Origin of the sequence: Acinetobacter sp. XS-4, assembly GCF_023920705.1 — a bacterium.
GTDB lineage: Bacteria > Pseudomonadota > Gammaproteobacteria > Pseudomonadales > Moraxellaceae > Acinetobacter.
This window is the reverse complement of sequence record NZ_CP094657.1, coordinates 2479296-2536783: the sequence shown is the minus strand read 5'-3', so window position 1 is coordinate 2536783 and position 57488 is coordinate 2479296. Positions and strand designations below refer to the sequence as shown.

Here is a 57488-nt window from a genome sequence, read left to right as displayed (position 1 = left end):
TCAATGCAACAAGAACGGTTAAGTTACGCCTCGGGACCAAGCACACAGCCCTTATTGGGTATGACCATTGGTGAACAATTTGATCAGGCCTGTCGGCAATATGCAGAAAAGGAAGCAATCGTTAGTTTCCACCAAAACAGACGATTAACCTATAAAGCTTTACAAGATGAAGTAAATGCTTTTGCTTGTAGCCTTTTAAAATTGGGATTAAAAAAAGGAGATCGGTTAGCCATCTGGTCGCCTAACTGTGTGGAATGGACGGTAACCCAATTTGCAGCTTTTAAAGCAGGGATTATTTTAGTCAATCTAAATACAGCTTATAAAAGCCATGAACTTGAATATGTGTTGAATAAGGTCTCATGCAAAGGATTGATTATTGCTTCTCAATTCAAAACCACCGATTACCAAGAATTACTCACAAAAATTGCCCCTGAGTTAACCAACAGTCCAGATAAAGTGCTCAGTTCAGTGCGACTGCCACATTTAAAATTTGTGATTAAAATTGATGACCAACAACATACGGGCATTCATCGTTTTAGTGATTTAGTTACTACGCCAACATCAGAACAGCTAGAACAATTAAAACAGTTGACGAAGCAACACCAATTTGATGAAACCATTAATATTCAATTTACCTCAGGTACAACAGGGAACCCAAAAGGGACCATGTTGACCCACCATAATATTTTAAATAATGGTTATTTTGTAGGTGAAGGGATTCGCTTAACCCCTCAAGATAAAGTTTGTATTTCAGTGCCATTGTTTCATTGCTTTGGCATGGTGATGGGGAATTTAGCCTGCGTTACGCATGGGGCAACCATGGTCTATCCATCGGCTGTATTTAATCCTTTAGAAACTTTAAAAGCGATTCATCAAGAACGTTGTACGGCAGCTTATGGCGTGCCAACTATGTTTATTGCCACCTTAGAACATGAACAGTTTAATGAGTTTGATCTATCGAGTTTAAGAACGGGCATCATGGCAGGTAGCCCTTGTCCACGTGAAATTATGCAGCGGGTTATAGACCGCATGCATATGTCTGAAATCACGATTTGTTACGGTATGACTGAAACATCACCAGTAAGTGTACAAAGTTCGGTAAATGATTCGATTGATAAACGAGTAAGTACAGTCGGGCATGTTCACCCGCATGTTGAAATTAAAATTGTCGATTTAGAAGGGCAGATTGTTCCGCAAGGGACTTTAGGTGAGTTATGCGTTCGCGGCTATTCAGTGATGGCTGGTTATTGGGGCGAAGAAGAAAAGACCCGTGAAGTAATTGATTCGGCTGGCTGGATGCATACGGGTGATATTGCAGAAATGGACCAAGACGGTTTTATTAAAATCAAAGGCCGTATTAAAGATGTTGTAATTCGTGGTGGGGAAAATCTCTTTCCAAAAGAAATTGAAGACTTTTTATATACCCATCCTGATGTGAGCGATGTCCAAGTCATTGGCTTGCCAGATGCTAGATATGGCGAAGAACTCTGTGCTTGTATTATTTTGCATGAACATCATCAAATTGATGAAGACCGCATTCGCCAATTCTGCAAAGAGCACATTTCTCATAATAAAGTGCCACGCTATGTCCGATTCTTTAATGAGTTTCCAATGACTGCTTCAGGTAAAGCACAAAAGTTTAAATTGCAGGAAATTATGCGAGCTGAACTTAACTTAACTGGAAATGTCTTTGATTAAAGAAGTCTAAAGCCCGTTCAAAGTGCAGCAAATTATAAATCTAAAGGCAGTTGAAATAGAGGATAAAGCAAAATGGCAAAAGACTTTAATAGCCCAAAAGTAGTCGAAGGATATGACGCACATATTCGTAAATTAATTCCAGGTTATGAAGTGATCCATCAACAGGTGGATGCCATTTTGCAATTGGTGTTGAAACCTCATGCTCATATTTTAATTGTGGGCTGTGGTACGGGTTATGAACTCGAATATTTACTTAAACGGCATCCCGACTGGAAATTTACAGCAGTTGATCCATCTTTGACCATGCTGCAAAAAGCCCAAGAACAGGTTGAACTTTTAGATAAATCTTCACAAGTGACCTTTATTCATGGTGAAACTTCGGCTTTGCCTCTGGAAAATTGCTTTGATGCTGCACTTTCTATACTCGTGGCTCATTTTATTGCAGATGACATAAAACCTGTTTTTTTTAAAGATATTTATGATCGCTTAAAAGAAAAAGCAGTTTTACTTACCTACGATTTAATGACTTGTGTAAACCCACAGCAGCTTCAAGCACTACGTTATTTATGCTTGGCTCAAGGTTTAACGGAAGAGCAATGTCAGAAAATGTTAGAGCGTATGGCACAAGACTTTTTCAGCTTAACTACTGAAGGATATATCAAACTTTTGCAAAAGAGTGGTTTCGAGAGCGTACAGTCTTATGCACAGATTTTGACGTATCAGGGTTTTATAGCAAAAAAATAATGTCAGTAGAGACAAAGGAATGTTGTCTTAACACCTAAATATTCTCAATGAGGAAGAGAATATAAAAAACGAAAAAAATTAGAAGAACTAGCTTTACCTATAACACATTAAAAAGTGGCCTCAATGCTGCTTAAGGGAGGTTTTGTCTAAAAAATATGATGGAAGACTTTCTAGAGGAAGAAAGTCAGATTTCTAAGAACCTGTTTTAGATAGGTACATAACAAAAAGGATGTCGAGATCTTTAAATCTAATTAAAGATCAAAAAAGGAAAGTTTTATGATAAATGCTTTAAATACAACGGTTCAAAAAAGCCTATTGGCTATTTCTGTGACCCTGTTTGTGTCTTCTGCTTTTGCAGGTCAAACAGATCCTGAAATAGAACAACTTCGCCAAGAAGTAAAAGAACTACGGGCTATGCTACAAGCCAACATGCAAGCTCAGAAATCTTTATCGCAACAAAGAGTGGAGCTAGCAACTTCTTCAATGCCCCAAGCTGCTCAGCCTACAAAACAAGTGTTAACTAAGTCTGGTGTAGAATTTAATTTATACGGTTATATACGGGCAGATGCTTCTTATCAAATGAAAGGGGCTTCTACCATGTATAACAATATTAGTGGGGTTCCACTCGAAAATACGCCAGAAGAATCTGCACAAAAAGACCAGTTGCACAGCACCGTTAATGTGACACGTTTCGGGTTGAATTTTAAAACCCCAACGGCTGTGGGTGATGTGGGCGGGAAACTGGAAATGGACTTCTTTGGGGCTGCAACTCGTGATCAGTTCCGTATACGCCATGCTTATTTAACTTTTGATAAATGGCTGATTGGTCAAACATGGTCAACATTTATTGCACCTGAATATTATCCAGAAACGATTGATGCAGGTACATTTGTTGGGGGAGCATTATTAAGATCACCGCTTGTACGCTATAGCGATAACTTAACTGCCAATACGAGTTTTGCAATATCGGTTGAAGACCCGAAATATACTGCGACAACTGACCCTGACAATAAAATGCGCTTACCTGCTTTGGTAGGCCGCTTAAATCATAAATTTGCCAATGGTTCGATGTTATCTGGCCGTAGTTTTGTTGCCGAAAAAAGAACTAATAATGACGAAGAAGTGGCTTGGGGGGTGGGCTTAGGCGGTAAATATCAAATTACACCCGATACATTACTCAAAGCCGATTACTACCATGTCAAAGGAGATGGCCGTTTTCTACTATGGAGTAACAGCGGCTATGCAATAGATGATCAAAACAATATGCATAGCAATGAATTTGACACGGTTTCTTTAGGTATAACACATCAATTTACGCCAAAAATTCGTTCAACCTTAGCTTATGGTTATATGAAAGCCAAAGATGACAAGCGTTTTGCTGAGTTACAACGCAATAGTACCACTCAAAACAAAGAGCTTTGGCAAGGCTGGGTAAATGCACTTTATAACCCTTACAAGCCAATTACCTTGGGCGTTGAATATGTGTATGGCGAACGAGAAACTTTTGATGGACGTAACGGGATTGATAACCGCTTCAATATAATGGCGACTTATGACTTTTAATTTACTCAACAAAACCTTGAATAATCTGTTTTTTCTTTAGGGTGAAATATGTCGTTTTAAAAAATTGAATATGAATTTATCTCACAGAGGAGGTGGGTAAATGACAACTTCTAAATTAAATGTAAATGAAATTATTGATCAGGCCAAGTTTAGATCGTATCACTGGAGTATTTTACTTTGGTGCTTATTAATTATTATTTTTGATGGGTATGATCTGGTTATTTATGGAGTAGTACTGCCTTTGCTGATGCAAGAGTGGTCATTGACGGCTGTGCAGGCGGGAATGTTAGCAAGTACGGCTCTATGTGGAATGATGTTTGGGGCAATGTTCTTTGGAACTTTGGCAGACAAAATAGGCCGTAAAAATGTGATTTTAATTTGTATCACTCTTTTTAGCGGGTTCACTTTTTTAGGCGCTTTTGCATCAAGTCCACTTGAGTTTGGGGTACTTCGGTTCTTGGCGGGACTGGGCATTGGTGGGGTCATGCCAAATCTGGTTGCTTTGACTTCGGAGTACGCACCTAAACGCATACGCAGTACTCTGGTGGGGACCATGTTTAGTGGTTATGCGATTGGTGGGATTCTTTCAGCTTTAATTGGTAGTTATTTGGTTGAAAGTCAGGGGTGGCAAATTATGTTTTTAATTGCCGGTATTCCACTATTTTTATTACCTGTCATTTGGAAGTTTTTACCTGAATCTTTAACCTTCTTGGTTAAAACTGGTAAAACTGAGAAGGCGCAGCGCATTATTCAAAAAATTTCACCTGAACAAACCATAACGATCAATACACAATTAGTGCTTAATGAAGATAATGTTCCAACTGGCAGTTCTGTAAAAGGATTATTTCAACAAGGCCGCGCATTCAATACACTCATGTTCTGGCTCGTGTTTTTTATGTGCTTACTCATGGTGTATGCCTTAAGCAGCTGGTTACCAAAACTCATGCTTGCAGCAGGGTATTCATTGGGTAAAAGTATTTTATTCTTGCTTGCCCTAAATGTTGGTGCAATGATCGGTTCAATTGGCGGTGGTATTTTGTCTGATAAATTCCATTTAAAACCAGTAATTATGGGAATGCTTTTGGCGGGTGTTGTAGCATTAATAGGTTTAGGCTTTAAGTCACCAGCCTATGTTTTATATGGGTTAGTCACTGTTGCAGGCGCTGCAACGATTGGTACCTCAATTCTGCTTTATAGCTACGTTGCACAATATTATCCATTGAGTGTGCGTTCGACTGGAATTGGCTGTGCTTCAGGTGTTGGTCGTATTGGGGCAATTGTTGGTCCAATCTTAACGGGCATGTTATTAGTCTTAGAATTGCCACATAAGATGAATTTCGTGATGATCGCAATCCCTGCAATTTTGGCGCTTTTCGCTGTTATGGTTCTGCGACGACATGCTGTAGAAAAACAAAATATTGCTCCAAAACTCTCTGCTGAACTAGAGGGTGGTTAATACATATTTATACAGGTAGAGAAATCATTCCTACCTGTATCTGGAAATTTTATTTGTTAAGTAACTGATTTAAATGAACCAGATTTGCCATTTGCTGATTACCTTTATCATTTGGATGTAAATGATCTCCAGAATCATAAATCGGGTTCAATCGATCGGGATGTTTTGAATCTTTTAAGCCTTGCTCAAGATCAAGAACCCCATCAAATGTTTTACTCGTTCTCATCCAGTGATTGATTCGCTGACGCAATTCATCTTTATTGGGTTGGTAATAGTTATCTAAAGGTGTATTGGGTAAAGCGCCTGAAAAGGGAAGTAACGTAGCCCCAATCACTTGAATACCTTGCTCATGAGCTTCCTTTACAACACGTTTATAACCCTCAGTTAAGGCTTCAAAAGACGGTATTTGTTGTTTAGGTGCAAAAGCTGTACCGGGCCATGAAATATCGTTAATACCCACCAGCACAATTAAATTTTTAACACCTGAGTATTGAAACACTTCACTTTTTAAGCGTTTTAAAGCACTGTCACCCATACCGTCGTTAAGTAACCGATTTCCTGAAATTCCACTATTAATAACAGCCACGTGATGGGGCGATAAGCGTTTAGCTAAAAAATCAGTCCAGCGAGCATTTGCATCTAGAGTCGCCGTTGCTCCATCGGTAATGGAATCTCCAATAACTGCAACAACATGAGCTTTATGTTTTGGCTTTATTTCTATGGAGGACAATAATAATCGAGCTGTTGTTGCTTGGGCATTTGTAGGAACACTTAAGTTTGCAGTCTGATTACCAGCAATAATCCAACTGGTTTGTTTAGCATCCCAATGGAAGGTTTTAAAGATCGTTGGTTTTTGGATAAAACTATTTACCATCAATTTGCTATGATCTGACACTGAAAGATGAATCGGGTCACTAATCAATTGTTTGCCCGGTAAAATCTGTGCTTTAAGTTTCCCAGAAAAATAAACAGGATAAGCACTCTTAGATTTTAGACTTTTTGAATTCACTAAGCCTACAGTAGTTTTATCAATATAAAGTGGCTGTTCACCATATTGATTTGAGAAAACGAGTCTAACGGCTTCACCACCCAAACTAATTTGACTCACTTGTCTGATCGTTTGGTTAGATATTTGTTCAGGAATATGAGTCGGGAAAACAAAATCTTTATTCCAGACTTTTTGGGGGCTAGCTGCCCAAGTGGTAATCCATTCGCTCTTTTGTACTTCTGCTTGTGCAAAGCTCGTAATTAAAACCAGAGAGAATAGGGCTGATTTATAAAGTTTCATCTCGTGAACTCTTTAAAACGAATTAAAGTTATCTTGAAACAAATTGCTGGCTTGTTATAGCGACATAAGCGGAATAAGATTTGTGAATCAAATTCATAAATAGATTTTGTTATGTCATATTTTGATATTAATCGATCTGGCGAGCTGGCAATTTTTATTCGTGTGGTCGAGTTAGGAAGCTTTTCTGCCGTTGCAAGAGCATGCGACATGACGCCGTCTGCTGTCAGTAAATTAATTGCTCGTTTAGAGAAAAGACTTGGCGTGAGGTTGCTTAACCGTTCAACACGCCAGTTTCAGCTCACCAGTGAAGGATGCCAATTTTATGAGCAAGGTCTTCAAATACTCAGTGAGCTAGACGAGCTTGAACAATCGGTTACTGCAAATCACACACCTAAAGGACGAATAAGAATACATACCAGTTTTTCATATTGGACCCATTTCCTGTTGCCTTGTATTTCTTTATTTAATCAGCGCTATCCACAAGTTGAATTGGAGGCTCATTTGAGTGATGAAGTCATTAATTTAGTCGAACAAAGAATTGATGTTGCAATTCGAACAGGGCCATTAAAAAATTCAAACTTAGTGGCTCGCTCACTCGGCAGTACGCATAAACATTATGTATGTTCACCTGCATATATTACACAGTGCGGTTGTCCTCAGCATCCTGATGAACTTTATGAACATCAACTTTTAGATGTCAGTTATCAGCGCCAGAATAAAACATGGTTGTTTAAAAAAACTGATCAAGAAATCACACTCGTACCTACTCAGGTTTTAAGAGTAAATCATGGAGAAGCGATTTTGCAGTTAGCACTTGCCGATGTTGGCATTGCACAGCTAAATGAATTTCAAATTCGAAAAGCGCTAGAGCAAAAACTATTGGTTAAAATTCTTGAAGACTGGAATATCAATGCTTCTGAAGAATTTCATGCTGTTTGGATAGGACATGACAAATATGTCCCTAAACGCGTAAGGGCATTTTTAGATTTCTTGGTAGAGCAGGCAAAGATTAGTTAATTAAGTTTTTTCTGGCACTTAACTGACATTGGTGCATAGTTTCATTCATCGTTTCCACAAAGTGCATATCCGCATCAATATTTTGTAAGCTTACTTTAGGTAAGTTTTCTACAAATTGTGGCGAATAATGTTCTTCTAAAGTGTTATAAATACAATTACATTGTGAAAGTGCGCGTCCTGCCCAAACACAATGTCTGTTAAATTCATTTTTACTGATAGATCTGCAACCTAGTAAACTTATAGAACTTATTAATAGGATGCACATTAAAACAATACGATATAAAAAAAACATCATAATTGCTCTTAGTTGGTTGTTGTTATCGTTCGATTTGGTATAGAGATGTTCTAATCTTTAATTGGCGTTAAATCTTGAGATTTTTTCCGTATAAAGATAAAAGTTTGGATAGGTGAAAAGATGGCAAGAATTCTTTAAAAGTGTTTTAAGCTGAACGATAAGATAATAAAGATTAAGAAAAATAAAATGAAAGAAAATAATAGTCATTAGAGACTCCTTGATAAAAGAAGTTACGCCCAATCACTGCTATTAATTATGGTGGTGAAACGAAAGAGGGTTAGCAGACTGATACCTAAGAAACCAGCACACCCGAAGGTGTCCCACTCCCGTTCCTCCGTCAAAGGCACGAGGGGCTCCACACCAAAAAACGTGTTTTTAGTGCACTTAGGTAGACGGTCTGCTAAAACCGACTGACAAAATAGGTCAGCGGGAGCATCATAAGCTGAGTGTTAAAGCCGGTCAATTGCAAAAATAAAAGATTGGTTTATATAAACAAATATTAATATTTTTAAATTTTGATTAATAAAATAACTGATTATTTGGTATTTAAAGGTTTGATTAATTATTATACCTAATCTTTATAATTGAGTTTTAATGTTTATATATCAAATATTTATTAATTGTTAATTTATATATTGTTTACAATCATTGACTTAATAAGAAACAAACTTGGAAAGGGTGAACATTTTTACTTTCATGAATATGACAATCTGAAATAATTAGCTAATGCCAAAATTTAATTAAAATATCAATTGCAAGAATGATATTTTTTGATCATTTATTTAATTTTAATTTTGATTTTTACAAAAGCTTGCATAATCTACAAAAGTTAAGAGAACCACAGCGGTAGGCCAACAGAAGATAATGTTATTCATAAACCTACATCTTAAAATTAATCAGGGTGATCTTAATGTTAAGAGTTTTTTGTGCAGTTAGCATGGTCGTTACAATTGCTATGGGTATGAGTGCTTGCCAAGATCGAGATTCAAGAGATCAAGGAACGCATGGTGCAAACGATCCAACCACTCCTCACCAAATGGATAAAAACTCATAATTATTTCATCTAAGGAAGCTCACTTTTAGGTGGGTTTTCTTATCGTTATTTTCTATAAAATATGTAACATAATAAAAAAGATAATTATATGAAAATATAAAATTAATCAATAAATTAGTGAGTTATAGTCTTTCTATAAATTTGTTGTTAATAAATTGTTGCTATAGAGATTTATCGTTTCAAAAAATTAATAAAATAAACACAATAAATTACTTATATTCATCCAAAATTCATTTTAGTGATGACAGTTTTATAAAGGTAAGGATATGCCCCAGTACTTAAGAATAGCTGAGAAAATATATCAAAATGTTAAAGAAAAAAAAGGCTTTACAGATGAGCCTATGGAAGATCTCAACAATTTGATGATTGAACTCAGACATGAGCTTAAGGGGACAAAGCTTAAGCTTTTATACAATTATATTGATTTTGCTGAATTACTGATTAAACCTCTACAAGAATCTAAAATTAAATTGGATTTAAGTATTATTCCGAAAAGTAGAAATACTCAAGAATTTGTATTATGGCTTGCAGGTTTTATTGAGCGTATTACCACAGGTGGACAAGAAAAGTTACCGCCAATTCAAGCTAAGGTTGCTTTACCTACCTATGCTTATGAAGACACTTATTCTTCTTCAGAAAATCCTCTAAATAATGGAGAGGAAATTATTGAATATTTTAAGAAAAAGGAAAGTTAAATAGAGACATATAAAAAGAGCTTATTTCCGAGGGCCAATCGCAAATAAGCTCATAGTTTTGGGCTAATAGAAAATTTTATAAAAAGAAATTATCTTCCATTCCATGCATCTTTAATCGCTTGTTTAGCATGTTCCCATTTTAAGCGAGATTCAGCTTTAAGTTCTTGCCACTTTTGTTCCAAACCACCTTCGACATCTTCAAACTGAGTGCCTTGTTCCGATTCAGCACGTGCACGATGACCTAATTCATAGGCTGTCGAAAAGTCTCGGTCATAATCGAGATCGGGAGTAGTAAGCTGAGCTTCTTGATAATAAGGACGAGTAAGGTAACTTTCGCGCCAATAAGTGTCAGAATAATTATGGTCGCCGGCTGGCAGTCGTGCGTGATCGCTATTTTGATCTGTCATCAGTTTTTCCTCATCTATTATTAAATTTTATGCTTATGATACATTTAGGAAGGTGAGGGCACCTTCCTAAATAAAATGAATGACCGCATCAAATGACATTTAAGTCAGCATCGGATTAGCGTTGCTGATTATTGTTATTTGAGTTTTGTTGGCCTGAATCTTTTTGATTCGAGCCTTGTTGTGGGCGGCGATTGTCATTTTGCTGTTGTTGCTGTTGATCTTTTTGCTGTTGGTTGCCGTTTGGCTGCTGCTGGTTGTTACGATTGTCATTTTGCTGTTGTTGATTATCGCGTTGATTGCTTTGATTATTAGTAGTGCTCATCTTTAATTACCTCATATCATTTATGATGTGTGTTTTATCTGAGAGCTTCAGATAGGTTTATTAAAACATGAAATTTTTTAATGTGTAGTCTTGGGGTGTTACCCTATATTTAACTGTAACTATGAAAAATAAATAAAACCTTGATTTCTATAAAGTGTAATTTTTATCAACAAACATAATTAATATGAAGATAGATAAAATTACATTTGAGCAAAATGGTGTTAAATAAATGCAATGGTCATTTCTAAATGTGTATATGTTATCTTTTATTAAAATGAATTTATTTTTTATTATCTAATATTATGTATTCTATATCTTGAGAAATGCAATAAATAAGTTGTCTAATTTTAAGACATGGTAGGCCTTTAAATAGTCGTCTAAAGTTATAAAAATTATTTTTATAATAAATAGAATAAAAAAAGGTGCCTACAGGCTTTTCTTTAGTCTCAGAACCTCCTTTTTTTAAGAGGCCTGTGCAGGCAATATAAAGATCGGCATGCAGGAGTTCTTTGCCTTTTTTGATCATTTCCACAGTGACTTCCATCGACTCAGGTGTATATTTTTGAATAAGTTCAGGTGAGAGATGAAGTGTATTTTCTTTGACACGTAAGTCATAGCTGACTAAGCTTCCAATAAGAATATCACCTGAGTAGGGACTTAAAGAGAAGCGATAAGCTAAATAGCCCGCCGAAGCACTTTCAAAAAGTGCAATTTTAATTTTTTCTTGTGCGAGTAATTTGCAACATGAATTAAACATTGGGTTTCTCCTTAAAACTTTTTTAATTTAGTTATAAGATTATTTTTAATTTATTTTTGTTAAGTTTTTAAACTTTATGATTTTTAAAGTAACTTAAATGTAATTAAAATTTATTGTTTATATATTTTTTATAAAAAACAGATTTTTAAATAATTCTAAAGGTGAGAATGTAATTTTGTGTTATTTTTTATCTAATTGAAATTTAATGATTTTAAAAATATAGGTTATTTCTTGATAACGTAATATAACAAAGATAGGCTGGGATTATAGTTTAGCTGAAGTATGGTAATTTATATCTCACTAAAGGAGAGTGGAAATGCCTGTTGTAGTGAAAGAAAGATTATTAGACTTATTACAAGATAATCAACAAAACTATTATGAATTATTTATTTTTTTCCTCGATCCTGATATTTCTAGTTTTGAAAAAAAAAAGAAAGCAAGAGATTTTCTTAATAAAGAAATTGATAAAATAGATCAAAAGGAAATTGATTTTCCTGCAACTATAAATATGGTTAAAGAATGGTGTGAAAACGAGAATAAAGAAAATTGTGAATTATTTCAGACTTATCTAAACCGTAGACAAAACGGGGGTGAGAGAGAGTATTTTAAGAATGTTGGTCAGGCATTCGAATTTTTAATTAAGGTTTCCCCAACTAAAAAAGTAGATGGTGCATGGCTATATAGTTCAGTTCACTACTGGAATGATCCGGTTTTTCATGACCTCATTATTACCTATCTAGAAGAGCTGGGACTAGGTGAGCCGAAAGCAAACCATGTCTGTATCTATGATGACTTGCTACGTAGTCTTGGACTCGATAGTTTTGATCTACTATTAGAAGATGAATATTATCATAATGCCGTGATTCAGCTGGCGCTTGGTTATGCTTCATCTGAGTTTATTCCTGAAATTGTCGGCTTTAATTTAGGTTATGAGCAACTGCCACTGCATCTACTCATTAGCAATTATGAACTTGCTGAACTGGGTATTGATTCTAAATATTTTAATTTACACATCACTATCGATAACATTGATAACGGGCATGCAGATAAAGCAATTAAAGTTATAAAAAATATTTACGATAAATATAGAGATAAAGAACTTTTCTTTAATAAATTGAAGTGCGGTTTTGCGCTTAATGGCCATGGTATTTCGTCTTCAAAAATTATTAAAAATTTAAATCTTGATGATTTAGTCCTTAAAATTTTAAAAAGAAAAGCGCTCGTGGGGCAGCTCATTCATAACGAAAAGAGACAGTTTGGATGTAAAACGATTAACCAATGGTTATCAAATCCAGAAGACGTTAAAGGGCTGGTTACACATCTCATTGATCACAAGTGGATTAAATTTAATACCGACCCTGAACAGAGCGTGTTCTGGCGAATGATTAATGAAGAAAATGGAAAAATGTTTGGGGTATTTAACCCTGTAGAACGTCAAATTATTCATGACTGGATTGCTGGTAGTGATTATTCCTCTAACTTCTTGGCTTACAGCAGGGAATTAAAGAATAGACAGCGCATTCAAGATTATCTCTTTAGCTATATTTCCGATGATGAACTGGATGCACTCCAAGAGCGTGTTCAGAAATCACATGATCTTGCCATAAAAATATGCAAGCTGACTCCGTTTTTGGCACCAGACTCACACCATAAAAGCATTGGACTTTGGAGCACACGTAAATATGTTGAAATGCTTTTTCCATATTTAAGTTCCTTTAACAAAAACTAATTCTTGAAGTTTTTTAACTCACCCCACGTTTAACTTTAAAAACATAGGTAATGAACATGACTGATAATGTTAAATCAACAAATAAAACAAGTGAAATGGCTGGTGCTGACGCTGCAAATAAAGCCAATACTACCCAGAAAACTGAACAATTAGACTCAGTCAGAGACGATGCGACCAATGAAGCCTTAACCACAAACCAAGGCGTTAAAATAGCAGATAACGAGAATAGCTTAAGAGCGGGCATTCGTGGTTCGACGCTATTAGAAGATTTTATTTTAAGAGAAAAAATTACTCATTTTGACCATGAGCGTATTCCCGAGCGTATTGTGCATGCACGCGGTGTAGGTGCCCATGGTTACTTTCAGGCTTATGAAGGAAATGAGCGTTTAACAAAAGCGGGATTTTTAACTGATCCAAGCATTCAAACACCAATTTTTGTACGTTTCTCGACTGTGCAAGGACCACGTGGCTCTGCTGACACCGTTCGTGATATTCGTGGTTTTGCGATTAAATTTTATACCCAAGAAGGCAATTTCGATTTAGTCGGCAACAATGCACCAGTTTTTTTTGTGCAAGATGGTATTAAATTTCCAGACTTCGTTCATGCAGTAAAACCTGAACCGCATACTGAAATACCAACTGGTGCAAGTGCCCATGATACTTTCTGGGATTTTGTGTCACTCGTACCTGAGTCAGCACACGCGGTGATTTGGGCAATGTCTGACCGCGCTATTCCACGTAATCTTCGCTCTATTCAAGGCTTTGGTGTTCATACATTCCGTCTGATTAATGCCCAAGGTAAATCACATTTTGTGAAATTCCACTGGACGCCTAAACAAGGTTTAAGTGCTTTAGTTTGGGATGAGGCCCAAAAGCTTGCAGGTAAAGATCCAGATTTCCACCGTCGAGATCTTTATGAAGCGATTGAAAATGGGGTTTATCCTGAATGGGAGTTGGGTGTACAAATTGTCGAAGAAGAAGATGAAATGAACTTTGACTTCGATTTATTAGATCCAACAAAAATGATTCCTGAAGAGTTGGTTCCCGTGACGCCAATTGGTCGATTTGTTTTAAATAGAAATGTAGATAATTTCTTTGCAGAAACAGAGCAGGTGGCTTTCTGTCCGGGACACATTGTGCCAGGAATTGATTTTACAAATGACCCACTTCTACAAGCACGCCTATTTTCCTACACCGATACGCAATTAAGTCGTTTGGGTGGACCGAACTTCCATCAAATTCCGATCAATAAACCGGTATGCCCATTCCATAACAATCAACGTGATGGTATCCACCAGCATACAATTCACAAAGGACAGGCTTCATATCAACCAAACTCAATTGATAATGATTGGCCAGCAGAAACGCCACCCGCTGCTTCAAATGGTGGCTTTGAAAGCTATCCTGAACAGATTAGCGGACATAAACTTCGTAAAAGAAGTGAAACCTTTTCCGATCATTTTTCACAACCGCGCCTTTACTACAAGAGCCTTGCGCCTCATGAGCAAAAGCATGTGGTCGATGCCTATACTTTTGAATTAAGTAAAGTGCAAAGAAAACACATCCGTGAGCGCCAAGTTCAACAAATTTTAGCAAATATTGATCTCGACTTAGCTCGACAAGTAGGCGCTAATTTAGGAATAGAAGTTCCTGATTTGACGTTAGATTATAAAAAAATCGCAGTTGAAAAATCGGATAAATTATCTTTGTTGGCTTTCCCACCCGAAGATATTCAAGGCCGAAAAGTTGCTGTGCTTATTCATAACCTTGTGAAGTCAGATACACTTGAAGCTATTAAAAATTGGGCGATTAAAGAAGGTGTGGTTGTTCATTTACTAGCGCCGAGCTTGGCTCCAATAAAAGACCATAAAGACAAAATTATTACGGCTGATGGTATGCAAATGGCTGAACCTTCAATTGCTTATGATGCGGTGATCATTCCTGATGGCGATAATTTAAATGCCGTGCTGCAAGATGGCGTAGCGCGCCACTATGTACTCGAAGCTTATAAGCATTTAAAACCAATTGCATTTTTAGGTAATAAATCTGACTTACTTGAAACGCTAGGTTTAGTTGCTGATGAAGGTACTTTAGTTGAAGATGAATTCCAGCCTATTGCTGAAAAATTCAAGAACCTGATTATGGCTCATCGTGTTTGGTCACGAGAGCAAATAGCTGCTCAGGTGCCAGCCTAACAAACAAAAAACGAAGGAGGCTTTTGCCTCCTTCGTTTTTTAATTTATTTACTTTACTGTGGGAGCAGTTGCAGTCCTTTTACAATATCAATGTACTCAGAACCGTTTAACCAAAAAGATTTTTTTAAAAACAGCGTCGTCATAATACTTTCAGCCGCTTCACTCTCTGGATTTTCACAGAATAATCCGTAGCTTTCACCCAAAACCGCATCATTTTCAATCAGGCGAATATAGTAGGCATGTTGCTCATTTGCATAACCTAAAACAGCATCACGTTGATTTTTCATTTCGCATGTCTCCATACCAAAAAACTGAATTTAACCAGAATGTTAAATGCTCAGAATCTCATTTGATAAAAATCATAAAACCGTCAGTCATAAAGACTATTTCTAATCAGGTCTTGATGTTCTTCAAATTACCATTTTAGTTTAAACATCCCTGTTAAAAGCAAAATGGATTAAAATCTGATCATGGGATTTATTGTTATGCAAAAAAAATATTTCGTCAACTTGAAAATGTAACTTTTTCAAGTTATATTTTCTGTGTAGGATTTGAACAGTGAAATGGAGGCAATATGCCAAAGAAAAAAGAGTTCGAGCATGGCGGTGTAAGAGAAAATGCCGGACGCAAAGCACAGTTCAATGAACCCACAAAAGTGATTCGTGTTCCCGAGTCTCAAGTTAACTTTATCAAAAATTGGTTACTGAATAATGTCAAAACCAATAACTTGACCGATTTTAACTCAAAACTTAATGTTCAACAGGTCCACCCGAATAACGATAAAATTTACCATATTCCTTTGGCAACTGAACGTGTTGCTGCTGGTTTTCCTTCACCAGCACAAGATGATATTGAGCAAGCACTCGATTTAAATGAATATTTAATTAGAAATGAAAATGCTACTTTCATTGTCAAAGCCAATTCTTTATCCATGTTAGACGCTGGAATTGATATTAATGATCCGCTTATTGTAGATCGTAGTATTGCTGCTAAATCGGGTGATATTGTGATTGCACTCATCGACAATGATTTTACTGTTAAGCGCTTAATGATTGATACTCAATTTCAGCCAGCTAAAGTTTGGTTAAAAGCAGAAAATCCGGATTACCAAAATATTTATATTGAAGAGGGGCAAGAACTGGTTATTTGGGGAGTGGTGACTTATAACCTCAAACGGATGAGATAAATTTTCTTGCATTCGTTATATGAGTTACTGACCTGAAATGGAGGCCAGTAACTTTTTGCTAAATGTTTTTTAAATTTGCCTAATCAATAAACACGTTGCGATAACGACCATCAAACCACCCGAAAAACGGCCGACTAATTGAGCTGCTTGTGGTCTGGTTTTCAAAATAGCCTCTGAACCATAACCCACCATTAAGTAAATAATCGCGCAGCTAATCATGTGAACAACACCAAAGGCAAGAATTTGTGTTGTCACAGACCATGAAGCAGTAGTGTCAATAAATTGAGGAAGCAGCGCTAAAAAGAGTAAAAAAACTTTCGGGTTTAATCCACTCACGTAAACACCTTTGGTTACCCAGCTCAACCATGACTGAGCTTTTTCAGATTCGGACTGATTTGGGGTAGGTGGGGTAATGAGTAAATTTATTCCCATCCATAACAAATAAGCAGAACCTGCAATGGTTAGGATCATGAGTGCAGTCGGGTTATTTGCTACAAGTAAGCCAACGCCCGCTGCTACCAATAAAATCGTAATAAAGTGCCCAAATAGCATACCTGTGACAGCGGGTACGACGACTTTGCCTTTAATCCCTGCTGAAATGGCATAGGCCCAGTCTGCCCCTGGAGTAATAATAAAAAGAATGGAGACACTCCAAAATGCAATAAAAATGTTAAAAGCCATATGCTTATCTCGGCAAACTATTTTCCAAAGGTTTCGCTCGTGGGTTAGCAAAAAAAACTATTAATTCGAGCTTGTTGAAAATAATATGCTCATGTATTTAGAATGTGCTTTTAAATGTTTGCTCATATCACACTCATTTGGGGTAAATTTTTCTAAATGGATCGCATAGATAAAAAGATTCTTGCTGAATTGCAATTAAATGGCCGATTATCTATTACTGAATTGGCAGAAAAAGTAGGCTTGAGCATTTCACCTTGTCATAGACGAGTGAAGGCTTTAGAAGAATCGGGAGCCATCAAAGGCTATCGGGCAGAACTCGACCCCAATTTAGTCGGATTTGAATTTTCAGCGATTGTTTTTATTACGCTTAAAGAAGGTGATAAACAGGCAGTCGAGAAGTTTGAAAATGCCGTGATAGACATCCCACAAATTATTCAGGCCCAGCGTTTGTTTGGTGAGCCAGATTATTTATTACATGTGGTCGCTAAAGATTTACCGGCTTTTCAGCGTTTGTATGATGAAAAATTATCTGCTATTCCGAGTGTGCAACGGCTCATCTCAACCATTGTGATGAAAGACGTAGTACCTGAACGTTTGTTCCCAATCGGCTAAAAATCATCAGATATAAAAAAAAGAAGCTTTAAAGCTTCTTTTTTAGTTTCGAGAGTATTTAAGCGTCGAGTGTTTTACACAAAGAACAGATCGTGCCGTTATGTTTGTGAGAGAACATAATATCTGGGCGTTCGTAGCCTTGTTCACATACGCGGCAGTGATAGACGGTTGCTACAGGTGTACCTTCAGCATCGTAACGTGGTTCTTTAATGCCATCATCGTGTGACTTGATGTAGTATTTTCCTTTGGTTAATAAACCCATGATTGGTGTTAATAAAAAGGCAAGTATAAGCGCGATGAGTGGTGAGTAAGGAGCTAAGAAGCTACCAAATAATCCAAAGAATGCTGCAATCGATAAGCCTGCTGATACAAGGAAGGCAACCATGCCGACAGGGTTTACGTTGTATAGCATGTCACGGCGATATTCCGGTTCTTTCGGTGAAAGTTTTAAAACATATTTGTTGATTGAAATGTCTGTTGCAACAACCACAACCCATGCAATCGCAAAGTTTGAATAGAACCCTAAGATTTTACCCAGTACCGCAAACATGTTGCCTTCCATTAAAGCAAGTGCAATTGCCAAGTTCACCATCACAAAGACAATACGACCCGGATAATGTTTACTCATACGAGTGTAGGCACTTGTCCATGCAAGAGAACCCGAGTAAGCATTGGTCACATTAATTTTAATTTGAGAAATAACCACCAAAATCACTGCAAGTGTTAAAGCTGCCCAGCCCGGAAGCATGTCATGAAACGCTGCATTAAACTGTTGAACAGGTTCAGTGCTGTTTACGCCCGGTATTTTAGTGAGTAAATAGAAACCTAAAAATGCCCCAATAATTTGCTTAATCGCCCCTAAAATCACCCAACCTGGGCCCGCTGAAATAACCGCAGCCCACCATGCTTTGCTATTTTCTTTTGTTTTAGCAGGCATGAAGCGTAGGTAGTCAATTTGTTCACCAATTTGCATGATTAGCGATAAACAAATACCAGCACCTAACATGATCGCTGCCATGTCTACGGTGGCAAAACCTTCTTTACCTGTAAAAGTAGCAAATTGGCTGACTAAAGTTGGTTCTTGGTAAATTAGGTAGGCCACAGGGCCGATCATCAGAATTAACCAAAGTGGAGTAGTCCAAACTTGTAATTTACTCAAGGCTTTCATGCCGTAAATCACCAGCGGTATGACCATAACGGTTGAGATGAGATAGCCGGCCCAAAGCGGAATGCCTAAACCGAGTAGTAATCCTTGCGCCATGATTGAACCTTCAAGGGCAAAGAAAATAAATGTGAAACTGGCGAAAATGATACTGGTGAGGACTGATCCGATGTAACCGAAACCTGCGCCACGGGTAATCAAGTCGAGGTCGATGTTATAGCGCGCTGCGTAGTAGGCTAATGGAATGCCAGTTAAGAAGATAATAATCGCTGCAAATAAAATGGAGAAAACAGCATTGGTTGTTCCGTAAGACATACCAATACTGGCACCAATAGAAAAGTCAGCAAGATAGGCAATACCGCCAAGTGCAGTAATAGCGACAACTTTGGGACTCCAGCGCCGAAAGCTGTGTGGAGCATAACGTAAAGTATAATCTTCTAAGGTTTCATTCACTGCTTTTTGTGAATCTGTACCTTGCACAGTGTCCAGATTTGGATGTTCAGATACACTCATAACATCAATCTCCCAATCATTTTCGGTCAATCAACACAAATATTGATCATTGTTTTTTGATGGATTTGAGTGTGTGATTTTTGGGAAAAATTGAAAATACGTTATTTTGCGTATATATGCGTATTAGAAAAAATCGCCATGATAAATGACTTTTGGCATAAGGATTGCTGGGTTTAATGCAGCCCCATCCAAAACATGAGTGTTATGCCAGATTCTTCACGCCCCCAACAAGCACCACAACGCGTGATCAAAACACGCCGTGAATATAATATTTGGGTGGCAGATGAAAGTATCGAAGATTATGCGCTCCGCTATGCACCTACCTCAGTAAGAAAATGGTCACCTTGGACTGTGACCAACACCGCAATTTCGACCGTTAGCTTTCTGGCGATGGAGGCCATTGGGGCGACCATGCTTTGGCAGTATGGTTTTAGCAATGCAGTATGGGCAGCCATTGTCGTATGTACCATCATATTCTTAACCAGTTGGCCGATTAGTTATTACGCTGCAAAATATAATGTAGATGTCGATTTGCTTACTCGTGGTGCAGGTTTTGGCTACATTGGCTCAACCATTACATCTCTAATTTATGCCAGCTTTACCTTTATTTTGCTTGCGTTTGAAGCTGCAATTATGGCGATGGCACTTGAACTGGCTTTAGGTATTCCGCAAGTTATTGGTTATTTAATTTCTGCCTTAGTAATTTTGCCTTTAGTGGTCAAAGGTATTGGTTTTATTAACAAAGTTCAGGCAATCACGCAGCCAATCTGGCTCTTATTGCTGTTATTACCATGGTTTTTTGTACTTTGGAAAAAGCCACAAATTTTAAGTAGTAGCCTGCATTTTGTTGGTGCGGTTTCAAACTCAACTGATTTCAACCTGTATTACTTTGGTGCGGCGTGCACTCTTATTTTTTCATTTGTGATCCAAATTGGTGAGCAGGCCGACTATCTACGCTTTTTGCCGCAACAAGAAAAAAATAGAACTGCGTGGCGTTTTGCTGTTTTCTTAGGTGGGCCATCTTGGATTATTTTTGGTTTTCTAAAAGTTTTGATGGGCATGCTGCTGATGGTTTTGGCTTTTCAGTTGTTTATTCCTGTCTCTGAACTAGACAATCCAACTTATCTGTATTGGGTTGCCTATCAACAGTTTATTCCAAACCCTCAGCTTGCTTTAATCTTGACTCTAGCACTGGTTTGCTTGGCACAAATTAAAATTAATATGACCAATGCTTACGCTGGCTCATTGGCATGGTCAAACTTTTTTGCTCGCTTGACTCATAGCCATCCGGGGCGAATTGTCTGGCTTCTTTTTAATGTTTTTATTGCTATTGTTTTGATGGAAATGGGGATCAGCCATGCAGTTGAGCGCATTTTAGGTCTATATAGCAATATCGCTTTGGCATGGATTGGCGCCGTTGTTGCCGATTTAATTATCTGTAAGCCTTTAGGTTTAAGCCCGAAGGGAATTGAATTTCGCCGTGCTTATTTATACGACATTAACCCCGTAGGTGTAGGGGCTTTACTGATTGCTTCAGTGTTATCGATGCTCAGTTATTTGGGTTTTTTCGGATTGATGGCGAAAGGTTTAGCAAGTTTTATTGCTTTGGGGAGTGCGGTGTTATGTGTTCCTGTGATTGCTTACTTAACCAAAGGCAAATATTACATTGCGCGCCAGCCTGAAAAAATTCAGGCAACTTCAATTGCAAACTGTGTCGTGTGTGAAAGGGATTATGAACTCGCTGATATGGCAGGCTGCCCAGCCTATAACGGTACGATTTGTTCTTTATGCTGTTCACTTGAAGCACGCTGCCATGATTTATGTAAACCCGATGCGCGTTGGTCAGTACAACTTAAGAAAGCTATCTGGCACTATTTACCAGAACGTTGGGCCAGCCGTTTAAATAGCAGGGTTAGTTTATATTTATTACTGACTTTAGGGCTGTCGATCGTTTTAGCAGTCAGTTTGAGTCTGGTTTATATCCAAGAAAAGACCTATTTAGAAACAATTAATGCGGCAGCAGTTCCTCAGTTATTTACGCTATTTGTGAAAATTTACACCATTTTATTTTTATTAATGAGTGTTGCCGCATGGTGGTTAGTACTAAACGATGAAAGCCGCCGTAATGCTGAAATCGAAACGCATCAGCAAACAGCATTATTGATTGACGAAATTGCTGCCCATGAAGTCACTTCAAAAGACCTGCAAGATGCCAGAATTTCAGCAGAGCGAGCAAATGATGCAAAAAGCCGTTATGTCATTGGCATTAGCCACGAACTAAGAACACCTCTAAATAGTATTTTGGGCTATAGCCAATTACTTCAAAAACAAGAGCAGCTTTCAGAACAAGGCAAAATGGCGCTCGGGGTGATTAGCCGTAGTGGGCAACATCTGACTTCACTGATTGACGGTTTACTGGATTTAGCACGCATTGAAACAGGCAAAATTTCTTTAAATGTAGTCGATGTTCATTTCCCAAATTTTATAGAACAGATTATTCAAATGTTTCAGCCACAGTTTGAACAGAAGAATTTACAGTTTGTTTATGAAATTGGAGATAACCTGCCGCATTATGTCCGTACCGACAAAAAACGCTTAGAACAGGTACTTATTAATTTATTGGGCAATGCTTTAAAATTTACAACGAGCGGCACAATTACTTTAAAAGTCGAGTATCGTTTCCAAACGGCTTATTTTGAAATTAGAGATACGGGCTGTGGTATTGCTGAGGCCGATTTAGAGCGAATCTTTAATCCGTTTGAACGGGGCAGTAATGTGGTTCAAGGCGGATTTACCGGAACAGGACTCGGACTACCCATTGTCAAATTGTTGGTCGATTTACTCGGTGGCCAACTATCTGTGACTAGTCAGCTCAATCAGGGGTCACAGTTTAAGATTAAGTTTTATTTACCTTCAAAAGAAGTAGTGCATCCAATTTCTAATGTTTACTCAAACCAGATTACGGGTTATCAAGGCGAGCGAAAACGAATTTTGGTTGTCGATAATGAAGCGGTGGACCGAGGTTTAGTTGCTAATTTTCTCAAACCTTTAGGGTTTATGATTGAAGAAGCCGAGTCGGGCATTGATTGTTTAAGACGTGTACCTATTTTTCAACCTAATCTGATTTTGATGGATTTAAATATGCCTTTGATGGGCGGTTGGGAAACTGCGCGATTATTGCGTCAGAATAATATTACTAATGTACCGATCTTAATCATTTCCGCCAATGCGGGCGAGCGCGAAGTCAATCCACAAGATGCCATCTTAAGTGAGGACTTTATGCTAAAACCAATCGACCTCAATCTGTTGCTGAGTAAAATTGGAGACAAATTAGGTTTGATATGGATTGATTCTAAATCAGATGCACTACTTGAAAATAAAGAAATTCAAACACTTGATCTAAATATATATAAGCAAGAGCAAGCCACTTTTCATACACCAATTAAACAGCCAGAAGATAATGAGCTGCTCGATTTACAGCAAAGCTTGCAACAGTTAAAAGATTTGATTGGGCAGGGTTATATTCGTGGAATTCAACAGACTTTAACGCAATGTCGTCAAAATTTTCCAGAGCATAACGAGTTATGGGAACAGCTTGAGCATGCTATTCAAAAGTTTGATTTAAAACACGCGCAACGATTAATTCAGGATAAGCAATGAGTACGCAACATGTTTCTTTTCAGCAAGCTTCGCCAAACGAGCAGGCTGTTATTCTGATTGTGGATGATGTGCCGGAAAATTTAGGCTTGCTACATGAAAGTCTAGATCAGGCAGGTTATCGCGTGCTTGTCACAACCGATGGGTTAAGTGCCATTGAAATTGCACACCGATGTTTACCAGATATGATTTTGCTTGATGGCAATATGCCACATATGGACGGTTTTGAAAGTTGTATACAGCTTAAAGCGAGCCCAATTACGCAGTTTATTCCTGTCATTTTCATGACAGGCTTGTCGGAAACAGAACATATTGTGCGTGGTTTTCAGGTCGGTGGGGTGGACTATGTAACCAAACCACTAAATATTGAAGAAGTATTAGCAAGGGTAAAAACACATTTGGCACATGCCAAACTATTGCAGCAACAAAAACAGGTGATTGATGCAACGGAAACAGCAATTCTCGCACTAGATGTTCACGGTAAAATTGTTTGGAAAACTCAAAAAGCCAGTGATTTACTAAACCAATATTTACCCGAATTAGACGGTTTTGAGGCAGGTTTAAAAGCTTGGTTTTCAGATTTGGAACATGAAAAAGACCCCAAAAAATTAACCAGCTGTTCTTATTCAACGCCATCTCAGCAATTACAGCTTTTATTGCTTACGCCGTGGCAAACTGAACCAAGTGTGGCAAAAAATTATCTGATACAGATTAAGACTTCTACGCCAGCTTTGGAAATGGCTGATATTTTGAAATATTGCCCACAGTTGACTCAACGTGAGGCAGAAGTCATGCATTGGTTGTTGTTAGGGAAAACCAATAAAGATATTGCAGAAATTTTGGAGCTTAGCCCACGGACGGTGAACAAGCATTTAGAGCATGTTTTTGAAAAACTTTGCGTTGAAAACCGAACTGCTGCCGTGGCACACATTAATAGTCTGGTACAAGAGTTTCATTAACTTCATTTAAAAATAGAGGCCCGTGTTGAGCCTCTATCATCTGTATTACTTCAAGTTTTGTTTAAAGAAACTGGTTAATTTATTAAATGGAATGAGATCGACCCGATCATATAAATCAACATGTCCAGCACCTTTAACGTAATAAAGTTCTTTAGGTTGGCTTGCGAGTTTATAAGCTTCTTCACTAAACTCCTTTGAATGAGCCTGATCACCTGTAATAAACAACATTGGACGTGGTGAAATCGTTTCAATATCGTTAAATGGGTAGAAGTTTAAAAATTTGACATTACTTGTAAGCGTTGGGTGGGTTGTAAGCTCTCTCGATGAGCCTTTAGGCGTATATTCTCCGCGTGGAGTACGATAAAAGTCGTAAAATTCGCGTTGAATAGGGTGTGTATCTGCTGTTAGCTCATGCGTAGTTCCGCTGGTATATTTGGTTTCACCACCTTTAAACTCAACATAACGCTGTGCAGCGGCTTCTGCAATAATTTGCTTTCTTTGCTCTAGGGTTTGTGAGTGACGTAAGCCATTGCGGTTTGCTGCACCCATGTCGTACATACTTACAGTGGCAATAGCTTTCATACGTGGATCAATTTTTGCTGCACTAATGACAAAACTCCCACTTCCACAAATACCTAATACACCAATGTTATTACGGTCAATGAAGGATTGAGTTCCTAAGTAATCTACTGCGGCATTAAAAGCTTCTGTATAGATTTCTGGGGCAACTAGATTTCGAGGTTCACCTTCACTTTCACCCCAGTAAGGTAGGTCAATTGCTAGGGTAATAAACCCTTGCTCAGCTAATTTTTGTGCATAAAGCATAGAACTCTGTTCTTTCACAGCACCCATAGGGTGACCTACAATAATTGCAGGACTTTTACTATTTTTATTGAAGTTTTTAGGAATCACTAAGTTCCCAACCACGTTCATGTTGTATTGATTTTTAAAAGTCACTTTTTGAATAGTCACTTGCTGACTTTGATAAAAATTATTCGCGCCGTTACTCATGTCTGCTGCCATAGCTGAAGTTGAAGAAAAAAATCCAATTGTTGCTGCACAAATTGCCGCCGCTGTATGGGTTTTAAGCTTTTTAAAAAAGGGAGATGTAGTCATAAATACCTCAATTTAAACAATGTGAATGGGTGGATAGATAGATGTTTATTCGATTTGGGAAATTGAAATTTTGATGGGTTGTTTTTGCTTGAATGCTTGGGGAATAGCGTCAAGTTTCCCAAGAAAAATGAGGCCATTCGCGTAACCAACGGCTGAGTCTTTATAGAAAAAAGCCAGATTGCCCCATGGAGCATAATAGGTAAGATCACCAGCCTTGCCCGCATAACCATGAGGCGAACTCTGCGTAGTTAGCTTGTTTGGTAGATCGGCTATTTTTTCGGTAGCGTCATAATCTTTAAGTGTTAATGTCAGTGGAAGCTGCTTGGCAAAATCTTCAACAGTAGGTGTTATAGCTAATGTGGCAAATAGTGGTTGCTGTGTTCCATCAATATCAATACAGATTTTCATCATCGATACCCTTTGTTGATTTTTACCTTGAGGCTTTATTTCATAAGAAGCGGAGCTCACTGAGAACAAAACACATAGGCTGACTAAGCCTTTAAAAAACTTATAACTAGCCATATCAACTCACCTCGCTTCTTTAAGAAAAAGCACATAAAAGCAATGAAGCCATTTATTCTTAACGTAAAGATATGAGTGGAATTTATTAATTTTTTACAATAATAAAATGACTCATAATAATCGCCTCAGTTTATTTAAATCTTCATATTTACTGCTTGATAGGGATTTTAACGAATCTTCTTTTTAATAATTAGTCTAAAAAACAAACATGGACTTATGAGTAATATTCATGAATAGTTTTATCCTTTATAATGAGATTGACTCCCCAATAAGAGATAAAGCAGATGATAAATAAAGAAAACTATAATGATCTTTATGCTTTTTTAATGGTGGCAAGAGAGGGTAGTTTTACTAAGGCCGCAGGGAAAATGGGAATTTCACAATCTGCGCTAAGCCATACGATTCGGGGTTTAGAAGAACGTTTGGGAATGTTGCTCCTGACCAGAACTACACGTAGTGTTTCACCTACAGCAGCAGGCGAAAGGTTGAAACAAACGATTAGTGCCAGTTTTGACCAAATTGATAATGAATTGTCACTTTTAACATCATTTCGGGATCAACCTGCTGGTACGGTTCGGATTAATGCCAGCAGCCATGCAATACGGGAAGTGCTTATTCCAAAACTTAAAAAGATTGCTGGTGATTATCCTGATGTACAAGTGGAAGTGACTGCCTATAGCGGTATGGTCGATATTGTGGCAGAACGCTTTGATGCTGGAGTTCGTTTTGGAAGTCGGGTAGCAGATGGCATGATTGCGGTACGAATTAGTCCAGATGTCAAAATGGCGGTAATAGCAACACCAGCATATTTTGAGAAATATGGAATTCCCACAACTCCTAAAGATTTAGCAAATCATCAATGTATTGGCTATCGGTTAACGACCCAAGGCAGTGTGTATGCATGGGAATTTTTGAAGGATGGACAAGAAACAAAAATCAAAATCCAAGGACAATGGATATTTAATGAAAGCTATGAAATTGCACAAGCTGTTCGGGCTGGATTTGGACTAGCTTATATTCCAGAAGATTTGATTCGAGAAGATTTAAAAGAGGGGAAGCTGATTCAAGTTTTAGAAGAGTACAGTATCCAGTTTCCTGGATACCATTTGTACTATCCACATCGCAGACAACTTTCACCTGCGTTACGGTTGGTTATTGATGTATTACGTGAGTAGCATTTCGCCATGTGAGAAAAGCTGTAATTGCGCTTAATAGCAAAATAGTTGCGCTCATATAGAACGTGGCGCTATAACCATGTGAGTCATATAATAATCCGCCTATAGTTGCACCTAAAGTAATTGCAAATTGAATAATCGCAACCATCAAACCACCACCAATTTCGGCATCTTGATGTAGTGTTTGGGCAAGCCACGTGTTCCATGCAACAGGTGCCGACGTTCCAATAAAGCCCCATAAACCCATCAATATAGCAACGAACCATAAATGCTCACCACCAAACACAAAAGCTCCAGCAATCGCTGCCATGATCAATGGAATAAGAATCAGATAACGATAAACATGTTGGTGAAGGATTAAACTAATTACAAATGTACCCACTAAACCTGCTGAACCTAAGATTAATAATAAAATGGATAGCATTGTCGCATCGACATGAGTAACGGTTTCTAGAAATGGGCGTAAATAGGTAAATAGTGCAAATTGGCCCATAAACAATAATAAAATTCCTGTCATCCCATAAAGTACAATTGGGCGTTTTAGTAAACCAAATGGATTTTTAGATTTCTCGGCCGACACGATTGCTGGAAGAGAGGGCATACTTTTAAATTGCCAAATAAGTGCAACAATCGCGATAGGAACAATACAAAAAAAAGCGCCACGCCAGCCAATAATTGAACCCAAAAAACTTCCTAATGGTGCTGCAATTGTGGTGGCTAGAGCATTTCCGCCATTTAATAAACCGAGTGCTTTAGGTACTGAAAGCGGAGGAACGAGTCGCATGACAATTGATGTCGACATCGCCCAAAAACCGCCAATAACTATGCCTAAGATTGCACGACCCAACATAAACAAAGCCGCAGAATGAGCAAATGTAATGACTATGCCAGAGGCAATCATCAGTAGGGTGAGTAATAAAATGATATGACGTCGGTCCCATGCCTTAAATACACGGCTAATCGATAAGCTAGTAATAACAGCAAAAATACCTGAAATTGCGATTGCTTGACCCACTTGGCCTTCACTCATATTTAAATCTAAAGAGAGGGGGGTGAGTAAACTTACGGGCATGAACTCAGATGCAATTAATACTGCGCAGCAGAGCGACATTACAAAGACGGCACCCCAGGCAGGTGTTGAATGTTCATATGTGCTTTGCTCAATTTGATGAAAAGAAGGCATAAAAGTTCCAATCTAAAAACCATTGAATTTTCATAAATGAAATGAATAAAATCTGGTCGCAGAGCTTAACAGTAATGATTTGAGAGGATTAGACGCTGAATTACGAATAGAATTATGAGTTTTATGCATGAATTGTATTTAAAAAACATACAGACTCGCTGCTAAAAACAGGCTATTTTTTTACACTTAGATTTGTTCTTATAGATAAAGATAGACAAAGTCATTTCTAAATAAATATGAGTCATAATACGAGGAATTCATTGTGAATATTCAACAAAAAGATGATGCAAAACACGGCAGCTTTAGCTTACTTGATGGCGAAGCCGTTGCCGGTGAAATGACTTATACATGGGCAGGCGAAGGCATGCTAATTATTGATGCTACAGATGTGAATGAAAATTATCGCGGACAAGGTGTAGGTCGCCAATTACTTGATGCTTTGGTCGCCTTTGTTCGTGAAAAAGAGGTGAAGGTGATTCCACTTTGCCCATATGCAAAATCAGTTTTTGATAAAGACTCAAGCATTGGCGATGTACTTAGAAAATAAGTACTAGACTGAAAATTATTAAATAAAAAATCGGGCCTTGGTGTCCGATTTTTTATTGGTTTTAATATTCAACTTTATTTGAGTGAATATGTTTTGAGCGGTTGTATTCAACTGATTCGAAGTTTTTCGATTGCTAAATCGAATTTATCAAACTTATAGAAAAGCTTATCTAATAAAAATAGTTTTAGACCAATTGGGAAAAAAATAAACTCGTTACACAAATATTTAATGGCTGACGATAGCTAAATATTTATAACGTTTTAATATTATTTTTTGGAATTTTCCTTGAACTGGCAGTATATCCATAGTGTGTTGCCGCAATTTTTCTCTGCAACTTTGACCACGCTGAAAATTTCAATTATCAGCATTATTTTGGCGATTATTGTAGGGCTAATTTGCAGCATTTTAATCACATATCGCGTGCGGGTGCTAAATAGAATTGCCCAGTTCTATATTGAGTTATCTCGAAATACCCCTTTATTAATTCAACTGTTCTTTTTGTATTACGGTTTGCCAAAACTCGGTATCAAAATTGATGGTTTTGCTTGTGGTGTGATCGGACTGACCTTTTTGGGCGGAAGCTATATGGCTGAAGCCTTCCGAGCAGGTTTGCAGTCTGTTGCACAAGGGCAGATTGACTCAGCAAAAAGTATTGGTCTGCAACCGACTCAAATTTTTAGATACGTCATTTTTCCTCAAGCACTGGCCATTTCAATTCCAGCAATTGGGGCAAATTGTCTATTTTTGATTAAAGAAAGTTCTGTGGTCAGTGCCATAGCTGTCGTTGAACTGCTTTTTGTCACCAAAGACTTAATTGGCATGGACTATAAAACCACGGAAGCTTTGTTTTTACTCATCATGGCTTATCTGATTATTTTATTGCCTGTATCTATTTTAACCAGTTATCTGGAGCACAGAAGTCGGAAGGTGAGCCATGGAACTTGATTATCTATTTCAAGCAAGTCACCTCGAACGCTTAATGTGGGGACTTTGGGGAACTGCAAAAATTGCTTTTATTTCGGTCTTTTTCTCTGCGATTTTAGGCACAGTTTTCGGTGTTATTATGACTTCTAAAAACATAGTCGTTAAAGCGCTGTGTCGCCTGTATTTAGAAGCGATTCGAATCATTCCAATTTTAGTTTTACTGTTTGTCTTTTATTTCGGCTTTGCAACATGGTTTAACTGGCAGTTTTCCGCAATGTGGGTATGCGTTGTTGTATTTGTTTTATGGGGCACGGCTGAAATGGGAGACTTAGTCCGTGCAGCCATTACTTCAATTGATCAGCATCAACGTGATTCGGCTTATGCGCTCGGACTTAACCATGTTCAAGCTTTAATCTACGTCATTTTTCCGCAAAGTCTAAAACGCGTAACACCAGGCGCGATTAATTTATTTACCAGAATGGTAAAAACCAGCTCTTTGGCAGTACTGATTGGTGTGGTTGAGGTCATTAAAGTTGGCCAGCAAATTATTGAAAATTCGCTATTGACCGTGCCGAGCGCTTCTCTTTGGATTTATGGCTTTATTTTTATTTTGTATTTTCTGATTTGCTATCCCTTATCTCGTTTAGCGGCACATTTAGAAAAGGTCTGGGAGTAATTATGCCTTTGTTATCGATACAACAATTACAGAAATCATTTGCACAAAGTCATATTTTACAGGGCATTGATCTGGATGTAGAACAAGGAGAGGTGGTTGTTATTTTAGGTCCATCAGGTTGCGGTAAAAGTACCTTACTGCGCTGTATTAATGGATTAGAGCCAATTCAGGGTGGTGAGATTCGTTTAACTGGTTCAGGTGTGCTCGGTAAAGATGTGGACTGGACTAATGCTCGTCAAAAAATTGGTATGGTTTTTCAGAACTATGAGCTGTTTGGGCATATGAATGTCATTGACAACATTTTGCTTGGGCCACTCAAAGTACAAAAACGCCACCGTGATGAAGCTGAACAAGTAGCTGATGAGTTGTTAAAGCGAGTGGGGTTGTTTGAGCGAAAACTTGATTACCCACGACAACTTTCTGGTGGACAAAAACAGCGTATTGCTATTGTGCGTTCATTGGTTATGCAACCTAAAGTCATTTTACTTGATGAAATTACCGCTGCGCTTGACCCAGAAATGGTCAGGGAAGTGCTCGATGTAGTACTCAAGTTAGCGAATGAAGGAATGACCATGCTGATTGTGACACATGAGATGTCCTTTGCTCGCAAGGTTGCTGACCGCATTATTTTTATGGATAAGGGCAAGATTATTGAACAGGCATCACCAGAAGAATTTTTTGAACAGCCAAAAACAGAACGAGCGAAAGCCTTTTTAAATATTTTGTCGTACTAAATTTTTATTATTTGAATCATGAGGAAGTGAATGTTTAAACGTAATTCAATAAAAATATTAAGCAGTCTTGCCGTTGCTGGGGTGTTATTAACTGCATGTATTAAAACGCCATCAACTGAACAGGCAAGTAATACTCAAGTGGATCAATCTTTAGAACAAATCAAAAAAAATGGAGTTCTAAAAGTGGCCGTTTTTGCTGATGATCCGCCATTTGGTTATGTAGACAGTGCGGGGAATAATCAGGGCTTTGATGTGGCTTTAGCAAAACGGGTGACCAAAGATTTGCTTGGTGATGAAAAGAAAGTTGAGTTTATTGTGACTGAAGCTTCAAATCGGGTGGAGTTCTTAAAATCAAACCGTGCCGATGTGGTATTCGCAACATTTACAGTAACGCCTGAACGTAAAGAGGTTGTGGATTTTGCTGAGCCTTATTTAAAAGGTGCTTTTGGTATTGTCTCGCCTAAAGCCAAGCCGATTACAGATATTGCTCAATTAGAAGGTAAGACCTTAATTGTAAATAAAGGCACAAGTTCAGATACCTACTTTACCAAGCATTATCCAAAAGTGAATTTACTTAAGTTTGAAAGAAACTCGGATGCCTTTAAAGCCTTAACCGACGGTCGTGGTGACGCAATTTCACAAGATAGTACTTATGCTTTGGCGTGGGCCGCGAAGAACCCAAGTTATGTAGCAGGCATTCAGTCTATTGGTGATCAAGAGTTTATTGCACCAGCAGTTAAAAAGGGCAATACCCAATTATTGAATTGGCTTAATACTGAAATTAAGCAGCTAAGAACAAGTGGAGAAATTAATAAAATTTATGATGAAACCTTGAAACCAATTTATGGTGACTCGGTCAATCCGAATGTGTTTTTAGATGTAGGCCAATAATTTTCGATATCGCTAGAGCAGTGTTTAAAAGTAGGCGCTGCGATTTTAAATAAGACTTTTACAAGAACGATAGGGTGAAATAATGACAACATTAACATTTCAAAACGTGAAGCATATTTTGGCTGCATCTTTGCTGAGTTTAGGTTTAGTTGCCTGTGACAAAGGAACTCAGTCTACTGAAAAAACGGCCGATACCACACAAACTGTGTCGAGTATTGAACAGATTAAAAAGAATGGCGTGGTACGAATTGGCGTATTTAGTGATAAACCGCCGTTTGGATATTTAGATGCTCAAGGTAAAAATCAGGGCTTTGATGTAGAAATTGCCAAGCATGTCGCCAAGGATCTGCTGGGTGATGAAAACAAAGTAGAATTTGTTTTAACTGAAGCGGCTAACCGTGTCGAATATTTAAAAGCCAATAAAGTGGATATTATTTTTGCAAACTTTACGGTTACACCAGGACGTAAGGAAGTGGTTGATTTTGCTAAACCTTATTTAAAAGTGGCACTAGGTGTGGTTTCTCCTAAAAGCCATCCGATTACCGATGTTGCTCAACTTAAAGATAAAACTTTATTGGTAAACAAAGGTACGACGGCTGATTCATTCTTCACCAAGACTCATCCTGAAATTAAACTGCAAAAATATGAGCAAAACACTGAAACTTTTGATGCTTTAAAAGATGGCCGTGGTGCTGCACTTGCACATGATAACTTGTTGGTTTTAGCTTGGGCTAAAGAAAATCCAAATTACACCGTTGGCATTACCAATTTAGGTGAGCAGGACTTAATTGCACCCGCAGTGAAAAAGGGTGATAAAGAGTTATTGGACTGGTTGAACCAAGATTTAGAGAAACTGGCGAAAGAAGGCGTGATTCATCAGGCTTATGAAAAGACGTTAAAACCAGTGTATGGCGATACCATTAATCCAAAAGATTTATTGGTTGAGTAATTCTAATAAAGAGGACTCTAGATAGGATTTGCTTGAGCTAATGTTCATCTACAGCCTGCCCATAATTTATAAAGATAATGTTTTTGCAATATTTTTTTATAGATGTAAACAGTGGTCAGGTTCTGTAGATGAGAAAGTTTTTGGTTACTTTTTCCAAAAAATTAACAGAATTAGCTGTTTGCTTTAGAGGTTAAAAGGTAGGATTCCATCATGCTAATCCCTTGAATTTATATTACTTTAACTTAAATAAAGTCGGCTCTGCTGCTAATTTATCTGCCAAATATTGAATTAATACACTCAATTTAGGCGGGACATGCCTTGTCGGTGGGTAAAGTAACCACAGCCCACCACTATAATAGGTTTTAAAATACCAATCTGGTAGAACCTGAACTAAACTACCTTGTTGTAGAGCATGGCGTGCAACAAAGTAAGGTAAGCTCGCAATACCTAAATGTTGTAATGCGGCACTCAAACGCACACCCGTATGATTTGCAGCATAACGCCCACGCACAGCCACACTGATCGATTTATTTCCTTGTTGAAATTTCCATTTTGAGTCACTGGCTTGTTCGCCCAAGTAAATACATTCATGCTGCTTTAAATCATGAGGATGGTTCGGTGTGCCATGTTTGGCCAAATACTCAGGTGTGGCACAAATCAAATGGTCAATATCAATGAGCTTTCTTCCCATCAGCCCACCCGGTGGTTGCTCTGTAATCCGAAGCGCTAGGTCAACTCCATCATCAATGAGGTCTACATAGCGATCTTCTAAAAGCATTTGAATATCAATTTTTGGGTAGCGTTCTAAAAATTCAGGTAAATGCGGATGAATCATAAAATGCCCCACAGCTTTGGGAACACTCATGCGAATAATACCTTCAGGTTCGATATGAAATTGCCCTGAACTTTCCATAACTGCTTGTGCAGCATTCACCATATCTAAACAGCGTTGATAGACCTGTTGCCCACTTTCACTCAGACGAAGTTTCCGTGTAGTCCGATAGAGTAAGCGGGTGCCTAAAGCACGTTCTAAACGGGCAATCGCACGACTAACAGCAGAAGGTGTGGTACCAAGCTGCCTTGCAGTTTCAGAAAAACTTTCTGACTCGACTACCTTAACGAAGGTCGCCATTTCATTTAATAGACCCAGATTTTGATTTGTGCTCATGAGGCAAAAGTTATTTGGATTTTGATTGGATTATCGCGTTTAAGAAATCGCAATACAATCTTTTCATCGTAAGGTATGTATGAAAGAGTATGACACAAGCATTGTATTTATTAGGCACATTGAGTGCTGAGGTAGAGGTTTTAGCGTGTATTCCATCAGAAGATGGACGTTTTGCTGTGCGTTTATCAGTAACACCGTTTCACCCACAAGGTGGTGGTCAACCTAGTGACACTGGAAAAATTGCAGAGGTAGATGTAGTTCACGTTGCAATTGAACAAGGTGAAATAATTCATTACTGCTCACACCCCGTTGATTTAGGAAACACATTAGCTCAAGTTAATGAAAAGAAACGTCATTATCATAGCCGATTACATTCGGCTGGGCATCTCATTGCACATGTAATGCATTTATTTGGCTGGCAAGCTATAAAAGCTCAGCACTGGCCCAACGACGCTCGTGTTCAGTTTATTCCTTTGGATACGGCCCAACAGTTAGATGGTGAAACTCTTCAGCAGCAATGTTCTCACTATATTCAAGATGGTTTGCCAACCCATTTTCATCAACATGCTGATGGCTTTCATGAAATCAGTTTTGGTGAGTTTCCTGCATTTCCTTGTGGCGGAACTCATGTCACGTCATTAGCAGATATTGGTTCTATAGAAATTCAGTCTTATCAGTTTAAAAAAGGGAAGCTCAGTGTCAACTATAGCGTTGCCGAGGGGGTTGCATAAATGTGGCAGTTGTATGGACATGAGTTTTTAACGCTAGCACTCATTCACTTTATGGCGGTGATTTTACCGGGTCCAGATTTTGTGATTACGGTCAGACAAAGTGTGCGTTATGGTTACCTAATTGGATGTCTGACCGCGATTGGTATTGGTGTCGGAATTTCAGTCCATGTGTTTTATACACTGGTTGGGATTGGTTTTTTGATTCAGCAAAGTGAATGGCTCATGTCGCTTATTAGAGCAGCAGGAGCAGTCTATTTAATTTATTTGGGGTGGCAATGTTTACGTAGCCAGCCAAATACCAATATTGAAATTAATGGTCAAACAGACAGTGATACTCCAAGTTTATTTAAATCTTTTACGATGGGTTTTCTCACCAATGCGTTAAACCCCAAAGCCACTATCTTCTTTCTGGCAATTTTTACGACGATTGTAAGTACGACTACACCGATGAAAATTCAGGTCTTTTATGGGGTATGGATGTGTATGGTCAATGCCATCTGGTTTATGGTGGTGAGTGTACTGTTTGCACAGCCTATTGTACGTAAACGGTTTTTGGAGTTCGGAGTTTACTTTGAGCGGGTAATGGGGGTGTTGTTAATTGGGATTGCATTGAGATTGATTTGGGGATTGTTTAATTAAGCTGGAGATCTATTAATATTTCCTCTGGTTAAAGTCATCTGCAAGTTTTAGATTAGCATGACGGAGTCTTCCCGTTTATGCGTCAGAATGAATTAGCTAATTCTGTTACTTTTTTTGGAAAAAGTAACCAAAAAACTTTCTCATCTACAGAACCTGTTAACTGTTTTCACTTATCGGGAAATGTTGCAAAAACATTATTTTTATAAATTATGGGCAGGCTGTAGATGACTCTTAGCTCGAGCCGAAGGCTAACCTAGAAATCGAATTTTAAATAATAAGACTCCGCCGTGATAACCGCTAATGACTTTTAGTTCAGCCCAAAGCTATTCACAAGCTCTTAGATAGCACGACAGAGTATTATCGCTTAAAGTTTTAATTTCTTCAGTCGCCTTCGGCTGGACTTACTTTGGTTTCGCTCAAAGTAAGCAAAAGCATTGTCATCTGCAAAACCTGTCGACTTATTTCATTTAACTAGTATTTCACAGAAACAGAATCTTTTTGATGCTACGCAGGTTGCAGACGACTTTTGCTCGAGTAAATGTAGTGCTAGGACTATTTGAGTTTTAATAGTTTCCTCATTGAAAAATTGAATTTTAATGATGGCAAATTAATTATAAAAAAGACCGCTCGAAAGCAGTCTTTTTTGCAAAAATAAATTTAACTGGTACGCCTATTACGCGTTAGTTGATGTAAAACCGATACCAATAAATCAATTTCTTCAGTTGTATTATAAAAAGCCAAAGACGGACGCACGGTCTGTTCCACACCAAAACGACGTAAAATTGGTTGTGCACAGTGGTGGCCAGAACGTACCGCAATACCATGTTGATTTAAAGCTTTGCCCACTTGTTCAGTTGAATAGCCTTGTAAGGTAAAGGACATGACACTGGCTTTGTGATGTGCGGTTCCGATCAAGCGTAAACCAGACACGCTGCTCAGTGCATTTTGACCATATTCGAGTAGATCATGTTCATAGCGAGCAATGTTATGAATACCTAGACTTTCGACATATTCAAGTGCAGCGCCTAAGCCGACAGCATCGGCAATGTTTCCAGTTCCAGCTTCAAACTTGTTTGGTGCAGGTTGGTAAACCACCTTTTCGAAGGTAACATCTTGAATCATGTTACCTCCACCTTCCCAAACAGGCATGCTTTCTAGCAACTCTGGTTTTGCATAGACCGCGCCAATACCCGTCGGCCCAAACACTTTATGTCCAGAGAACACAAAAAAGTCTGCATCAAGGGCCTGAACATCGGTAGGGATGTGCGAAACAGATTGAGCACCATCAACTAAAACACGTACACCTTTGGCATGCGCAATTTTAATGACTTCAGCAACAGGTGTGACTGTACCTAAAGCATTCGAAACTTGAGTAATCGAAAGTAGTTTAGTGCGCTCATTAATCAGTCTTGGCAACTCTTCTAAAATAATTTGCCCAGTGTCGTCGACAGGAATGACTCGTAATTTCGCTCCAGTTTTTTTAGTGAGTTGATACCAAGGCACAATATTGGCATGGTGTTCCAAGTGAGAAACAATAATTTCATCACCTTCGCCAATATTTTGTTCGCCCCATGTTTTTGCAATAAGGTTAATCCCTTCGGTCGTTCCTCGTACAAAGATAATTTCTTTAGAAGAGGGTGCCCCAATAAATCTGGCAACTACATTTCTTGCATGCTCATAGGCATCGGTCGCACGAGCTGCTAACTCATGTGCAGCACGATGAATGTTTGAGTTTTCATGCTGGTAAAAATAAGCAATCCGGTCAATCACGCGCTGCGGTTTTTGTGTGGTCGCAGCATTGTCTAACCAGACCAAAGGACGACCATTGACACGTTCCTGTAAAATTGGAAAATCGCGACGAATGGCATGTACATCAAGCGGTTGCGCACTACTTGCTACAAAGGTGGGTTGTGACGGTTCATAGTGGCTATAACTTTGTCCACTTTGTGGTAAGTCTAAAAAGTAAAATGCTGAACTTTGGGTAGGCGTGTTCGTTGCAAAACGATCTTCAGCCAGCAATGATGTCAGCTGGTCACCATGTGGCAACTGAAAAGACTGCGCAACTGAGTAATTATCCTCAACTCCTTTAACTGAAGGTTCTGCTGTATTTGGAGCAGAAAAATCATTTAAAAAATAATAAGGTGATTCACCTGCACCAGTAGGTACGCTTGGTTCAATGCGTGGCACATTGGGTTCACTATGAGCAGCTTGTGGCAAATGTGGTTCAAATGGTGGGCGCGGTAAATTCGCACCACCAACCACAGGTGCAGACGCTACAATTCGGCGTTCAGGGTAATCTGGCAAATTTGGAATATGCTCAGGATATTCCGGATTGAGACTTTTCTGAAAGGCGATATTAGGCGCACGACCACTGAGTGCAGAAAATGGTTCACCTGGTTGTGGTGGGTGCGGCGGTGCTCCAACAGGTAAGTCCAGATTAAGTCCCGATGGAGAAGCCGAACTGCCTGAGCTTGGTAGTGCTGAAAAAAACTCATTGGCAAGACGGGCAATCGTGGATTCATCGGGGAAGTTGGCTGGTGGATTAACACCAACCACTTCGGGCCCTGTTGGACTACCTTGCAGATTACTTGTAGTTAACTGGGTAGTCATGATATTTGTCCACCTCCACATCATCTAGTACTGCCAACGCATCATCGGTGAGTACTGCAAGTGAGCAATATAACGAGATCAGATACGACGCAATTGCATTACGGTTAATTCCCATAAAACGTACTGAAAGACCCGGTGACTGTTCTCCTGCAAGGCCTGGTTGGAACAAGCCAACAATACCTTGACGCTTTTCACCAACACGAAGTAGTAAGATTTTAGTTTTGCCATCTTCTACAGGAATTTTATTGGATGGAATAAGTGGAATACCGCGCCATGTAATGAATTGCGAACCAAATAAGCTAACCGTTGGAGGTGGTACGCCACGACGTGTACATTCACGGCCAAATGCTGCAATGGCATCAGGATGTGCTAGGAAAAAACCAGGTTCTTTCCATACTTTACGTAGCAAATCATCGAAATCATCTGGAGTAGGTGGGCCATTTAAAGTCGAAATACGTTGGTCATCTGTCACACTCGCCAATAAACCGTATTCAGGGTTATTGATAAGCTCACTTTCTTGACGTTCTTTAATGGTTTCAATCGTTAAACGAAGCTGTTCTTTAATTTGGTCATGTGGGCTGCTGTAAAGGTCAGCAACACGTGTATGTACATCTAAAACAGTTGATACACCATTTAAAAAGTATTCGCGTGGCTCAGGGTCATAATCAACAAAAGTCTGAGGTAATGTTGCTTCATCACGCTGAGTGCAAGCCACCTGAATGTCATCGGTATTATTTACACGGTTTAGGCGATAAATACCTGCTTCAACAGGGAGCCATTGAAGTAAGTGAGTCAGCCATCGGGGAGTAATCGTAGAAAGTTGGGGAGCTGTCTTGGTTGCATTGGCCAATTGACGGGCTGCATGGTCCCCAAGAGCAAGTTGGGCTTTGTCTGTATTTTTCGCCATGAATCTTTTTCCTTATTACAGTGGCTTGGTAAATCAAAAATTAAAAATTCTAGGATGGATATAAACTAGAATTAGTTCTGGTTTTAAAATAAAAGAGCGTTATAAAGTTTTAAAATAAGAAGTTTATTCATTAAAAAAACTATTTTTAAAATAAAAATATATTTAAATTAGAAATAAGAATTTAATTAATTTGCTAAGTTCTTAGTATTTATTTGTCTCCTTATCTATTTATTTAATATCTATAGTTTTTAACTGGGAATATGATTTTTTTGATAAGACTCATTTGGTGACTGTAAAATCTGGCTACCCGCAGCAATACTATGTGTAAGCCAGACATTACCCCCAATAATAGAACCTCGGCCAATCGTAATACGGCCTAAAATCGTGGCGCCTGCATAGATCACAACGTCATCTTCAACAATTGGATGGCGTGTATAGTCTTTTTTCAAAGCACCATCATCATTCGTTTCAAAACGTTTAGCTCCAAGTGTTACTGCCTGATAAATACGAACACGTTCCCCAATGACACTGGTTTCACCAATCACCACACCTGTACCATGATCAATGAAAAATCCTTTACCGATTTGTGCACCGGGATGAATATCAATGCCCGTTGCAGAATGTGCCAACTCAGAAATAATACGAGACAATAGAGGCACTTGAGCATAGAGCTGATGTGCAATACGGTGGTAAATAATCGCAAAGATGCCCGGATAGCAGAGTAATACTTCATCCACACTATGTGCTGCCGGATCACCTTCATAAGCCGCTCGCACATCGCCATCTAAAAGACGACGTATAGAAGGCAGTGTGTTGGCAAAATCCTGCACAATATTTTGAGCAAGTTCCTGTGGTTGTTGGGCTGTGCTCAAATGACCCAAATGTCGTTTTGCCTCATAATTTAAAGCCAGTTGTACCTGAGCATGTAAGGCTGTCAGCACTCGATTTAACGTGTAGGCAATATAAGAATCTTCAGTTTCTTGGCGTAGGTCGGCAGGGCCTAAACGCATTGGAAATAAAATGCCGCAAAGGTCATCTAAAATAGCTTTTAAAGCTTCTTTAGACGGAAGTTCACGGCCCCCAAATTCTTTGGTTCTGTGCTGTTGCTGACGCCAGTCATGCCTTGCTTGTTGTAAGCCCTGTACAACAGCATTAATGTTCCATTGAGTCACAAGCTTTCCTTGATTCACTGAAAATTGATTAAAGTATTAGTCTTGTTGCCAAGGGAGTTGATGAATACGCCAGCCGTTTTTCTGATTACGTTGTTGGTTATCATCTAAGTCGCCTTCAAAGCCTTCAAGAACGTTATAAATGTGCTCAAAACCTGCATTAAATGCGGCTTCGGCTGCTTGTGCTGAACGGTTGCCACTACGACATAGCAAAAGAATGGTTTTATCTTTGCCAACTTTTGATTCAAGCTCTTTTAAAAAACGTGGATTGCGATTAAATGACGTACCTGTTGCCCAAGCAACATGAATAGTTTCAGGAACATATCCTACAAATTTACGTTCTTCATTGGTGCGTACATCAACTAAAACAGCCTCTTCTTGTTGTACGAGCTGCCATGCATCAGTGGGTGATAGACTTCCACTAAAATTCAGTTCATGGTCTTGTGCATATTGCTTTGCTTTAGAAAGAATATCTTCATTTGACAAGGATGGATTTGAACCAGTTGAGATAAAGCTTTGAGGGGCTTCTGTATTTAATTTAGCATTCATTGAATATATCCTTATCTTCGATTCAGATTGTTATTGTTCAATTTACGCGGTTTTAAATATAAGCAAAAATAAGGAATATCTATTTATATATATTATTTTGATAAATAAGGAGAGTGAATGTTTCTTGCAGAATAGTATTAGTTAATCTAATAAAGTTTTTTCATAACATATTTAATAAATTTTAATATTTAGTACAAACCGTGTGAATTAAAATAATCCACACGATTTTAAAAATTAAGCAAATCCACCATTTACCCGAATGACTTGTGAATTTACCCAGCGTCCATCTGGGCCTGCTAACATAGCAATTACACTGGCAATTTCTTCAGGTGTTCCGATTCGTTCTAATGGAGCGAGTTTTGCAATAGCTGCCACTTGCTCATCAGTTTTTCCATTATAAAAAAGGTCAGTTCCTGTCGGGCCGGGTGCAACTGCATTTACAGTAATATTTCGGCCGCGTAACTCATTTGCTAACACATGTACTAAGCCTTCTACACCTGCTTTTGAAGCAATATAGGGGCCATATGCCGGAAAGGATTTAGCAATTACACTAGTTGAAAGGGTAATAATCCGGCCACCATCTGGAACTGTTTCAGCTGCATGAGCCAATATTAAAAACGCACCACGTAAATTGGTATGAATTACTTTATCGAAATCTGGCAGACTTTCAGGGGTAATTTTTGCCATAGGCATAATACCGGCACTATGAACTACTACATCTAATTGACCATTAACGGCTTTTGCTTCTTGAAATAAACGACCCACCTCATATTCATTTGCTACGTCGGCTTGAATAGCAGAAGCTTGACCACCTTGTTCCACAATATGATCTACAGTTGCTTGGGCATGCACCTTATTGCCAGCATAGTTAACAATGACATAAAAGCCATCTTGGGCTAAGCGTTCAGCAATTGCACGACCAATACCACGTGATGCACCTGTAACAAGAGCTGTCTTTTTTGAAATATTCATTTTTAGATTGCCTGTTTGTGTAAGTATGGCTTATTTTAATAGTATAGAAATATGGGATAAATCTTCATAATTGGATAAGATAATTCCATATTCATTAATAATAGATGGAGTTAAAAAACGAGCACTATGGATAAATTTGATACCTTGCAACTTTTTACCCGCATAGTAGAGCTGGGTAGCTTTAGTCAGGCAGCCGATCAACTGAATATCCCACGTGCTACAGCAAGTAACGCCATTAAAGATTTAGAGAATAACTTGCAATGCCGTTTATTAGAGCGGACTACACGGCATGTAAGAGCATCGTTAGATGGACAGGCATTTTATGAGCGTTGTACACAAATATTATCGGAACTTGATGATGCAGAATCATCCTTACGGAATGTAATTACTCAGCCCCGTGGTTTATTGCGTGTAGATTTATCAGGCGCACATGCGACCAAAATTGTTTTACCTAATATCGACCAATTTCACGAATTGTACCCCGACATTGAACTGGTAATTAGTACAGGAGATCGCTTAGTTGATCTTATTAGAGAAGGGATAGACTGTGTGGTGAGGGCGGGGCGTTTGGAGGATTCCACTTTAATTGCTAGACATTTGGTCGATATGCCTCAAGTGATTTGTGCAAGTGCTGACTATCTAAATAAATATGGAACGCCTCAGCAACCAGAAGATTTGTTATCACATTATTGTGTTAATTTCTTTTCGACATCAGGCGGGCGGAATTATCCATTTGAATTGATGGTGAATGGCAAAAAACAAGATTATTTTTTGAAAAGCTGGATCTCGGTAAATGATGCTGAAAACTATGTATTATCTGCTTTACGTGGGGCAGGTTTAATTCAGGTACCGCGTTATCATGTGGCAAATGAATTAAAAGACGGGCGACTGGTTGAGGTTTTATCTGAATGGGAAACCCCTAAGATGTCAGTTTCTGCTTTATATCCACAGCATCGGCAGCTCTCACCACGCGTACGAGTTTTTGTCGCTTGGCTGAGTGAGTTATATACAGGCTATTTTTCAAAATAACGATAACGTATAGTTAGAATGCTCTCTAGCACATATAAATTTTTGGTGAATATGTGATTGAATTACCCAATGCAAATGATTGGATTGTTAGAAATTCTGATCCTAATAGTCTAGAACGAATTGAAGCCTTTTTTACCGATCATGCTTATGAGTCGCATCGCCACGATACTTTTGCAATTGGTCGAACATTAACAGGTGTTCAAAGCTTTCATTATCGTGGAGAGATGAAACATAGCTTGCCGGGTATGACGATGGTTTTACATCCTGATGAAAAACATGATGGAGAGTCAGGTAGTCGAGACGGTTTTAGATATCGGATGGTGTACGTAGAACCTGCAACCCTACAGGAAATTATGAAGGGTAAACCTTTACCATTTTTTGAAAATGGCTTGAGTCAGGATCCTCGGTTATTTAAAGCAACTGATGTGTTACTGCAAGGAATAGATCAACATATCGACTCTTTAGAAAACCAAGATGCTTTATATGATTTGGCAACCACACTTTACGAAATTTCTGGTAACCATCAACGAACTTCTCATAGTTATGACTATGTCGCAGCGGAGCGTGCTAGAGAGTTTATACATGCTTCTTTATATGAAAATATCTCTTTAGATGATATTGAAAAAAATGTGGGACGAGACCGTTGGAGTCTTTCACGCGATTTTCGACTCTTGTTTGGTACAAGTCCACATCGATATATGACCATGCGTAGGTTAGAGGTTGTGAAGTCCTGTCTGATGTATGGCGAGTCATTGACTCAAGCTTCATTGATTGCCGGATTTTTTGATCAAAGCCATATGTCACGCCATTTTCTAAAAGCATTTGGTTTAACCCCAGCCAGATGGCGGATGATTAATAAATTAGCTTCTTAAACCAAATGATTCAAAAGTCAGCCTATTTTAGACTGACATAGTTTGCATCTTAAATTAGATTTATACCTTTCAAAAAATCATAAAGCATAAATATGCCAGAAACGATTAGCATCATTGCCATGGTTTTATTTAGGCGATTAAACCAAATTTTATTTTTAATTTTTTTGCCTAATATTGCACCAGCGCACGAGTAAAGGAAGGGTGCGCCCGCTGCACCAATTGAAATGAGCAAAGAAACCAAAAATATGTGAACGCCAATGATGTGTGCTGTGGGGTACATAATGGTTGTAACAGGCAAAATGACTAAAATCCCTTTTGGATTTAAAGCTTGTATCCAAAAACCATTCCAGAACGAAAGCACCTGAACTTCAGTGGCTTCATCACTCATATCAATATCTGACTTTAGCATTTGATATGAAAGGTAAAATGTATAACACGCGCCAAACAAAGCAATATAGTGCAAGGCATTTTGTGGAATGATCGCGGCACCGATATATCCAAAAATCATGAATAGCATCAACATGGCACAGCCGACACCTATAAAAAAATAAATTGTTTTTTTGAACTGTCCCGTAAGGCCCGAATTTAAACCCATAAAATTTACTGGGCCGGGGCTATACATCACACTTAAGGTATAAAGAAAGATTTCCATAACGAATCTACTGAATCAAAAATAACCCAGCATACTGATTCGTAAATTTAGGGTCTTGTACGTTTGTGATGACGCTTGCACAAACGTACAAGACGAGAAAAATCTAGATTAGGCATGATGAATGACTTGAGATAAATGATTCAGGATAGAGGTTTATGTTTGACACAAAAATTGCGTTGATTGTCCGTAACGATCTTGCGACTTGGCAAAGGCTAAATGTGGTGGCTTTTTTGGCAACGGGAATTGCCTCGGCTGTACCTGAAATGTTGGGTAAACCTTATATCGATCAAATGGTTATGAATATGGCAACATGCTAGGGCAGCCAATGTTGGTATTTGAAGGGGATTTATCAGGACTGCAAAAAGCGCATCGCAAAGCGATTGAACAAGATTTAACGATTATTCCCTATGTACACGCCATGTTTTCTACAGGAAATGATGAGGATAATCGGGCCGTCTTTTTGGCCGACGATGCAAATCAATTAAATTTGGTTGGGGTAGCGCTAAGAGGGCCTAAAAAAGCAGTTGATAAGGCAATTAAAGGACTTTCACTACATCAATAATAGGCTAAATAATTTTTAATAATATATATTAATAAAACCCACTATTTGAGCAAAAGTGGGTTTTATTTTAGAAATGATGATTAAACTTTATCTTGAGTTTTGGTATCAAAGTCGTTGGCATCATGGCGTTCATGTAACTGTGTTTCTAAATCGCCAAAGGTACGATTGACCATACGACCACGTTGTACCGCAGGACGCGCTAAAATTGCATCTGCCCAACGCTGAACATTTTTATATTGATCAACACCTAAAAACTCTGCGCCGTTATACACCCAGTTTTTAACAAGACCACCATACCAAGGGAATGCAGCAATATCAGCAATGCTATATTCAGAACCAGCCAAATATTCATGCTTTGCTAAATGCTGATCTAACACATCAAGTAAACGTTTAGTTTCCATAGCAAAGCGGTTAATTGCATATTCAACTTTAACGGGTGCATAGGCATAAAAATGTCCAAAACCACCACCTAAGTAAGGCGCGCTGCCCATTTGCCAGAATAACCAATTAAGGCATTCAGTACGTGCAGCAATATCAGTCGGGATGAAAGCTTTAAACTTTTCAGCTAAATAAAGCAAAATTGAGCCAGATTCAAACACTCTTAATGGCGGGTTTTGGCTATGGTCAACCAATGCTGGAATTTTAGAGTTTGGATTAATTTCTACAAAGCCACTGCCAAATTGCTGTCCTTCACCAATTTTAATGAGCCATGCATCGTATTCAGCTTCTTGATGACCTAATGCTAAAAGCTCTTCTAGCAAAATAGTAACTTTTTGACCATTAGGTGTTGCTAAAGAGTAGAGCTGGAGCGGATGTTTCCCGACAGGAAGTGTATGCTCGTAACGCGCACCTGAAGTAGGTTGGTTTAAATCGGTTTTTTCTCCAGTCCATTGCCAAACTTGTGGAGGAATATAGTTTGAATCACTCATTTTTTATCTCGTGTCTGGTGTACATAAAGGGTTCAGTTATGTCGCAAGGCAAGCCATTTTTGTACGGTTGGACGTTGCCATTGTTGTAATGCATAGTTTTTTAAATGCTCTGGAACAGCATCGCCATTTTGAATGAGGCGTTGCAACATTAGGGCAAGTTCAGCATCTACAATACTCCATGAACCAAAAAGAAATTCTGCATGAGGAGCGAGAAGCTTTTCTGCAACAAAGAACAGTTTCTCGGCTGATTTTTGGCCTTCTTCTGAAAGTGGAGTGGACTTGGGCCGAATGAAAATAACATCGGTTGGACGCTCAGTTCTTAGTGCCACTAAGTCAGATCTGAGCCATGCCTGAATTTGTCTTGCTCTTGCACGTGCTTGTATATCTTTTGGATAAATAGATGTATCTGGATAAAGCTCTTCAATATATTCCAAAATGGCAGAAGATTCTGATAAAGCAAAATCATGATGTTCAAGTACAGGCACTTTGGCTGTTAATGACTTTTCTACGTAAGACTTTTCAAACTGGCTTTGCTGACCTAAGTTGATGGTCGCTATTTCAAATGGAATTTGTTTTTCATGTAGCCCTACAAAAACTGTAAAAGCATAGGGACTTAGAAATTGTGAATCTGTGTACAGCTTAAAATGTTCATTATTCATTGTTATTGTCCATGTCATAAAACAATGGTACCTAGTCTAAGTGAGCTGATCCAAGATTGGGTAGCTTTTTTGTGGAAAAGCTTTATCGGTTTTTGAATTAAGCCATTTCAGTGTTCAACGTCAGGGCTTAATGTGCTGAAAATGCTGATGGATAATGCTAAGCCAAGCTTGTACTGCTGGTGAGACAGGAAGATTCTTTTTCCAGGCCATCACTAAGTGCCATTGAATATTTGGTTTTTCGAGTGGCACTGCTGCAAATAAAGTCGGGTCAAGCATGTCTGTATAATATTGTGGCAAGAGAGCGATTCCCATACGTTGTAGCACCATATCTGCCAAGAGGTGCCATTGGCTGGTGCGACAAGCAATGGTTGGGTAGAAACCATGCTGCTTACATGCATCAAGAATAATACTATTTAAAGAGAAATTTTCAGGAAACATTAAAAACGATTGGTGTTGTAGTTCTTCTAGATTTATTTTTTTACGAGTTGCCCAAGTTGCATCCCGACGTAAAAGGACCATTAAAGGATAGTTACATAATTCAATGCTATTAAAGATTTGTTCATCAAAGGGCTGCAATAAAACACCGACGTCTAACTCATTATTAAGTAAGGCCTGTTCAATACCACGCGAACCTACTTCCATAAAAGCCAATTCAATCTCTGGCCATTGCTGGTGATAATCAAACAGAGCAGTCGTTAAGAGCTGTGAACCTAAAGGCGGAACGCCAAGTTTTAAAGTCCCTGTTTTTAATTGTTGATAATTTTCTATCTCAAGAAAGATGTTTTGTTCTGCCTGAAGAAGCTCGATGGCATGTTGATAAATGCGCTCTCCAATTTCAGTTAACTCGATTTGCCTTTTCCGCCCGTGATCTGGCTTAACCAAAAGCTGGACCTGAAGCTGTTCTTCAAGCTGTTGTATTATTTTACTAATGGTGGGCTGAGTGAGATACAACTCTTCAGCAGTACGGGTAAAACTTTTAGTTTTTACCAGTGTAACGAAGCACTGTAATGATTTTAGAGAAAGCATAATAAAGAATAGATTATTCCATTTTAGAATAATATTAACATGAATAATTCATATTTAGCAGATTTCATCGAGGTAGCATAATAGTGTAGTTAACCATCTAATTTCGTAAAATGAGTACTGAATCAGCTTCTGGAACACCCACACAACCTTCATTTTTAGTTTTAGTTAAACAAATTTTGATTTTGGCTGGATTTTGGTGGGTCGGATATCTCTTACATCAAAAACTCGGTGTACCTGTCTCGGCAGGCATTTTAGGTATGTTTTTATTGCTTGTATGCCTGTTCTTTAAAATTATCAAAATGGATCAGGTAGCAATGGGAGCAACTGTTGTTTTAGGAGAGTTGTTGCTGTTTTTTGTGCCCGTTGTGGTCGCCGTAGTGCAGTATAAAACCTTGTTTATGACCGAAGGATGGCAAATTGTCTTGAGTATTGCAGTTGGGACCATTTCGGTCATGCTCAGTACATGTCTGACTATTCACTATTACAATCGTTTGAAAGCTTATTTACAGGCTCGCAAACGTCTTCAACATAAGCATATCTAAGAGAGAATGACATGAATATTTGGTCAATTCTTTGCCTGATCTGGACTTTGGTAGCCTATGTTGTGGCAAAGCGAATCTATCAGAAAAATCCAAAACTTTGGTTGTCTCCCGCGATTAGCGTGCCTGTACTTACCATCATTTTGATGACAATTTTTGGAATTTCATATCAAACTTATGCAGAAGATACGCAGTGGATTGTTAATTTATTAGGGCCTGCAACGGTTGCGTTTGCTGTACCGATTTATCGCTATCGGGAGACGATTCGTAAAAACCTTGGGGTTCTTTCGATTGCGATTATTGTGGGGATGAGTGTAGGCGTGATGTCTGCCTATGAAATGGCGCAGTGGTTCCACTTTAGCCCTGAAGTGACCAATAGTTTGATGGCACGTTCTATTTCGACACCGTTTGCCATGATTTTAGCGGAAGATATTCACGGTTCGGCAGCATTGGTTTCACTATTTACCGTTATTACTGGTTTGGTCGGTATGATTTGTGGCGATGCGATTTTAGCGATTACTAAAATCCGTTCTAATGTGGCAAATGGGGCAGCCTTTGGCAATGCAGCCCACGGTTTTGGTACAGTTAGAGCACAACAGCGCAATAGTGAAGAAGGTGTAATTGCCAGTTTAACCATGGTTATTGCTGGTATTTTAATGGTATTGATTGGACCATTTGCCATTCATCTATGGTTGCTGTTGTAGGGTTTATCTAACTTGATTTGTCATGTTATTGAATAATTCTTGATAGTTTTTTGATAGCTTGTCTCATCAGTTCGGGGTCAAAATCGCCTAAGCCAACAATTAACCCCGGACGTTGTTGCTCTTTTGAAAATGTCGGTGAAATTGCTTTAATGGCAATGCCTGCATCGACTGCCGAGTTTGCAACTTCAATGTCATTAATATGATGAGCGAGCCATAACACCATATGCATGCCTTGATCGCCCGGTTGTAACCAAGCCAGCTCTTGAGGTATGTATTTTTCAATCAAACCAATAATGTATTCTCTGACTTCTGCATAGACATTTCGAGTACGTCGGATATGCCGCTCTAAATAGCCTTCTTGAATAAAAGCAGCTAAAACATGCTGGTCGGCAGCAGGTGGGTGCCGATCAATTAATACTCTGAGCCCACAAAAAGGTGCCACCAATTCTTTAGGCAACACGGCATAGCCAAGTCTAAGAGACGGAAATAGGACTTTACTGAAAGTCCCAAGATAAATTACTTGGTTGGGCGCCATACCTTGTAAAGATGGAAAGGGTTGACCGTTATAACGGAGTTCACTGTCATAGTCATCTTCAATGATCCATGCATTTTGCTGTTTTGCCCAAGCCAATAAAGCAGTACGTCTTGCTAGGCTCATCGGCATGCCAAGTGGGTATTGATGAGATGGTGTCACAAAAGCAGCACGCGCATGTTTAGAAAGCTTAATTCCAGTTTCAACCTGAATTCCTTCTTCATCGACAGGAACACGCACCATCCGAATGTTTTGTACAGCATGCTCAAAAATGGCTGTTGTACCCCGATAAGCTGGATCTTCAATCCAAACTTCATCCTTTGCTTCAAATAAAATCTGGCTGCAAATATAAAGTGATTGCTGGATGCCGGGAGTAATCACAATTTGGTCAGGTTCGCAGTGGACAGAACGAGATCGACGTACGTAGTCTGCGATTGCAATTCTTAGTGATAACACGCCTTGAGGTTCACCATAACCCGAAGGAACTCCGGCTCCTCGCGATCTAAATTTATTACCGAATTTACGCCAGATATCACTTGGTTGAGTACGACCAATCGGAACAGATACCGCAAAAGGAGTGTGGGGAAGCGGTTTAAATTCTTTAAGCACTTGAGCATAAGAAAGTGCTGATTTAGTCAAAGGGATTGAGCTAGATGTGGTTTCTTTTTGAGAGTGTTGCGGCGTAGTTTTTTTAGCTAAAGCATGAGATACATAGGTGCCAGTTCGTGCTTGGGAGTCAAAAACACCTTCAGCTAAAAGCTGATCGTAAGCTTCAATAATCGTTCCGCGAGCGACCCCAAGTGTCTGAGCCAATTCACGAGAAGAAGGCAACGGATCGCCGGGCTGTAAATCACCACTTTGTACGGCTTCGCGTAAAGCTTGAGTGAGTTGAGCACTAATCTTGCCTTGGCTTTTATCAATTTTTGCAATAGACGGAAGTTCAACAACTTTTGCCATTCTTGCCATAATTCTGGTCTACTTAAAAAAATACAAAGTGGTTCTTTTTAATAAACCACATAAACCAGAAAATTTACAACACAAAATATAAATAACCCTGATATTTACAGTGAGGTTTTTAGCTATGTATATCCCCGATGATTTTGCAGAAAACCGTTTGGATGTATTGCATTCTCTTATTACAGAACATCCATTTGGGGTACTTTTTACTCATGGAAATAATGGCTTAGATGCAAACCATCTTCCATTCGAGTTGCAGGAAAATGAAGGGGAATTTGGTGTACTCCATGCCCATGTGTCTCGCATTAATTCTGTTTGGCAGGACATTAAAGATGGCGATGAGGTCTTGGTCGTGTTTCAAGCAGGTGATGCTTATATTTCACCAAATTGGTATCCATCCAAACATGAACAGCACAGACAAGTGCCTACTTGGAACTATAGGGTTGTGCATGCATATGGCAAAGTGACGATTCGAGATGATGAACGTTATGTTCGTGGTGTAGTGGCTCGTTTAACTCGTACCCATGAAGCATCTCAACCGGAACCATGGAAAATGTCAGATGCGCCGAAAGACTATCTTGAACCCATGTTAAAAGCCATTGTAGGTATCGAAATTGAAATTACCAAGCTTCAAGGAAAATCAAAACTTGGACAAAACAAAGAACACCGAGACATTCTAGGGGCGGCAGATGGCCTATTCAAATCTGGTCATCAAACTATAGCGGATGCCATGTACAGTGTCGCTGAGTTAAATAAATAATTTTGAAAATATAGAAATTTAGTATTGATTGAGGAGACAAAGATGTCTTGGACTACGTCTGTTGAGCTAGTTGGCGAATACGTTATTTTAAAGCCGCTAGATGTAACACATGCTGAATCGCTCGCAGAAGCAGTTTGCGATGGAGAACTCTATAATCTTTGGTACACGCGTGTTCCAAGACCTGAGCAGATGACCGCTGAAATCGAAAGACGTCTTGGTTTGCAACATTCAGGTTCTATGTTGCCATTTTATATTGAAGACCGAAAAACAGGGAAGGCTTTAGGAATGACGACTCTAATGCATATTGAAGAAGCACATCGCCGTGTAGAAATTGGTTCGACGTGGTACCGAAAGTCTGCACAGCGTTCGCCAGTCAATACTGAGTGTAAAAAGCTATTGTTGGCTCATGCATTTGAGTCTTTAGACTGTATTGCGGTTGAGTTACGCACATCTTCTTTAAACGTTCAAAGCCAAGCCGCAATTGTTCGTTTAGGCGCAAAGCTCGATGGGGTACTCAGAAGCCATCAAATTGTGAAAGATGATATTTTACGCGACACACACGTTTACAGCATTTTAAAACATGAGTGGGCTGCAGTTCGCCAAAATTTGGAATGGATGTTGAGTAAGCCACGTTAAGATTTAATGCATAAGTCTATATTCTTGAGGCGTATTCCCCGTCCAGTTTTTAAATGCTCTGCTAAAAGAGTTGTGCTCTTGAAAGCCCAATAGAAATGAAATTTCACCAGTACTCATTGATGACTTTTCTAAATAATGTTGCGCAAGAGACCGACGTGTCACATCCAAAAGCGTTTTAAAATTGGTTTGTTCTTCTAAAAGTAGCCGTTGTAATGTGCGTTTGCTCATCGCGAGTCGTTGAGCAACATCATCTATCGTACACAGTCCAGCAGGTAGGTTTTCTAAAAGTATTGCTTTAACTTTTTCGCTAACTGTTGCATTTTCATCAAGTTGCATAAGACTACGTTGCAAGTTTGGCTCGAAAAAAGACCACATAGTTGGGTTGGCTGTTAAAAAAGGACGTTCCGCATCTTGGCGTGAAAAGACAATTGAAATGTTTTCACTTTTTTGTGGAAGTACGTCAAAAAATGTTTTGTACTCTGCCAGATTATTAGGTAAATCGGGCAGCGTAACTTTCAAAGGTATAACCTGATGCCTTGTACAGATTCTTGCTAATTGAGCAAAAAAGACCAGTTCAGACATGGCAAGGCTTTGGGGCGTTGGCGTAGATACATTATAAAATTTGAGTTCTAGCGTTGTTGTGTCATCATCAATTGCAACTTGTAACTGCATTGGCCCAACGAGTCTTTTAAATTCAGATAGACGCTGTATAGCAATATTGAAGTTGGGACTACAAATACACGCAAAAATCGCTGGGTCAAACAGTTCAACTGTAATCATTTGACCGATTTTTAAAGGTAAGTCATTTATTCCTGCAAGTTGTTCAATTGCATGCCAAAAATTGAAATATTGAATGGGCGTAAGGCTTGCATCTTTACGGTTAAATAAATCAAGCGGCAGAGATGCCAAACGTAATGCATCTTCAACATTTATGCCTAAGTCATTAAGTAATAACTTCCAATTAGTATTTAGGGCAAAATTTGAAGCATATTTCATTTTGGCATCTCATCATTAAGTTTGTGTTGGTCACTTAATTTATTTAATAACGGACATGACCATACGATCAAACACACGGTCACCAAACCATTTACGTACAAATATCATCAGTTTGGCATATTTACCACCCACATAGCGTGTTTTAGGTGAGGATGCATGGACAGCTTTCATTAGCATATCAACAACCACTTGCACATCTGAAAGCGCGCCTTTTTCGACAGATAGATGAGTTGCATTGGCAACTGCTTTTGCCATTTTTTGATAGGCGCTGTTGCCTGAACGCTCAAGCATAGGCTTGACCATTACATCCGTAAATTCAGTTGCAATGGCACCGGGTTCAATGACAACAACATCAATATTAAATGATTTTAACTCTAAACGTAGACAGTCAGACCAACCTTCAACGGCATGTTTACTTGCATGATACCAGCTACCAAGTGGTGTATAGATTTTTCCGCCCATTGATGAAATATTGATAATACGACCCTGCATTTTTTTACGCATACTAGGCAGAACCTTTTGAGTTAAGTAAGCCATACCAAACAGATTCACTTCAAATTGATAACGGGCATCGGCGAGGGTTGTATCCTCCATAGCACCATACATGCCAAAGCCCGCACAGTTAATTAAAATATCAACACCATGGGTTTCTTTTTCAATAGTTTGTATAACTTGGTCGATATCATCCTGATTAGTAATATCCATTTTTAATGTATGTGCGCCAAGCACTTTTAATTCATTCATGGCTTCAATGCGACGTGCAACGGCATAAACAGTTGCACCTTCTTTGAGTAATGCTTTGGTAAATGCTTTTCCCATACCCGATGATGCACCTGTGATAAGAATGATTTTTTCTTTAACTGTGTTCATATTTTGTCTCTCAACTAAAGTTTTTAAGGAACTTGTTTTTCGATAGAGACATCATAGAAATTTGAATAATATTTACCCAAATCGAATGGCGACAATGTTTAATCAAAGTGCGCCAAACTATTTAAAAATATTATTTCCTAGAAATAAGAACAGATAAATACTCGGTTAAATTAAAGCTTCTTGCCGTCTTTTGCTTAACCATATTAATGAGCATGCGGTGATTATTAACCATGGTATTAAAGCGATATTCATTGCTTTCCAGCCAAATAAATCGAGTAAAGCACCAGCGCTAAAGGAGCAGATTAAACCGACAATAAAAACAGTCATGTCGTTAATAGCCTGGGCCTTGGCTTTTTCAGCCGCAGTATACGTCCCTGTGAGTAAAGAGGTACTACCAATAAATAAAAAGTTCCATCCCACACCTAATAAAACTAAAGAAATAGCAAAAGAGGCGAACTGAATACCCGATAGAGCAAATCCAATGTAGCAGGCAAATAATAAAAGACCTGCAAACATGATTTTAAGCACTCCAAAGCGAGCAATTAAATTTCCAGTAAAGAATGAGGGTAGAAACATACCAAGCACATGTAGTTGAATGACTGTCGTAATTGATCCAAGTTCATGGTGTGAATGTCGCATGGCAATTGGTGTGGCAGTCATACCTAAAATCATGATGCCGTAACCTGTTACTGCACCAAACAGAGCAACTAAATAGGTAGGCTGAAAGACAATCTGTTGCCATGGACGACCAGCAGTAAAGTCAGACTTTTGCTCAATAGTCTCGGCAATGTATAGGCTAGATAAAATCCCCATCGCAATAAATGAGATAATGCTAATAATTAAAAATGAACCGATATATTCTAAATGCTGGAATAAAGGCCCACCAAAACGAGCCAAAGTCGGGCCAATCAGTGCTGCAACAATTCCACCTGCCATCACCCAAGAAATAGCCCGTGAACGGAATGCATCATTTGCCACTTCACTGGCAGCAAAACGATAAAATTGAGCAAAGGATTGATAGGCCCCGACACATAGCGTACCTAAAGCCAGAAGCATGAGTGAGCTATAAAAAATACCGATTGATGCAATAATGCCACCAAGCACGCCTAAAAAAGCACCGAATAGAAAACCATTACGCCGTCCTACACGTGCCATTAACATTGAGGCTGGAAACATCATTAAAGCCGTACCCAAAAACATAGATGCAATGGGTAGCGTTGCAAGTGTTGGGGTATTTGCGATATTAGCCCCAGCCAAGCCGCCAATGGTCATGACCATGACAGAAACAGTTTGGAAAAGGGATTGGGAACTCGCCAAAATGAATACTTGGCGATGCATTCTATTTTGAAGCATAAAGAGCCTTTAATTATATTCAGCAATAGCTGAGGCTAGATGTCCAGTTTTTACATAAATAGAAGCGCCAGACAAACCAGCTTGAAAATGTGCATGTGTTTTCGGTGGTAGGCGTATCCATGTGCCGGTTTCATAAACTATTTCTTTATCGACCAATTGACCTCGGGTAATCAGAATTTCGATTCCGTCATTGGCATCTTCAGTAAAAAATTGCTGTGGGTTGAGTTTTTCTAAATAAGTGTGTTCGTAACTTGCATCAACCAATGTGCAAATTAAACGCGAACCTATTTCTTGCCATTGTGCTGGGTCATTGGTATTGATTCGTAAGGTTTGAGTTTCTGACGTAGGAATTTGCATAAGTTTGACAAAAATCAATGTACCTTCTTTGCTCGACGGTTGATGTACTGACAGATGTGGACTGCGTAAATACCATCCAGCGGGGTAGTGTTGATTTAGATTTTCAGTAAATACGCCTGAAAGTACGAGGATTTCTTCACCATGATGATGTCGATGTTCAGGGAAAGTTGTATGTGGCGCATATTTCACTAAACTAGTCGCACGGGCTACTTCATCACCAATACGATCAAGCATGACGCGATCAACTTCCCCACGGGGAGATTGCACCCAGTGATAGTCTTCAGGTTTGATAATCACAGCCTGTGAAAAATCGGCATGGATCAACATGAATACTCTCCTCGTAAACTAAACTCTCTTTATTCAATAACAAAATAAACAGAACGAATTAGCAAGTTAAATTAATGCTCTGTATGAAAAATTAGTGACCAGCCATCACACCACCATCTACAGGAAGAATAGTTCCTGTAATCCAAGAGGCATTAGCTGATGCAAGGAATAAAATCGCTTCGGCAATGTCAGCCGGTTGACCATTGCGGCCTAGAGGATGGAAAGAGTTAAAAGTCGGTAAAGCTTCTTTAACCTGATCTTCGCTCATAAACGTGTTGTAAACAGGTGTTTCTACTACGCCTGGCGCTACGGTATTGATGCGGATATTTGATTCGGCTAATTCAATGGCTAAGTTATGAGTGAGAGCATGTACCCCTGCATTTGCTGCTGAGTAAGCAGAAGAAGGGGTTGCTTTTACAGCTTGTAATGCCCAAAGCGAACCTGTTTGTACAATTGCGCCGCCTCCACGTTGTTGCATGGCTTTAGCAGCAGCTTGCGCCATAAAAAACTTGCCTTTCAAAATGGTATCTAAAAACCAGTCGTATTCTGTTTCAGTAATATCAAGGAAAGATTTTGGGTTAAATACACCTGCATTATTGATAAGAATATCAACACCGCCAAATGTTTCAGATGCTACTTTTACTAAATTTTTTGCAGTTTCAGGGTCGGCTATATCACCAGCAAAGTAGCGAACTTTTTCACCTGTCGGATCTATTTCATGGGCAGCTTTTTGCAATTTATTTTCATCGCGACCGCCAATTACAACATTAGCGCCTTCTTGAACCAAGCGAATTGCAACTTCTTTACCAATACCAGAACCGCCACCAGTAACGATGGCAACTTTTAAAGAAAATCTACTCATATGCATACCCTTAAGACTAAATAAAATAAATTGATTGACTTATAAAACTGATGTATCGCAATCAATGTAGGTTTATTTTAGGAATATAGTTTTTTATTCACAAATGAGATAATCTGCTTGTTCGGTAAAGAAAATCTTTAGTTGATGAAGCATGTTTGAATGGCTAAAGATGCTTGCAATAACATATTGGTTTGAATATCTATAAAAGAATTCTTTTCTCTTAATGAAAAAATACTAGAATAAATCATCGTCATGTCAGGATGCTCCCATTGTCCAGACCAATCCATCAGGTTGATCCTTTGCGTCCTCCAATAGTTGGAACAGAGGCAATATCATTATTGACAGAGCATTCATTCCCTCGTCATTCGCATGATTATTTTGGGATTGGTGTGATTACGCGTGGCGCGCAGCGCTCATGGAGTTTGGTTGGTCAGGTTGAAGCTGGCCAAGGTGATGTCATTATTGTAAATCCGGGCGAAATTCATGATGGTATTCCGCTTGATGGGCCTCGCGCTTGGCAAATGATTTATATTCAACCCGAAATATTAAAGCAAGAATTGCTTGCAGAGGGACGTAGTGCTGATGCCATCTTGCATCCTTTGGTTCGTGATGGACTTTTAAGCCAACGACTGTTGCAACTATTCAAAGAAATGGCTTTGCCAGTGGTTGAGCATGTGGCATTGGAGGAAATGCTACTCTTTAGTTTGATGCATGCTAGTCGCTATCACATGTTATCGGAGCGCTATCAGCCAACCCGTTGCTCGTCTGTTCAGCGTGCTAAAGAATATCTCGATGATATGGCAGAGCACACGGTTACATTGAGCGAGTTGGCAGGTTTATGTGATTTAAGCCGTTTCCAATTACTCAGAAGCTTTTCTCGTGAGGTTGGAATTACCCCGCATGCTTATTTGTTGCAACGACGAGTATGCCATGCACGCCATTATTTACAGCAGGGAAATAGCATAATTGAAGCTGCATTGCGTGCAGGTTTCGCCGATCAAAGCCATCTAACACGAGCTTTTTTACGTCAGTTGGGCATTACGCCAAGTCGTTATCAAAAAGCAATTTTGTCTTAAAAGATCTCTGCAATTTTATTCAAGACCTATCTCTATGCTTCTGTGATACTCAGCCAAAATCCATGTCTGGAGCAGGCTTATGCAGATTAGTATCGAATTTCTCATTACATCACTTATTGTTGTGATTTCACCGGGTTCCGGGGCAATTTATACCATTGCAACAGGTTTATCTCGTGGGGCAAAAGCCAGTCTTATTGCAGCAGTTGGTTGTACACTTGGCATTATTCCACACATGCTGCTTGCAATATTGGGACTTGCTTTAGTATTTCTCACCAGCACCTTTGTATTTACCATCTTAAAATTTTTAGGTGTGGCTTATTTGTTATATATGGCATGGC

General features: G+C 38.8%; 58 protein-coding genes and 3 pseudogenes (1 of these 61 only partly in view). 32 read left to right on the top strand and 29 right to left on the bottom strand.

The genetic code is table 11. From position 1 onward, the window contains the following. Nucleotides 1-3 precede the first annotated feature (3 nt). The 4 genes from MMY79_RS11875 (at nucleotide 4) to MMY79_RS11860 (ending at nucleotide 5461) form a co-directional block, all read left to right on the top strand. On the top strand, nucleotides 4-1698 hold the full coding sequence (locus tag MMY79_RS11875) for an AMP-binding protein (protein WP_252608729.1): 1695 nt from the start codon (nucleotides 4-6) through the stop codon (nucleotides 1696-1698). Nucleotides 1699-1770: 72 nt separating this feature from the next. Next, complete coding sequence (locus MMY79_RS11870; RefSeq protein ID WP_252608727.1) at nucleotides 1771-2442, top strand: class I SAM-dependent methyltransferase; 672 nt, start codon at nucleotides 1771-1773, stop codon at nucleotides 2440-2442. A gap of 279 nt (nucleotides 2443-2721) precedes the next feature. Beyond that, nucleotides 2722-4005, top strand: a complete 1284-nt coding sequence (locus MMY79_RS11865; protein ID WP_252613518.1) for a DcaP family trimeric outer membrane transporter — start codon at nucleotides 2722-2724, stop codon at nucleotides 4003-4005. Nucleotides 4006-4105: 100 nt separating this feature from the next. Next, a complete protein-coding gene (locus MMY79_RS11860) occupies nucleotides 4106-5461 on the top strand; it encodes an MFS transporter (RefSeq protein WP_252608725.1) in 1356 nt (451 codons plus the stop codon). Between the two features lie 49 nt (nucleotides 5462-5510). Here the strand turns inward: MMY79_RS11860 and MMY79_RS11855 are convergent, their stop codons facing one another. Beyond that, a complete protein-coding gene (locus MMY79_RS11855) occupies nucleotides 5511-6749 on the bottom strand; it encodes an SGNH/GDSL hydrolase family protein (RefSeq protein WP_252608723.1) in 1239 nt (412 codons plus the stop codon). A gap of 111 nt (nucleotides 6750-6860) precedes the next feature. Between MMY79_RS11855 and MMY79_RS11850 the strand changes: the two genes are divergently transcribed. Further along, nucleotides 6861-7766, top strand: coding sequence for a LysR family transcriptional regulator (locus tag MMY79_RS11850; RefSeq protein ID WP_252608720.1), 906 nt, complete (start codon nucleotides 6861-6863; stop codon nucleotides 7764-7766). On the opposite strand, the gene MMY79_RS11845 is transcribed toward MMY79_RS11850, so the two are convergent. Next, on the bottom strand, nucleotides 7759-8061 hold the full coding sequence (locus tag MMY79_RS11845) for a hypothetical protein (RefSeq protein WP_252608717.1): 303 nt from the start codon (nucleotides 8059-8061) through the stop codon (nucleotides 7759-7761). The genes MMY79_RS11850 and MMY79_RS11845 overlap by 8 nt on opposite strands. 910 nt (nucleotides 8062-8971) lie before the next feature. Here MMY79_RS11845 and MMY79_RS11840 point away from each other — a divergent pair. Together MMY79_RS11840 and MMY79_RS11835 are read left to right on the top strand one after the other, a co-directional pair. Beyond that, nucleotides 8972-9115, top strand: coding sequence for a hypothetical protein (locus tag MMY79_RS11840; protein ID WP_252608714.1), 144 nt, complete (start codon nucleotides 8972-8974; stop codon nucleotides 9113-9115). Between the two features lie 266 nt (nucleotides 9116-9381). Beyond that, nucleotides 9382-9810: a hypothetical protein gene (locus tag MMY79_RS11835; RefSeq protein ID WP_252608710.1), complete on the top strand. Its 429-nt coding sequence runs from the start codon at nucleotides 9382-9384 to the stop codon at nucleotides 9808-9810. A gap of 89 nt (nucleotides 9811-9899) precedes the next feature. Here the strand turns inward: MMY79_RS11835 and MMY79_RS11830 are convergent, their stop codons facing one another. From MMY79_RS11830 to MMY79_RS11820, 3 genes are all read right to left on the bottom strand, one after another. Further along, complete coding sequence (locus MMY79_RS11830) at nucleotides 9900-10217, bottom strand: hypothetical protein (protein ID WP_252608707.1); 318 nt, start codon at nucleotides 10215-10217, stop codon at nucleotides 9900-9902. Nucleotides 10218-10332: 115 nt separating this feature from the next. Beyond that, nucleotides 10333-10539: a hypothetical protein gene (locus MMY79_RS11825; RefSeq protein WP_252608703.1), complete on the bottom strand. Its 207-nt coding sequence runs from the start codon at nucleotides 10537-10539 to the stop codon at nucleotides 10333-10335. 280 nt (nucleotides 10540-10819) lie between these two features. Next, entirely contained in the window at nucleotides 10820-11296 is a 477-nt protein-coding gene (locus MMY79_RS11820; RefSeq protein ID WP_252608700.1) for a CinA family protein, read from the bottom strand. A 316-nt stretch (nucleotides 11297-11612) separates the two neighbouring features. On the opposite strand from MMY79_RS11820, the gene MMY79_RS11815 reads away from it, so the two are divergent. Together MMY79_RS11815 and katE are read left to right on the top strand one after the other, a co-directional pair. Beyond that, the gene (locus MMY79_RS11815; protein WP_252608696.1) at nucleotides 11613-13025 is read left to right on the top strand and encodes an iron-containing redox enzyme family protein; all 1413 of its coding nucleotides are present in this window, start codon (nucleotides 11613-11615) and stop codon (nucleotides 13023-13025) included. Nucleotides 13026-13075: 50 nt separating this feature from the next. Next, the gene (gene katE, locus MMY79_RS11810) at nucleotides 13076-15220 is read left to right on the top strand and encodes a catalase HPII (RefSeq protein ID WP_252608693.1); all 2145 of its coding nucleotides are present in this window, start codon (nucleotides 13076-13078) and stop codon (nucleotides 15218-15220) included. Between the two features lie 53 nt (nucleotides 15221-15273). Here the strand turns inward: katE and MMY79_RS11805 are convergent, their stop codons facing one another. Then, nucleotides 15274-15507 (bottom strand): hypothetical protein, encoded by a 234-nt coding sequence (locus tag MMY79_RS11805; protein ID WP_009388226.1) that lies wholly within the window; start codon nucleotides 15505-15507, stop codon nucleotides 15274-15276. 287 nt (nucleotides 15508-15794) lie between these two features. Between MMY79_RS11805 and umuD the strand changes: the two genes are divergently transcribed. After that, the gene (umuD, locus tag MMY79_RS11800; RefSeq protein ID WP_252608690.1) at nucleotides 15795-16406 is read left to right on the top strand and encodes a translesion error-prone DNA polymerase V autoproteolytic subunit; all 612 of its coding nucleotides are present in this window, start codon (nucleotides 15795-15797) and stop codon (nucleotides 16404-16406) included. Nucleotides 16407-16475: 69 nt separating this feature from the next. On the opposite strand, the gene MMY79_RS11795 is transcribed toward umuD, so the two are convergent. Next, complete coding sequence (locus MMY79_RS11795; protein ID WP_252608687.1) at nucleotides 16476-17087, bottom strand: LysE family translocator; 612 nt, start codon at nucleotides 17085-17087, stop codon at nucleotides 16476-16478. A 156-nt stretch (nucleotides 17088-17243) separates the two neighbouring features. On the opposite strand from MMY79_RS11795, the gene MMY79_RS11790 reads away from it, so the two are divergent. Continuing rightward, nucleotides 17244-17699 carry an Lrp/AsnC family transcriptional regulator gene (locus tag MMY79_RS11790; protein WP_062849796.1) on the top strand — a complete coding sequence of 152 codons (456 nt, stop codon included), beginning with the start codon at nucleotides 17244-17246 and terminating at the stop codon, nucleotides 17697-17699. Between the two features lie 58 nt (nucleotides 17700-17757). Here MMY79_RS11790 and MMY79_RS11785 read toward each other — a convergent pair whose 3' ends face one another. Further along, on the bottom strand, nucleotides 17758-19374 hold the full coding sequence (locus MMY79_RS11785) for an allantoin permease (RefSeq protein ID WP_252608684.1): 1617 nt from the start codon (nucleotides 19372-19374) through the stop codon (nucleotides 17758-17760). Between the two features lie 195 nt (nucleotides 19375-19569). Between MMY79_RS11785 and MMY79_RS11780 the strand changes: the two genes are divergently transcribed. Together MMY79_RS11780 and MMY79_RS11775 are read left to right on the top strand one after the other, a co-directional pair. Then, a complete protein-coding gene (locus tag MMY79_RS11780) occupies nucleotides 19570-23034 on the top strand; it encodes an ATP-binding protein (RefSeq protein WP_252608680.1) in 3465 nt (1154 codons plus the stop codon). Then, a complete protein-coding gene (locus MMY79_RS11775; protein ID WP_252608678.1) occupies nucleotides 23031-23990 on the top strand; it encodes a response regulator transcription factor in 960 nt (319 codons plus the stop codon). Before MMY79_RS11780 ends, MMY79_RS11775 begins: the two co-directional genes overlap by 4 nt. Nucleotides 23991-24035: 45 nt before the next feature. On the opposite strand, the gene MMY79_RS11770 is transcribed toward MMY79_RS11775, so the two are convergent. Then, the gene (locus MMY79_RS11770) at nucleotides 24036-25106 is read right to left on the bottom strand and encodes an alpha/beta hydrolase (RefSeq protein WP_252608675.1); all 1071 of its coding nucleotides are present in this window, start codon (nucleotides 25104-25106) and stop codon (nucleotides 24036-24038) included. A 45-nt stretch (nucleotides 25107-25151) separates the two neighbouring features. After that, nucleotides 25152-25628 (bottom strand): cyclophilin-like fold protein, encoded by a 477-nt coding sequence (locus tag MMY79_RS11765; protein WP_252608671.1) that lies wholly within the window; start codon nucleotides 25626-25628, stop codon nucleotides 25152-25154. A gap of 284 nt (nucleotides 25629-25912) precedes the next feature. On the opposite strand from MMY79_RS11765, the gene MMY79_RS11760 reads away from it, so the two are divergent. Continuing rightward, the gene (locus MMY79_RS11760; RefSeq protein ID WP_252608669.1) at nucleotides 25913-26803 is read left to right on the top strand and encodes a LysR family transcriptional regulator; all 891 of its coding nucleotides are present in this window, start codon (nucleotides 25913-25915) and stop codon (nucleotides 26801-26803) included. Here the strand turns inward: MMY79_RS11760 and MMY79_RS11755 are convergent. Next, a complete protein-coding gene (locus tag MMY79_RS11755) occupies nucleotides 26781-27986 on the bottom strand; it encodes an MFS transporter (RefSeq protein ID WP_252608667.1) in 1206 nt (401 codons plus the stop codon). The two genes, MMY79_RS11760 and MMY79_RS11755, sit on opposite strands and share 23 nt — an antisense overlap. Before the next feature lie 262 nt (nucleotides 27987-28248). On the opposite strand from MMY79_RS11755, the gene MMY79_RS11750 reads away from it, so the two are divergent. After that, nucleotides 28249-28533, top strand: a complete 285-nt coding sequence (locus MMY79_RS11750) for a GNAT family N-acetyltransferase (protein ID WP_252608664.1) — start codon at nucleotides 28249-28251, stop codon at nucleotides 28531-28533. A gap of 107 nt (nucleotides 28534-28640) precedes the next feature. Here the strand turns inward: MMY79_RS11750 and MMY79_RS11745 are convergent, their stop codons facing one another. After that, nucleotides 28641-28754 (bottom strand): hypothetical protein, encoded by a 114-nt coding sequence (locus MMY79_RS11745; protein WP_252608661.1) that lies wholly within the window; start codon nucleotides 28752-28754, stop codon nucleotides 28641-28643. Between the two features lie 64 nt (nucleotides 28755-28818). Here MMY79_RS11745 and MMY79_RS11740 point away from each other — a divergent pair, with 64 nt between their 5' ends. From MMY79_RS11740 to MMY79_RS11720, 5 genes are all read left to right on the top strand, one after another. Then, nucleotides 28819-29478 carry an amino acid ABC transporter permease gene (locus MMY79_RS11740; RefSeq protein WP_252608659.1) on the top strand — a complete coding sequence of 220 codons (660 nt, stop codon included), beginning with the start codon at nucleotides 28819-28821 and terminating at the stop codon, nucleotides 29476-29478. Further along, entirely contained in the window at nucleotides 29468-30133 is a 666-nt protein-coding gene (locus tag MMY79_RS11735) for an amino acid ABC transporter permease (protein WP_252608657.1), read from the top strand. Before MMY79_RS11740 ends, MMY79_RS11735 begins: the two co-directional genes overlap by 11 nt. A gap of 2 nt (nucleotides 30134-30135) precedes the next feature. Next, complete coding sequence (locus MMY79_RS11730; protein ID WP_001130360.1) at nucleotides 30136-30867, top strand: amino acid ABC transporter ATP-binding protein; 732 nt, start codon at nucleotides 30136-30138, stop codon at nucleotides 30865-30867. Between the two features lie 30 nt (nucleotides 30868-30897). Further along, nucleotides 30898-31758 (top strand): transporter substrate-binding domain-containing protein, encoded by an 861-nt coding sequence (locus tag MMY79_RS11725; RefSeq protein ID WP_252608648.1) that lies wholly within the window; start codon nucleotides 30898-30900, stop codon nucleotides 31756-31758. 82 nt (nucleotides 31759-31840) lie between these two features. Beyond that, nucleotides 31841-32707, top strand: coding sequence for a cysteine ABC transporter substrate-binding protein (locus MMY79_RS11720; RefSeq protein WP_252608645.1), 867 nt, complete (start codon nucleotides 31841-31843; stop codon nucleotides 32705-32707). A 37-nt stretch (nucleotides 32708-32744) separates the two neighbouring features. On the opposite strand, the pseudogene MMY79_RS11715 reads toward MMY79_RS11720, so the two are convergent. Both MMY79_RS11715 and MMY79_RS11710 read right to left on the bottom strand, forming a co-directional pair. Then, nucleotides 32745-32850 (bottom strand): annotated as a pseudogene (locus MMY79_RS11715) (hypothetical protein); the annotation flags it as partial. Nucleotides 32851-32939: 89 nt separating this feature from the next. Beyond that, nucleotides 32940-33875: a LysR family transcriptional regulator gene (locus MMY79_RS11710; RefSeq protein ID WP_252608640.1), complete on the bottom strand. Its 936-nt coding sequence runs from the start codon at nucleotides 33873-33875 to the stop codon at nucleotides 32940-32942. Between the two features lie 89 nt (nucleotides 33876-33964). Between MMY79_RS11710 and MMY79_RS11705 the strand changes: the two genes are divergently transcribed. The 3 genes and pseudogenes from MMY79_RS11705 (at nucleotide 33965) to MMY79_RS11695 (ending at nucleotide 35480) form a co-directional block, all read left to right on the top strand. Then, nucleotides 33965-34606, top strand: a complete 642-nt coding sequence (locus MMY79_RS11705) for an alanyl-tRNA editing protein (protein ID WP_252608638.1) — start codon at nucleotides 33965-33967, stop codon at nucleotides 34604-34606. Continuing rightward, nucleotides 34607-35245 carry a LysE family translocator gene (locus tag MMY79_RS11700; protein WP_252608636.1) on the top strand — a complete coding sequence of 213 codons (639 nt, stop codon included), beginning with the start codon at nucleotides 34607-34609 and terminating at the stop codon, nucleotides 35243-35245. A 114-nt stretch (nucleotides 35246-35359) separates the two neighbouring features. Then, nucleotides 35360-35480, top strand: a pseudogene (locus MMY79_RS11695) (hypothetical protein). Nucleotides 35481-35902: 422 nt separating this feature from the next. On the opposite strand, the gene MMY79_RS11690 reads toward MMY79_RS11695, so the two are convergent. From MMY79_RS11690 to MMY79_RS11670, 5 genes are all read right to left on the bottom strand, one after another. Further along, nucleotides 35903-37855 (bottom strand): family 2A encapsulin nanocompartment cargo protein cysteine desulfurase, encoded by a 1953-nt coding sequence (locus tag MMY79_RS11690; protein WP_252608634.1) that lies wholly within the window; start codon nucleotides 37853-37855, stop codon nucleotides 35903-35905. Beyond that, nucleotides 37830-38762: a family 2A encapsulin nanocompartment shell protein gene (locus MMY79_RS11685; protein WP_239936972.1), complete on the bottom strand. Its 933-nt coding sequence runs from the start codon at nucleotides 38760-38762 to the stop codon at nucleotides 37830-37832. Before MMY79_RS11685 ends, MMY79_RS11690 begins: the two co-directional genes overlap by 26 nt. Before the next feature lie 248 nt (nucleotides 38763-39010). Beyond that, a complete protein-coding gene (gene epsC, locus MMY79_RS11680) occupies nucleotides 39011-39952 on the bottom strand; it encodes a serine O-acetyltransferase EpsC (protein ID WP_252608632.1) in 942 nt (313 codons plus the stop codon). 18 nt (nucleotides 39953-39970) lie between these two features. Next, nucleotides 39971-40480, bottom strand: coding sequence for a rhodanese-like domain-containing protein (locus tag MMY79_RS11675; RefSeq protein WP_252608630.1), 510 nt, complete (start codon nucleotides 40478-40480; stop codon nucleotides 39971-39973). A 234-nt stretch (nucleotides 40481-40714) separates the two neighbouring features. Beyond that, nucleotides 40715-41452, bottom strand: a complete 738-nt coding sequence (locus MMY79_RS11670) for an SDR family oxidoreductase (protein ID WP_252608629.1) — start codon at nucleotides 41450-41452, stop codon at nucleotides 40715-40717. A gap of 126 nt (nucleotides 41453-41578) precedes the next feature. Between MMY79_RS11670 and MMY79_RS11665 the strand changes: the two genes are divergently transcribed. Both MMY79_RS11665 and MMY79_RS11660 read left to right on the top strand, forming a co-directional pair. Further along, nucleotides 41579-42481 (top strand): LysR family transcriptional regulator, encoded by a 903-nt coding sequence (locus MMY79_RS11665; RefSeq protein ID WP_252608628.1) that lies wholly within the window; start codon nucleotides 41579-41581, stop codon nucleotides 42479-42481. Between the two features lie 53 nt (nucleotides 42482-42534). Further along, the gene (locus tag MMY79_RS11660) at nucleotides 42535-43353 is read left to right on the top strand and encodes an AraC family transcriptional regulator (RefSeq protein WP_252608626.1); all 819 of its coding nucleotides are present in this window, start codon (nucleotides 42535-42537) and stop codon (nucleotides 43351-43353) included. Nucleotides 43354-43402: 49 nt separating this feature from the next. Here the strand turns inward: MMY79_RS11660 and MMY79_RS11655 are convergent, their stop codons facing one another. Continuing rightward, a complete protein-coding gene (locus MMY79_RS11655) occupies nucleotides 43403-44005 on the bottom strand; it encodes a LysE family transporter (RefSeq protein ID WP_252608625.1) in 603 nt (200 codons plus the stop codon). Nucleotides 44006-44160: 155 nt separating this feature from the next. Here MMY79_RS11655 and MMY79_RS11650 point away from each other — a divergent pair. After that, a pseudogene (locus MMY79_RS11650) lies at nucleotides 44161-44567 on the top strand (DUF2000 domain-containing protein). An 80-nt stretch (nucleotides 44568-44647) separates the two neighbouring features. Here the strand turns inward: MMY79_RS11650 and yghU are convergent. The 3 genes from yghU to MMY79_RS11635 all read right to left on the bottom strand — a co-directional run bounded on the left by yghU (nucleotide 44648) and on the right by MMY79_RS11635 (nucleotide 47181). Further along, on the bottom strand, nucleotides 44648-45496 hold the full coding sequence (gene yghU / locus MMY79_RS11645; protein ID WP_252608623.1) for a glutathione-dependent disulfide-bond oxidoreductase: 849 nt from the start codon (nucleotides 45494-45496) through the stop codon (nucleotides 44648-44650). Nucleotides 45497-45528: 32 nt separating this feature from the next. Beyond that, on the bottom strand, nucleotides 45529-46155 hold the full coding sequence (gene yfcF, locus MMY79_RS11640) for a glutathione transferase (protein ID WP_252608621.1): 627 nt from the start codon (nucleotides 46153-46155) through the stop codon (nucleotides 45529-45531). 120 nt (nucleotides 46156-46275) lie between these two features. Next, entirely contained in the window at nucleotides 46276-47181 is a 906-nt protein-coding gene (locus MMY79_RS11635) for a LysR family transcriptional regulator (protein ID WP_252608619.1), read from the bottom strand. A 110-nt stretch (nucleotides 47182-47291) separates the two neighbouring features. Between MMY79_RS11635 and MMY79_RS11630 the strand changes: the two genes are divergently transcribed. Both MMY79_RS11630 and MMY79_RS11625 read left to right on the top strand, forming a co-directional pair. Further along, a complete protein-coding gene (locus MMY79_RS11630; protein WP_252608616.1) occupies nucleotides 47292-47723 on the top strand; it encodes a CidA/LrgA family protein in 432 nt (143 codons plus the stop codon). 11 nt (nucleotides 47724-47734) lie between these two features. Next, nucleotides 47735-48424, top strand: coding sequence for an LrgB family protein (locus MMY79_RS11625; RefSeq protein ID WP_004792992.1), 690 nt, complete (start codon nucleotides 47735-47737; stop codon nucleotides 48422-48424). A 25-nt stretch (nucleotides 48425-48449) separates the two neighbouring features. Here the strand turns inward: MMY79_RS11625 and MMY79_RS11620 are convergent, their stop codons facing one another. Continuing rightward, nucleotides 48450-49922, bottom strand: coding sequence for a PLP-dependent aminotransferase family protein (locus MMY79_RS11620; protein WP_252608613.1), 1473 nt, complete (start codon nucleotides 49920-49922; stop codon nucleotides 48450-48452). Nucleotides 49923-50037: 115 nt separating this feature from the next. Between MMY79_RS11620 and MMY79_RS11615 the strand changes: the two genes are divergently transcribed. Both MMY79_RS11615 and MMY79_RS11610 read left to right on the top strand, forming a co-directional pair. Next, complete coding sequence (locus tag MMY79_RS11615) at nucleotides 50038-50673, top strand: FMN-binding negative transcriptional regulator (RefSeq protein WP_252608610.1); 636 nt, start codon at nucleotides 50038-50040, stop codon at nucleotides 50671-50673. A 42-nt stretch (nucleotides 50674-50715) separates the two neighbouring features. Continuing rightward, complete coding sequence (locus tag MMY79_RS11610) at nucleotides 50716-51309, top strand: GNAT family protein (protein WP_252608608.1); 594 nt, start codon at nucleotides 50716-50718, stop codon at nucleotides 51307-51309. A gap of 3 nt (nucleotides 51310-51312) precedes the next feature. Here the strand turns inward: MMY79_RS11610 and MMY79_RS11605 are convergent, their stop codons facing one another. The 5 genes from MMY79_RS11605 to MMY79_RS11585 all read right to left on the bottom strand — a co-directional run bounded on the left by MMY79_RS11605 (nucleotide 51313) and on the right by MMY79_RS11585 (nucleotide 56074). Continuing rightward, nucleotides 51313-52305: an AraC family transcriptional regulator gene (locus tag MMY79_RS11605; protein WP_252608607.1), complete on the bottom strand. Its 993-nt coding sequence runs from the start codon at nucleotides 52303-52305 to the stop codon at nucleotides 51313-51315. Between the two features lie 39 nt (nucleotides 52306-52344). Next, complete coding sequence (locus MMY79_RS11600; RefSeq protein ID WP_252608605.1) at nucleotides 52345-53175, bottom strand: oxidoreductase; 831 nt, start codon at nucleotides 53173-53175, stop codon at nucleotides 52345-52347. Nucleotides 53176-53340: 165 nt separating this feature from the next. Beyond that, a complete protein-coding gene (locus MMY79_RS11595) occupies nucleotides 53341-54528 on the bottom strand; it encodes an MFS transporter (protein WP_252608603.1) in 1188 nt (395 codons plus the stop codon). 9 nt (nucleotides 54529-54537) lie between these two features. After that, entirely contained in the window at nucleotides 54538-55212 is a 675-nt protein-coding gene (locus MMY79_RS11590; protein WP_252608601.1) for a cupin domain-containing protein, read from the bottom strand. Between the two features lie 91 nt (nucleotides 55213-55303). Further along, nucleotides 55304-56074, bottom strand: a complete 771-nt coding sequence (locus MMY79_RS11585; protein WP_252608600.1) for a glucose 1-dehydrogenase — start codon at nucleotides 56072-56074, stop codon at nucleotides 55304-55306. Between the two features lie 260 nt (nucleotides 56075-56334). On the opposite strand from MMY79_RS11585, the gene MMY79_RS11580 reads away from it, so the two are divergent. Together MMY79_RS11580 and MMY79_RS11575 are read left to right on the top strand one after the other, a co-directional pair. Beyond that, a complete protein-coding gene (locus MMY79_RS11580) occupies nucleotides 56335-57150 on the top strand; it encodes an AraC family transcriptional regulator (RefSeq protein WP_252608598.1) in 816 nt (271 codons plus the stop codon). Nucleotides 57151-57229: 79 nt separating this feature from the next. Next, nucleotides 57230-57488, top strand: the start of a protein-coding gene (locus tag MMY79_RS11575; RefSeq protein ID WP_252608597.1) for a LysE family translocator. Its footprint extends 362 nt past the window's final position; the window shows 259 of its 621 coding nt (coding positions 1-259); its start codon is at nucleotides 57230-57232; its stop codon lies beyond the right edge, outside the window.

Coding starts and splice junctions, on each gene's coding strand:
- MMY79_RS11875 (WP_252608729.1), top strand. CDS start 4: ATGCAACAAGAACGGTTAAGTTACGCCTCGGGACCAAGCACACAGCCC.
- MMY79_RS11870 (WP_252608727.1), top strand. CDS start 1,771: ATGGCAAAAGACTTTAATAGCCCAAAAGTAGTCGAAGGATATGACGCA.
- MMY79_RS11860 (WP_252608725.1), top strand. CDS start 4,106: ATGACAACTTCTAAATTAAATGTAAATGAAATTATTGATCAGGCCAAG.
- MMY79_RS11855 (WP_252608723.1), bottom strand. CDS start 6,749: ATGAAACTTTATAAATCAGCCCTATTCTCTCTGGTTTTAATTACGAGC.
- MMY79_RS11850 (WP_252608720.1), top strand. CDS start 6,861: ATGTCATATTTTGATATTAATCGATCTGGCGAGCTGGCAATTTTTATT.
- MMY79_RS11845 (WP_252608717.1), bottom strand. CDS start 8,061: ATGATGTTTTTTTTATATCGTATTGTTTTAATGTGCATCCTATTAATA.
- MMY79_RS11840 (WP_252608714.1), top strand. CDS start 8,972: ATGTTAAGAGTTTTTTGTGCAGTTAGCATGGTCGTTACAATTGCTATG.
- MMY79_RS11835 (WP_252608710.1), top strand. CDS start 9,382: ATGCCCCAGTACTTAAGAATAGCTGAGAAAATATATCAAAATGTTAAA.
- MMY79_RS11830 (WP_252608707.1), bottom strand. CDS start 10,217: ATGACAGATCAAAATAGCGATCACGCACGACTGCCAGCCGGCGACCAT.
- MMY79_RS11825 (WP_252608703.1), bottom strand. CDS start 10,539: ATGAGCACTACTAATAATCAAAGCAATCAACGCGATAATCAACAACAG.
- MMY79_RS11820 (WP_252608700.1), bottom strand. CDS start 11,296: ATGTTTAATTCATGTTGCAAATTACTCGCACAAGAAAAAATTAAAATT.
- MMY79_RS11815 (WP_252608696.1), top strand. CDS start 11,613: ATGCCTGTTGTAGTGAAAGAAAGATTATTAGACTTATTACAAGATAAT.
- katE (WP_252608693.1), top strand. CDS start 13,076: ATGAACATGACTGATAATGTTAAATCAACAAATAAAACAAGTGAAATG.
- MMY79_RS11805 (WP_009388226.1), bottom strand. CDS start 15,507: ATGAAAAATCAACGTGATGCTGTTTTAGGTTATGCAAATGAGCAACAT.
- umuD (WP_252608690.1), top strand. CDS start 15,795: ATGCCAAAGAAAAAAGAGTTCGAGCATGGCGGTGTAAGAGAAAATGCC.
- MMY79_RS11795 (WP_252608687.1), bottom strand. CDS start 17,087: ATGGCTTTTAACATTTTTATTGCATTTTGGAGTGTCTCCATTCTTTTT.
- MMY79_RS11790 (WP_062849796.1), top strand. CDS start 17,244: ATGGATCGCATAGATAAAAAGATTCTTGCTGAATTGCAATTAAATGGC.
- MMY79_RS11785 (WP_252608684.1), bottom strand. CDS start 19,374: ATGAGTGTATCTGAACATCCAAATCTGGACACTGTGCAAGGTACAGAT.
- MMY79_RS11780 (WP_252608680.1), top strand. CDS start 19,570: ATGAGTGTTATGCCAGATTCTTCACGCCCCCAACAAGCACCACAACGC.
- MMY79_RS11775 (WP_252608678.1), top strand. CDS start 23,031: ATGAGTACGCAACATGTTTCTTTTCAGCAAGCTTCGCCAAACGAGCAG.
- MMY79_RS11770 (WP_252608675.1), bottom strand. CDS start 25,106: ATGACTACATCTCCCTTTTTTAAAAAGCTTAAAACCCATACAGCGGCG.
- MMY79_RS11765 (WP_252608671.1), bottom strand. CDS start 25,628: ATGGCTAGTTATAAGTTTTTTAAAGGCTTAGTCAGCCTATGTGTTTTG.
- MMY79_RS11760 (WP_252608669.1), top strand. CDS start 25,913: ATGATAAATAAAGAAAACTATAATGATCTTTATGCTTTTTTAATGGTG.
- MMY79_RS11755 (WP_252608667.1), bottom strand. CDS start 27,986: ATGCCTTCTTTTCATCAAATTGAGCAAAGCACATATGAACATTCAACA.
- MMY79_RS11735 (WP_252608657.1), top strand. CDS start 29,468: ATGGAACTTGATTATCTATTTCAAGCAAGTCACCTCGAACGCTTAATG.
- MMY79_RS11730 (WP_001130360.1), top strand. CDS start 30,136: ATGCCTTTGTTATCGATACAACAATTACAGAAATCATTTGCACAAAGT.
- MMY79_RS11725 (WP_252608648.1), top strand. CDS start 30,898: ATGTTTAAACGTAATTCAATAAAAATATTAAGCAGTCTTGCCGTTGCT.
- MMY79_RS11720 (WP_252608645.1), top strand. CDS start 31,841: ATGACAACATTAACATTTCAAAACGTGAAGCATATTTTGGCTGCATCT.
- MMY79_RS11710 (WP_252608640.1), bottom strand. CDS start 33,875: ATGAGCACAAATCAAAATCTGGGTCTATTAAATGAAATGGCGACCTTC.
- MMY79_RS11705 (WP_252608638.1), top strand. CDS start 33,965: ATGACACAAGCATTGTATTTATTAGGCACATTGAGTGCTGAGGTAGAG.
- MMY79_RS11700 (WP_252608636.1), top strand. CDS start 34,607: ATGTGGCAGTTGTATGGACATGAGTTTTTAACGCTAGCACTCATTCAC.
- MMY79_RS11690 (WP_252608634.1), bottom strand. CDS start 37,855: ATGACTACCCAGTTAACTACAAGTAATCTGCAAGGTAGTCCAACAGGG.
- MMY79_RS11685 (WP_239936972.1), bottom strand. CDS start 38,762: ATGGCGAAAAATACAGACAAAGCCCAACTTGCTCTTGGGGACCATGCA.
- MMY79_RS11675 (WP_252608630.1), bottom strand. CDS start 40,480: ATGAATGCTAAATTAAATACAGAAGCCCCTCAAAGCTTTATCTCAACT.
- MMY79_RS11670 (WP_252608629.1), bottom strand. CDS start 41,452: ATGAATATTTCAAAAAAGACAGCTCTTGTTACAGGTGCATCACGTGGT.
- MMY79_RS11665 (WP_252608628.1), top strand. CDS start 41,579: ATGGATAAATTTGATACCTTGCAACTTTTTACCCGCATAGTAGAGCTG.
- MMY79_RS11655 (WP_252608625.1), bottom strand. CDS start 44,005: ATGGAAATCTTTCTTTATACCTTAAGTGTGATGTATAGCCCCGGCCCA.
- yghU (WP_252608623.1), bottom strand. CDS start 45,496: ATGAGTGATTCAAACTATATTCCTCCACAAGTTTGGCAATGGACTGGA.
- yfcF (WP_252608621.1), bottom strand. CDS start 46,155: ATGAATAATGAACATTTTAAGCTGTACACAGATTCACAATTTCTAAGT.
- MMY79_RS11635 (WP_252608619.1), bottom strand. CDS start 47,181: ATGCTTTCTCTAAAATCATTACAGTGCTTCGTTACACTGGTAAAAACT.
- MMY79_RS11630 (WP_252608616.1), top strand. CDS start 47,292: ATGAGTACTGAATCAGCTTCTGGAACACCCACACAACCTTCATTTTTA.
- MMY79_RS11625 (WP_004792992.1), top strand. CDS start 47,735: ATGAATATTTGGTCAATTCTTTGCCTGATCTGGACTTTGGTAGCCTAT.
- MMY79_RS11620 (WP_252608613.1), bottom strand. CDS start 49,922: ATGGCAAGAATGGCAAAAGTTGTTGAACTTCCGTCTATTGCAAAAATT.
- MMY79_RS11615 (WP_252608610.1), top strand. CDS start 50,038: ATGTATATCCCCGATGATTTTGCAGAAAACCGTTTGGATGTATTGCAT.
- MMY79_RS11610 (WP_252608608.1), top strand. CDS start 50,716: ATGTCTTGGACTACGTCTGTTGAGCTAGTTGGCGAATACGTTATTTTA.
- MMY79_RS11605 (WP_252608607.1), bottom strand. CDS start 52,305: ATGAAATATGCTTCAAATTTTGCCCTAAATACTAATTGGAAGTTATTA.
- MMY79_RS11600 (WP_252608605.1), bottom strand. CDS start 53,175: ATGAACACAGTTAAAGAAAAAATCATTCTTATCACAGGTGCATCATCG.
- MMY79_RS11595 (WP_252608603.1), bottom strand. CDS start 54,528: ATGCTTCAAAATAGAATGCATCGCCAAGTATTCATTTTGGCGAGTTCC.
- MMY79_RS11590 (WP_252608601.1), bottom strand. CDS start 55,212: ATGTTGATCCATGCCGATTTTTCACAGGCTGTGATTATCAAACCTGAA.
- MMY79_RS11585 (WP_252608600.1), bottom strand. CDS start 56,074: ATGAGTAGATTTTCTTTAAAAGTTGCCATCGTTACTGGTGGCGGTTCT.
- MMY79_RS11580 (WP_252608598.1), top strand. CDS start 56,335: ATGCTCCCATTGTCCAGACCAATCCATCAGGTTGATCCTTTGCGTCCT.